The organism is Brachybacterium sp. FME24 (assembly GCF_014897705.1).
Taxonomy (GTDB): domain Bacteria; phylum Actinomycetota; class Actinomycetes; order Actinomycetales; family Dermabacteraceae; genus Brachybacterium.
This window is the reverse complement of sequence record NZ_JABUXV010000016.1, coordinates 55,915-100,679: the sequence shown is the minus strand read 5'-3', so window position 1 is coordinate 100,679 and position 44,765 is coordinate 55,915. Positions and strand designations below refer to the sequence as shown.

The 44,765-nt window shown below is 71.2% G+C and carries 40 protein-coding genes, 1 tRNA gene and 1 pseudogene (1 of these 42 running past the window's edge); 31 read left to right on the top strand and 11 right to left on the bottom strand.

The features are described from left to right. The 5 genes and pseudogenes from INT51_RS22400 to INT51_RS17100 form a co-directional block, all read left to right on the top strand. Positions 1 to 380 (top strand): annotated as a pseudogene (locus tag INT51_RS22400) (hypothetical protein); the annotation flags it as partial. Beyond that, positions 377 to 1,729 (top strand): FtsX-like permease family protein, encoded by a 1,353-nt coding sequence (locus INT51_RS17115; protein ID WP_193106543.1) that lies wholly within the window; start codon positions 377 to 379, stop codon positions 1,727 to 1,729. The pseudogene INT51_RS22400 and the gene INT51_RS17115, both read left to right, overlap by 4 nt. A 113-nt stretch (positions 1,730 to 1,842) precedes the next feature. Next, positions 1,843 to 2,745: an ABC transporter ATP-binding protein gene (locus INT51_RS17110; protein ID WP_193106542.1), complete on the top strand. Its 903-nt coding sequence runs from the start codon at positions 1,843 to 1,845 to the stop codon at positions 2,743 to 2,745. Further along, a complete protein-coding gene (locus tag INT51_RS17105; RefSeq protein WP_193106541.1) occupies positions 2,742 to 4,073 on the top strand; it encodes an FtsX-like permease family protein in 1,332 nt (443 codons plus the stop codon). Before INT51_RS17110 ends, INT51_RS17105 begins: the two co-directional genes overlap by 4 nt. A gap of 123 nt (positions 4,074 to 4,196) precedes the next feature. After that, on the top strand, positions 4,197 to 4,523 hold the full coding sequence (locus INT51_RS17100; protein WP_193106540.1) for a rhodanese-like domain-containing protein: 327 nt from the start codon (positions 4,197 to 4,199) through the stop codon (positions 4,521 to 4,523). Positions 4,524 to 4,637: 114 nt separating this feature from the next. Here INT51_RS17100 and INT51_RS17095 read toward each other — a convergent pair whose 3' ends face one another. After that, a complete protein-coding gene (locus INT51_RS17095; protein WP_193106539.1) occupies positions 4,638 to 5,408 on the bottom strand; it encodes a CPBP family intramembrane glutamic endopeptidase in 771 nt (256 codons plus the stop codon). A 161-nt stretch (positions 5,409 to 5,569) separates the two neighbouring features. Here INT51_RS17095 and INT51_RS17090 point away from each other — a divergent pair, with 161 nt between their 5' ends. Then, entirely contained in the window at positions 5,570 to 6,295 is a 726-nt protein-coding gene (locus INT51_RS17090) for an SDR family oxidoreductase (protein ID WP_193106538.1), read from the top strand. Positions 6,296 to 6,361: 66 nt separating this feature from the next. Here the strand turns inward: INT51_RS17090 and INT51_RS17085 are convergent, their stop codons facing one another. From INT51_RS17085 to INT51_RS17070, 4 genes are all read right to left on the bottom strand, one after another. Then, entirely contained in the window at positions 6,362 to 7,051 is a 690-nt protein-coding gene (locus tag INT51_RS17085) for a DNA-3-methyladenine glycosylase (protein WP_304502230.1), read from the bottom strand. Beyond that, entirely contained in the window at positions 7,048 to 7,416 is a 369-nt protein-coding gene (locus tag INT51_RS17080; protein WP_193106537.1) for a metal-sensitive transcriptional regulator, read from the bottom strand. The genes INT51_RS17085 and INT51_RS17080 overlap by 4 nt, the downstream gene beginning before the upstream one ends. Continuing rightward, on the bottom strand, positions 7,416 to 8,843 hold the full coding sequence (gene purB / locus INT51_RS17075; RefSeq protein ID WP_193106536.1) for an adenylosuccinate lyase: 1,428 nt from the start codon (positions 8,841 to 8,843) through the stop codon (positions 7,416 to 7,418). The genes INT51_RS17080 and purB overlap by 1 nt, the downstream gene beginning before the upstream one ends. A gap of 85 nt (positions 8,844 to 8,928) precedes the next feature. Further along, positions 8,929 to 9,342, bottom strand: coding sequence for a phage holin family protein (locus INT51_RS17070; protein WP_193106535.1), 414 nt, complete (start codon positions 9,340 to 9,342; stop codon positions 8,929 to 8,931). A gap of 64 nt (positions 9,343 to 9,406) precedes the next feature. On the opposite strand from INT51_RS17070, the gene INT51_RS17065 reads away from it, so the two are divergent. Together INT51_RS17065 and INT51_RS17060 are read left to right on the top strand one after the other, a co-directional pair. Next, on the top strand, positions 9,407 to 10,276 hold the full coding sequence (locus INT51_RS17065; RefSeq protein ID WP_193106534.1) for an alpha/beta fold hydrolase: 870 nt from the start codon (positions 9,407 to 9,409) through the stop codon (positions 10,274 to 10,276). Between the two features lie 37 nt (positions 10,277 to 10,313). Next, positions 10,314 to 11,432, top strand: coding sequence for a histidinol-phosphate transaminase (locus INT51_RS17060; protein WP_193106533.1), 1,119 nt, complete (start codon positions 10,314 to 10,316; stop codon positions 11,430 to 11,432). On the opposite strand, the gene INT51_RS17055 is transcribed toward INT51_RS17060, so the two are convergent. Beyond that, positions 11,395 to 11,943 (bottom strand): RDD family protein, encoded by a 549-nt coding sequence (locus INT51_RS17055; RefSeq protein WP_193106532.1) that lies wholly within the window; start codon positions 11,941 to 11,943, stop codon positions 11,395 to 11,397. The two genes, INT51_RS17060 and INT51_RS17055, sit on opposite strands and share 38 nt — an antisense overlap. A 175-nt stretch (positions 11,944 to 12,118) precedes the next feature. Here INT51_RS17055 and INT51_RS17050 point away from each other — a divergent pair, with 175 nt between their 5' ends. Together INT51_RS17050 and INT51_RS17045 are read left to right on the top strand one after the other, a co-directional pair. Then, positions 12,119 to 13,447: a nitrate/nitrite transporter gene (locus INT51_RS17050; RefSeq protein WP_193106531.1), complete on the top strand. Its 1,329-nt coding sequence runs from the start codon at positions 12,119 to 12,121 to the stop codon at positions 13,445 to 13,447. Positions 13,448 to 13,595: 148 nt separating this feature from the next. Beyond that, positions 13,596 to 14,885, top strand: coding sequence for a Gfo/Idh/MocA family protein (locus INT51_RS17045; protein ID WP_193106530.1), 1,290 nt, complete (start codon positions 13,596 to 13,598; stop codon positions 14,883 to 14,885). A 10-nt stretch (positions 14,886 to 14,895) separates the two neighbouring features. Here the strand turns inward: INT51_RS17045 and INT51_RS17040 are convergent, their stop codons facing one another. Then, positions 14,896 to 15,927, bottom strand: a complete 1,032-nt coding sequence (locus INT51_RS17040) for a CPBP family intramembrane glutamic endopeptidase (RefSeq protein ID WP_193106529.1) — start codon at positions 15,925 to 15,927, stop codon at positions 14,896 to 14,898. Between the two features lie 325 nt (positions 15,928 to 16,252). Here INT51_RS17040 and INT51_RS17035 point away from each other — a divergent pair, with 325 nt between their 5' ends. The 12 genes from INT51_RS17035 (at position 16,253) to INT51_RS16980 (ending at position 29,616) form a co-directional block, all read left to right on the top strand. Further along, positions 16,253 to 17,548, top strand: a complete 1,296-nt coding sequence (locus tag INT51_RS17035) for a sugar ABC transporter substrate-binding protein (protein WP_193106528.1) — start codon at positions 16,253 to 16,255, stop codon at positions 17,546 to 17,548. Continuing rightward, positions 17,545 to 18,519 carry a carbohydrate ABC transporter permease gene (locus INT51_RS17030; protein ID WP_193106527.1) on the top strand — a complete coding sequence of 325 codons (975 nt, stop codon included), beginning with the start codon at positions 17,545 to 17,547 and terminating at the stop codon, positions 18,517 to 18,519. Before INT51_RS17035 ends, INT51_RS17030 begins: the two co-directional genes overlap by 4 nt. Next, a complete protein-coding gene (locus INT51_RS17025) occupies positions 18,516 to 19,343 on the top strand; it encodes a carbohydrate ABC transporter permease (RefSeq protein ID WP_193106526.1) in 828 nt (275 codons plus the stop codon). Before INT51_RS17030 ends, INT51_RS17025 begins: the two co-directional genes overlap by 4 nt. 2 nt (positions 19,344 to 19,345) lie before the next feature. Further along, positions 19,346 to 20,839 (top strand): glycoside hydrolase family 3 N-terminal domain-containing protein, encoded by a 1,494-nt coding sequence (locus INT51_RS17020; RefSeq protein ID WP_226985848.1) that lies wholly within the window; start codon positions 19,346 to 19,348, stop codon positions 20,837 to 20,839. Continuing rightward, positions 20,839 to 22,056 carry an anhydro-N-acetylmuramic acid kinase gene (locus INT51_RS17015; protein WP_193106524.1) on the top strand — a complete coding sequence of 406 codons (1,218 nt, stop codon included), beginning with the start codon at positions 20,839 to 20,841 and terminating at the stop codon, positions 22,054 to 22,056. The genes INT51_RS17020 and INT51_RS17015 overlap by 1 nt, the downstream gene beginning before the upstream one ends. Next, a complete protein-coding gene (locus tag INT51_RS17010) occupies positions 22,053 to 22,913 on the top strand; it encodes a MurR/RpiR family transcriptional regulator (protein WP_193106523.1) in 861 nt (286 codons plus the stop codon). The genes INT51_RS17015 and INT51_RS17010 overlap by 4 nt, the downstream gene beginning before the upstream one ends. A 103-nt stretch (positions 22,914 to 23,016) precedes the next feature. Then, on the top strand, positions 23,017 to 24,219 hold the full coding sequence (locus tag INT51_RS17005) for a thiamine pyrophosphate-dependent dehydrogenase E1 component subunit alpha (RefSeq protein WP_193106522.1): 1,203 nt from the start codon (positions 23,017 to 23,019) through the stop codon (positions 24,217 to 24,219). Beyond that, on the top strand, positions 24,216 to 25,199 hold the full coding sequence (locus INT51_RS17000; RefSeq protein WP_193106521.1) for an alpha-ketoacid dehydrogenase subunit beta: 984 nt from the start codon (positions 24,216 to 24,218) through the stop codon (positions 25,197 to 25,199). Before INT51_RS17005 ends, INT51_RS17000 begins: the two co-directional genes overlap by 4 nt. 33 nt (positions 25,200 to 25,232) lie before the next feature. Continuing rightward, a complete protein-coding gene (locus INT51_RS16995; protein WP_193106520.1) occupies positions 25,233 to 26,684 on the top strand; it encodes a dihydrolipoamide acetyltransferase family protein in 1,452 nt (483 codons plus the stop codon). Positions 26,685 to 26,792: 108 nt separating this feature from the next. Continuing rightward, the gene (locus tag INT51_RS16990) at positions 26,793 to 27,404 is read left to right on the top strand and encodes a CrcB family protein (protein WP_304502229.1); all 612 of its coding nucleotides are present in this window, start codon (positions 26,793 to 26,795) and stop codon (positions 27,402 to 27,404) included. Beyond that, on the top strand, positions 27,401 to 27,814 hold the full coding sequence (locus INT51_RS16985; RefSeq protein WP_193106519.1) for a CrcB family protein: 414 nt from the start codon (positions 27,401 to 27,403) through the stop codon (positions 27,812 to 27,814). Before INT51_RS16990 ends, INT51_RS16985 begins: the two co-directional genes overlap by 4 nt. After that, a complete protein-coding gene (locus INT51_RS16980) occupies positions 27,811 to 29,616 on the top strand; it encodes a cytochrome c oxidase assembly protein (protein ID WP_193106518.1) in 1,806 nt (601 codons plus the stop codon). Before INT51_RS16985 ends, INT51_RS16980 begins: the two co-directional genes overlap by 4 nt. Before the next feature lie 63 nt (positions 29,617 to 29,679). On the opposite strand, the gene INT51_RS16975 is transcribed toward INT51_RS16980, so the two are convergent. Together INT51_RS16975 and INT51_RS16970 are read right to left on the bottom strand one after the other, a co-directional pair. Then, positions 29,680 to 31,107, bottom strand: coding sequence for an NAD(P)/FAD-dependent oxidoreductase (locus INT51_RS16975; protein ID WP_193106517.1), 1,428 nt, complete (start codon positions 31,105 to 31,107; stop codon positions 29,680 to 29,682). An 88-nt stretch (positions 31,108 to 31,195) separates the two neighbouring features. Beyond that, positions 31,196 to 32,200, bottom strand: coding sequence for an N-acetylglucosamine kinase (locus tag INT51_RS16970; protein WP_193106516.1), 1,005 nt, complete (start codon positions 32,198 to 32,200; stop codon positions 31,196 to 31,198). A 270-nt stretch (positions 32,201 to 32,470) separates the two neighbouring features. Here INT51_RS16970 and INT51_RS16965 point away from each other — a divergent pair, with 270 nt between their 5' ends. From INT51_RS16965 to INT51_RS16935, 7 genes are all read left to right on the top strand, one after another. Then, positions 32,471 to 33,436, top strand: a complete 966-nt coding sequence (locus tag INT51_RS16965; protein ID WP_193106515.1) for an N-acetylmuramic acid 6-phosphate etherase — start codon at positions 32,471 to 32,473, stop codon at positions 33,434 to 33,436. Positions 33,437 to 33,558: 122 nt separating this feature from the next. Next, entirely contained in the window at positions 33,559 to 35,280 is a 1,722-nt protein-coding gene (locus INT51_RS16960; RefSeq protein ID WP_193106514.1) for an ABC-F family ATP-binding cassette domain-containing protein, read from the top strand. Positions 35,281 to 35,413: 133 nt separating this feature from the next. Beyond that, on the top strand, positions 35,414 to 36,700 hold the full coding sequence (locus INT51_RS16955; RefSeq protein ID WP_193106513.1) for an O-acetylhomoserine aminocarboxypropyltransferase/cysteine synthase family protein: 1,287 nt from the start codon (positions 35,414 to 35,416) through the stop codon (positions 36,698 to 36,700). Between the two features lie 103 nt (positions 36,701 to 36,803). Beyond that, positions 36,804 to 37,508, top strand: a complete 705-nt coding sequence (locus INT51_RS16950) for an HAD family phosphatase (RefSeq protein ID WP_193106512.1) — start codon at positions 36,804 to 36,806, stop codon at positions 37,506 to 37,508. Then, the gene (locus INT51_RS16945) at positions 37,505 to 38,218 is read left to right on the top strand and encodes an HAD family phosphatase (RefSeq protein ID WP_226985847.1); all 714 of its coding nucleotides are present in this window, start codon (positions 37,505 to 37,507) and stop codon (positions 38,216 to 38,218) included. The genes INT51_RS16950 and INT51_RS16945 overlap by 4 nt, the downstream gene beginning before the upstream one ends. A gap of 115 nt (positions 38,219 to 38,333) precedes the next feature. Then, positions 38,334 to 40,322 carry a thioredoxin-like domain-containing protein gene (locus INT51_RS16940; RefSeq protein WP_193106511.1) on the top strand — a complete coding sequence of 663 codons (1,989 nt, stop codon included), beginning with the start codon at positions 38,334 to 38,336 and terminating at the stop codon, positions 40,320 to 40,322. Positions 40,323 to 40,367: 45 nt separating this feature from the next. Further along, positions 40,368 to 42,860, top strand: coding sequence for a pyrophosphatase (locus INT51_RS16935; protein ID WP_193106510.1), 2,493 nt, complete (start codon positions 40,368 to 40,370; stop codon positions 42,858 to 42,860). 151 nt (positions 42,861 to 43,011) lie between these two features. Here the strand turns inward: INT51_RS16935 and INT51_RS16930 are convergent, their stop codons facing one another. Both INT51_RS16930 and INT51_RS16925 read right to left on the bottom strand, forming a co-directional pair. Continuing rightward, positions 43,012 to 43,587 carry a TetR/AcrR family transcriptional regulator gene (locus tag INT51_RS16930; RefSeq protein WP_193106509.1) on the bottom strand — a complete coding sequence of 192 codons (576 nt, stop codon included), beginning with the start codon at positions 43,585 to 43,587 and terminating at the stop codon, positions 43,012 to 43,014. 122 nt (positions 43,588 to 43,709) lie between these two features. Beyond that, positions 43,710 to 43,780 (bottom strand) — tRNA-Gly (locus INT51_RS16925). Between the two features lie 155 nt (positions 43,781 to 43,935). Between INT51_RS16925 and dcd the strand changes: the two genes are divergently transcribed. Then, complete coding sequence (gene dcd / locus INT51_RS16920; RefSeq protein ID WP_193106508.1) at positions 43,936 to 44,529, top strand: dCTP deaminase; 594 nt, start codon at positions 43,936 to 43,938, stop codon at positions 44,527 to 44,529. After that, on the top strand, positions 44,526 to 44,765 hold the 5' end (the start) of the coding sequence (locus INT51_RS16915; protein ID WP_193106507.1) for a hypothetical protein. Its footprint extends 600 nt past the window's final position; 240 of the gene's 840 nt are visible here — the first part of the coding sequence; its start codon is at positions 44,526 to 44,528; its stop codon lies off the right edge, out of view. The genes dcd and INT51_RS16915 overlap by 4 nt, the downstream gene beginning before the upstream one ends.

The following is a 44,765-nucleotide window of genomic DNA, read 5'->3' as shown; positions in this document are numbered from 1 at the left end:
CTTCCCCAGCAGCAGATGCTGGATTCAGCGTGTCCAAGAACCGGGGTCAGGCCCCGCCCACCGGCGCCCTGGACCAGACCACCGGTCAGTCCGTGCTCGATATTCTCGTGGAGTCCTGCCGCGACTCCGGTGCCAGCCTGGTGATGGTCACCCACGACGCGAAGGTCGCCGCGGTCTGTCGCCGCACCGTCGCCATGAGTGATGGCCGTATCGCTCAGGAGTTCGTGCGCCCCGACGCGCAGACGACTCATTTCGCACAGCCCGCACAGGCCGCACAGGCCACTCAGTCTGCCCAGCCCGCTCAGCCCGCTCAGCCCGCTCATACCGCTCAGCCCGCTCATACCGCGCAGGTCGCGCAGGATCCGACGGTGACGCGATGAACGCGCTGCTGTCCACCGCCCCGCTTCTGCTGCGTCGACGCGGTGCGCTGGCGGACATCCTGCCGGTCATCGCCTTCGCCGCGGCGACCGCGATCACCGCGACCGTCGTCGGGGGAGCCGCCGCATTCGTCGGTCGCCTGCCCACGGAGAGCGCCGCGTCCACGACCGGCGAGGCATCGCTCATGCCGTTCCTCGTGATCTGCGCGCTCATCGCTTCGGTGCTGCTGGTGCCCAGCGCTGTCGGGCTCGGCGGGTCGGCAGCCCGGCTATCCCTGGCCCGCCGCGAGAAGGACCTGGCCACGATGCGTCTGGTCGGTGGCACCAGCGGCCAGGTCGGCTCGGTCGCCGTGCTCGACGTCACCGCGCAGGCGCTGCTCGGCGCGCTTCTGGGCCTCGGCGCCCATGTCGCCGTCACCCCGGCGCTGACCCAACTCGACTTCGGGATCACCCCGTTCACGCTGTCGGATCTGCTCATGCCGTGGTGGGCCTACCCGCTGCTGGTGATTGCTCTCGTGCTGATCGCCGCTGGCTCTGCCACCGTGTCCCTGGCAGGGGTGGTCCTGAGCCCCCTGGGGGTTGCCCGCGACTCCCGTGTGGTGCGCATGTCGGTGCTCCGGCTGATCGTCTGGGCCGCCATAATCGTCGGGTTCATCATCTTCATGCAGGTGGGCGGCATGGTTCTGGGGGACGCCGGCGGCGGAATGCTGGCGATCGCGATCATGGTGCTGTTCGTGGCCGCCATCGTCGCCGGGATCAACATCGTGGGCCCGTTCTTCGTCTGGATCACGGCGCGCGCTCTTGCCAAGATCGCCCCGACACCGTCGCTGATGGTGGGCGCACGCCGCCTCGCCGGAGACCCTCGCGCTGGCTGGCGGGCCGTCTCAGGTATCACCTTCGCGCTGGTCATCGCCGGTTTCCTGACCATGATGGCGACAATGGGTGAGGCCTCGAATCCGGAGGAGACGATGATGTTCACTGCCATGAACACCGGTGGCCTGCTCACCCTGGGGATCGCCGCGGTGCTCGCTGCGGTCAGCACGGGGGTCGTGCAGACAGCCCGGGTCATCGACCAGGCCCCCCGGCTGCGGGCTCAACACATCGCGGGCGCCGAGGTGGGCCAGCTGCACTGGGCCCGGCTCGCCGAGATCACGATCCCGGTGGGGCTGAGCTCGATCATCGCTACGGGCACCGCGCTGCTGGTGCTGACGACGGTCCTCGGCGGAGCCCCGAGCGATCCGATGATGGCCGTGCAGTTCCTGGCGTCCGTGCTCGGCGCGTACGCGCTCGTGATCCTCGCTGTGCTGGTGGGCTCGCCGCTGGTGAAGCGATACGCGATGCGCGCCGCCTGAGCGAACGTTCCCGGCCCACCCGGTGCCCGTCCGACCACGGTCTGACATCAACGGGGGGAAATCGATCCCGGGGCCGATGCGCGTCCGGGGGTATTCGGACGATTCTGGGACGTATGAACACCGCTCCGCTCGCGTCCTCCGCCCCGACGGGCCCGTCGGCCCCGACCACCTCTTCTGCGCCGTCGGCCCCGACGACCTACTCCGCAACTACCTCGGACGTCCCCGTCCAGCCGGCCGCCGCTCCTGCACCGGTCGGCGCTGCTCAGCCCTCCGCCCTGCATCCCGCCCCGGTGCTCTCGGGCCGGCGCCTGGTTATGACCTACGGCCCCCAAGGCACTGCGACCCATGCCCTGGACGGCGTGGACCTCGACATCGCCCGGGCTGATTCCCTGGCCGTGATGGGCCCGTCCGGTTGCGGCAAGACCACCCTGCTGCACGTCCTCGCGGGGATCCTGCGCCCCACCGCCGGCACCGTGCTGCATGACGGCACCGACCTCGCTGCCCTTCCGGACCGCACCCGCACCCGCCTGCGTCGCAGCGACTTCGGGTTCGTCTTCCAGGACGGTCAGCTGTTGCCCGAGCTCACTGCGGTCGAGAACGTGATCCTGCCGCGCATGCTCGGCGGCGTCTCCCGCCGCACCGCCACTGCTGAGGCCCGCTCCTGGCTGGACCGCCTCGGCCTGCAGGGGATGCATGAGCGTCGTCCCACCCAGCTCTCCGGCGGCCAGGCGCAGCGGGTGTCGATCGCCCGCGCCCTGGCTGGTCGCCCGTCGGTGGTCTTCGCCGACGAGCCCACCGGCGCTCTCGACCAGACCACCGGCCAGTCCGTTCTCGAGATCCTGGTGGAGTCCTGCCGCGACTCCGGCGCCAGCCTGGTGATGGTCACCCACGATACGAAGGTCGCCGCGATCTGCCGCCGCACGGTCGCCATGCGCGACGGCCGCATCGCCCAGGAGTTCGTGCGTCCCGACGCGCAGAACGCTCAGGCCACGCAGGATGCGGCGGTGACCCGATGAACGCGCTGCTGGCCACCGCGCCCCTGCTGCTGCGCCGCCGCGGCGCCCTGGCAGACATCCTCCCCGTCATCGCCTTCACCGCCGCCACCGCGATCACCGCGACCGTCGTCGGCGGGGCCGCCGCCTTCGCCGCTCGCACCCCGTCCGGAGGGACGCCCATGACGGGCGAGGCCTCGATCATGCGGTTCCTGCTGATCTTCGCAGTGTTCGCCTCGGCGCTGCTGGTCCCCAGCGCCGTGGGGCTGGGCGGATCGGCGGCCCGCCTGTCCCTCGCCCGCCGCGAGCAGGACCTCGCCACGATGCGCCTGGTGGGTGGCACCGGCGGCCAGGTCGGCTCGGTGGCCGTGCTCGACGTCGCCGCGCAGTCGCTGCTCGGGGCGGTCCTCGGCCTGGGGGCGCACCTGGCGGTGACCCCTGCGCTGGCCCGGCTCGACTTCGGCATCACCCCCTTCACCGTCGCGGAGCTGCTGCTGCCGTGGTGGGTGTACCCGCTGCTGGTGGTCGCCCTGGTGCTGATCGCTGCGGGGTCTGCCGCGGTATCGCTGGCCGGAGTGGTCCTCAGCCCGCTGGGAGTCGCCCGTGGCTCCCGGGTGGTGCGCCTGTCCGTCGTCCGCCTGGTGATCTGGGCAGTCCTGATCGTGGGCTTCATGATCTTCATGAACATGGGCGGTGTGCTGCTGGGCTCGGTCGGGGTCGCGATCATGATCCTGTTCATCGGGGCGATCGTTGCCGGGATCAACGTGGTGGGACCCTTCATCGTCTGGGTCACCGCACTCGTCCTCGCCAAGATCGCCCCGACGCCCTCGCTGCTGGTGGGCGCACGCCGCCTCGCCGGAGACCCCCGGGCCGGGTGGCGAGCCGTCGCAGGTATCACCTTCGCGCTGGTCATCGCCGGTTTCCTGACCATAATCGCGACCCTGGGGGAGGCCTCCAGCCCCGAGGACGCGATGATGTTCACCGCCATGACCACCGGCGGCCTGCTCACCCTGGGGATCGCCGCGGTGCTCGCCGCGGTCAGCACCGGCGTCGTCCAGACCGCCCGGGTCATCGACCAGGCCCCGCGGCTGCGCGCCCAGCACATCGCCGGCGCCGAGGTGGGCCAGCTGCATCGTGCCCGCCTCGCCGAGATCGCCGTCCCCGTCGGTCTCAGCTCGATCATCGCCACGGGCACCGCACTCCTGGTGCTGACGACGGTCTTCGGCGCCCCGAGCGATCCGATGGCGGCCGTGCAGTACCTCGCGTCCGTGCTCGGCGCGTACGCGCTCGTGATCCTTGCCGTGCTGGTGGGCTCGCCGCTGGTGAAGCGATACGCGATGCGCGCCGCCTGAGCAATGCACGCTGCTGAGCAGCGCAGGCCGGACAGACCGGCTCCGAGAACGCGAGCGGCCGACCCCTTCCCGGGCCGGCCGCTCGTCCTCGCACCAGGCCCGCGCGGCAACTAGGCTGGAGCCATGAATCTCGAGTCTGTCGCCCCGAACGCCGTCCCCGAGGGTGCGCATCTGATCGATGTGCGCGAGCAGTCCGAATGGGACGCGGGCCATGCGCCCACCGCCCAGCACCTGCCGGCGAGCATCTTGCTGGAGAGCCTCGACAAGCTCCCCGAGGACGATGCCGACCTCTACATCGTCTGCCGCACTGGTGGTCGCAGCTTCCAGGTTTCACAGTGGCTGAATGCGAACGGCTTCGATGCGATCAACGTCGCCGGTGGGATGGACATGTGGTTCGAGTCCGGCCTGCCGCTCGAATCTGAGGGCGAGGGCGAGGCCTTCATTCTCTGATCGGCTCTGACCGACGTCTCTTCACCGCAGGCCGACGACTTCTGATAGCAGTCGGCGGTCCGCTGTCCTCGAGCCGCAGTCCTCTGACCACTCGGCGCGTGAGCACCTCACCGCTCAGGTGGCGATGAAGTCCTTCAGCAGGGCGTAGCCCACGAAGGCGAACACGTCGATCAGGGTGTGCGCGACCACCAGCGGCATCGTGCGTCGCGTGCGGCGGTAGAGCTCGCCGAACACCAGGCCCATCGCGAGATTCGCGAGGCCCGGGCCCACCCCCTGGTACGTGTGATAGGCGCCGCGCAGCACCGCGGAAACGACGATGATCTTCCGGCCCGACCAGCCCAGCCGCTCCAGCCGCTGGTAGAGGTAACCGACGACGATGACCTCTTCGAGCACCGCGTTCTTCAGCGCGTGCAGCACGAGCACGGGCACCGTCCACCAGTGGGTGTCCAACGCCGCAGGGATCACCTCGACGGTCGCCCCGATCGCGCGGCCGACGTAGTACACCGCCAGCCCGGGCAGCCCGATCCCGGCCGTGATCGCCACCCCCCAGGCCAGGTCCTTTCCGAGCCGGCCGACGTCCAGTCCCAGGTCCTTCAAGGCCTGCGCGAGTGAACCGGCGGTGAGCGCGAGCAACAGCACCACGAGCACGACGGGGACCAGCGCGAACGCGATCGAGAGCAGCTGGTAGAAGAGATCCAGCCACGGGTTCTCGCGGATCGATTCGTTCAGCGACGTCGACTGGGTGGACAGCGGCCCCGCGGCGAGGGCCTGCACCAGCGCGATCAGCGAATACACGGCGCTGCGCCCCAGGGAGAGGGCGAGGACGACGATCACCTCGACCCGCACCCAGGTCCTGCTCGGAGTCACGGTCTGCACGTCGTCCATGATCGCACCGCCGAGGCGGCCTGCGACGGCCCGAAGCGGTCCGAGCCCCGCCCAGAAACGGTCATAGCGCTGTCCAGGGTCCTTCGTGGCAGTCCCCCCGATGCACTCGTCAGCACACTCTTCAGCACACTGCGCAACCCACTCCGTGACAGACTCAGAGCATGACTGATCCTTCGCAGAACCAGGCCGCCACCAGCGGATCCCGTCCCGCCGTGCTGATCACCGGGGCCAATCGGGGGATCGGCCGCGCCGTCGCCGACGAGCTCGCCACGGACCACCACCTCATCCTGGGCGGTCGCGACGAGCAGGCGCTCGCCGAGCTCGCCGCGCAGTTCCCCTCGGCCGAGACCTTCGTCGCCGAGCTCACTGACTACGAGAACGTCGCCCACGCCGTGAACGGCCTCGACCTCTCAGGCGGCCTCGCCGGCGTCGTCCATTCCGCGGGGATCCTCGCCAACGGCACCGTCGAGGAGTCCGCACCGCAGCAGTGGTCACAGTCCTTCGAGATCAATGTGGTGGCCGTCGCCGAGCTGACCCGACTGCTGCTGCCTGCTCTGCGCGCCGCGGGCGGCACCGTGGTGATGATCAATTCCGGCTCCGGAATCAATGCCGTGCGCACCCGCGGGGCGTACAGCGCCTCGAAGTTCGCGATGCGCGGCCTCGCCGATTCGCTGCGGGCCGAGGAACGGGACCACGGCGTGCGGGTCACCTCGATCCATCCGGGCCGTGTGGCCACGGACATGCAGCGTGAGCTGCGCTCCTATGAGGGCGGCGAGTACGAGGAGGAGAACTATCTGCAGCCCACGTCGGTCGCCGCCACCGTGGGGCTCGCGCTGCGCCTCCCGGCGGACGCATCCCTCGACTCGGTCTCGATCCGACCCCGCTGAGGTGCTGAGTCGCTGGCCGCTGACTGCTGAGCCGCTGACCACTGACGGATCAGCCGCTGACCGTGCTCAGCGGTTCAGCGCACCGGGTCCGGAGACGGTCAGGTCCCCGGCGATCCGGTACCGCCACGGGTAGAGCTCGGGATGCGAGGCCTCCTCGCGCAGGCCGATGCGCGGCCCCACCGCCAGGTGCGGATGCGGCATGAAGGGCTCCTCGCCCGGCCGCTCGCCGTCGGCCCGGTCGACGGGATCCAGGCGTCCCCGCAGGTGCATGCCGCTGTTCTGTTCGCACAGGTCCAGCCCGTCGTCCTCGAAGGTGATCCCGCAGGCCACGGTGGCCCGCCCCGGGCCCCGCGCCAGATCCCGCTCGGTGCGGCACACCCCGCCCGCGCGGCGGCGGGAAAAGGCCAGGTCGGTCCCGTCGATGATCTCGCCGGCCCGGATCAGGCACCCGGTGCCCGTGCCCTCCGTGTCGGCGACGATGTTCATGCACGAATGCAGCCCCATGTGCCGGTACACGTACAGATGCCCCGGCTCGCCGAACATGGTGGCATTGCGAGCGGTGGGCCCCCGGTAGGCGTGCGAACCGGGATCCTCCGCGCCGACGTACGCCTCGACCTCGGTGATCCGCAGCGCGACGCCGCGGCCGACGAGCACGCAGCCCAGCAGCAGCGGGCCCAGCTCGAGCACGGGCCGGTCGAAGAACGTCCGGGGCAGCGGCAGCGACTCCGGCGGCGAGGCGCCCAGGTCCGAACTCACTTCATGAGCCGCTTGACGGCGCCCATGATCTCGTCCATCTTGCGGTCCAGCTCCTCACGGTCGCCCGAGGTCGCGGCGTCGTGCACGCAGTGATGGATGTGGTCGTCGACCAGGCCGAGGGCCACCGATTCGAGGGCCTTGGTGACCGCGGAGATCTGGGTCAGCACGTCGATGCAGTAGGTGTCGTCCTCCACCATGCGATGGACTCCGCGCACCTGACCCTCGATGAGCTTCAGGCGGCGCAAGTACGGCGACTTCTTCCCCTGGTATCCGGGATCGCCGTGCGTGCCGTGGTCACCGGGCTGCGCGGGTGGCACCGGGGGTGCGCTGTCCGCGGCGCCGAGGTCGCCGTCGTCGGTGCTCATCACGCCTGAGCCCCGTGGTCGGCATCGTCCAGGTGAGTCACCAGGCCGGCGGCATAGCCGGTGTAGCTGTGCGGGCTCAGCGCCAACAGGCGCTCACGCTCGGCGTCCGGCAGGCCGAGGCCCCCGATGAACTCGCGCATCCCGTCACCGGTCACGCGGTGGCCACGGGTGAGATCCTTCAGCCGTTCGTAGGGGTTGTCCATACCGGTCGCACCCTGCACGCCGAGGGTGCGCATCACGGATTGCACGGCCTCGCCGAGCACCTCCCAGTTGCCCTCGAGGTCCGCGGCCATCGCGTCGGCATCGACATCCAGGCCCGCCAGGCCGCGTCGCAGGTTCGAGATCGCCAGCAGCGAGTGGCCCAGCGCCGGCCCCACGTTGCGCTGGGTGGTGGAGTCGGTGAGGTCGCGCTGCAGGCGCGAGGTGACCAGCGTCTGGCCGAGCGAATCCAGCAGCGCTCCGGAGATCTCGAGGTTCGCCTCGGCGTTCTCGAAGCGGATGGGGTTGACCTTGTGGGGCATCGTCGAGGAGCCGGTGCCGCCCTGGGCCGAGAGCCGCTGACGGAAGTAGCCCATCGAGATGTAGGTCCAGATGTCGGTGGCCAGGTTGTGCAGGATGCGGCCGGCGCGGGCGATGTCCGCATACACCTCGGCCTGCCAGTCGTGGGACTCGATCTGGGTGGTCAGCGGATTCCAGGTGAGACCGAGGTGCTCGACGAAGGTGCGCGAGACCTGCTCCCAATCGGCCGAGGGCACGGCGACGGCGTGGGCGGCGTAGGTGCCGGTGGCGCCGTTGATCTTGCCGAGGATCTCGTCGGCCGCGATCCGACGGGCCTGGCGGCGCAGCCGGTGCGCGAAGACTGCCATCTCCTTGCCGAGCGTGGTCGGGGTGGCGGGCTGGCCGTGGGTGCGCGAGAGCATCGGCACCTCTGCGGTGGTGCGCGCGAGGGAGGTGAGGTCGTCGATCACCTCGCCGAGAGCGGGCAGCCACACCTGCTTCACGGCGCCCTGGATCATCAGCGCGTAGGAGAGGTTGTTGACGTCCTCGCTGGTGCAGTAGATGTGCACCACCTCGGCCAGCGGCTCGAGGCTGGTGCCGGCCAGGCGACGCTTGATGTAGTACTCGATCGCCTTGACGTCGTGGACGGTCTCACGCTCGATCTCGGCGTGCTCGGCGATCCCCTCGGCGCCGAAGTCCTCGGGGATGGCACGCAGCAGGGCCCGCTCACCCTCGGTGAGGGTGCGCAGCTCCGGGATGACCTCGGTATCGAGCAGATGGATCATCCACTCGGTCTCCACCACCAGGCGGGCGCGATTCAGGGCGGCCTCCGAGAGGTGGTCGACCAGGGGAGCGGCCTGCGCGCGATAGCGGCCGTCGAGGGGGGTCAGGGCGATCGGCGGCGTGATGTCCGCGAAGGAATGAGCCATGGTCCCATTCTCCCAGAATCTTCAGGCGGCGCGGGGAGGGCGTCTCAGCGCCGCCGCGCGCGGACCGGACCGGTGACCGCCGGGCTCAGTCGCGGACCTCGTAGCGGCGGTCCCCGCGGTTCTCGCCGAGACCCGTGATCGCTTCGACGATCGCCGAGAGGATGCCGATGATCACGCCGGCCAGCAGCGCCCACCAGAAGGTGTCGAACTCCAGGGTCAGTCCGAGCATTCCGGAGATCCAGCTGGTCAGCAGCAGCATCAGCGTGTTGATGACGAGCTGGAACAGCCCGAGGGTCACGCAGGTGATGGGGAAGGTGAGGAACGACAGGATCGGTCGGACGATCGTGTTGATCAGTGCCAGGATCACCGCGATCGCGGCGATGGTGAGGACCTGGGTGAGCAGGGCGGAGCTGTCGTCGCCCAGATGCATTCCGGGCAGGATCAGGGCAGTGACCCACAGCGCGAGGCCGGTGACGATGACGTGTCCGAGAAGTCGCATGCCCCCATCATTCCAGCCGGTCGTCGCCGGCGCACGGGGGAAAACCTCATGGCAGGATCGGTGCATGTCGCCGTCGCAGCCCCGCTCCTCCACGTCCCGGACTGCTGACACCCTCCGCACGGCCGACGGGCGCTGCCTGCGCACGATCGTCCGCGGTGACGGTCCTGATCTGGTGGTGCTCGAGGCCGGCCTCGGGGCCACCGCCGCCGGCTGGGGAGGCGTGCTGGACCACCTGCCGCCGGGCGTGCGCACGGTGGCCTATGACCGGGCGGGCTACGGGACGAGCGATCCGGCGCCCGGCCCGCGGGATCTCGCCCGCCTGGTCCAGGACCTGATGGCTGTGGTCGCCGCGCACCGGCATGAGCGCCTCGTCCTGGTGGGCCACAGCTGGGGCGGTCCGATCGTGCGGCTCGCCGCCGCGATGCTCCGGGACCGCGGCGCGACGTCGATCGGGATGGTGCTGGTGGACCCCACCGATGAGCTGGCCGACCTGTACTTCACCCGTACGGTGCACGTCACGACCCGTGCCCAGGGCGTGATCCTGCCTGCGCTCGCTCGGCTGGGACTGCTCGGTCCGCTGCAGCGCGCCGCGGCGCCTGACCTGCCCGAGCCCTTCCGGACCGAGTTCATCGCCGCCGTCTCGACGCCGGAGTACGCGAAGGTGGTGCGCGCAGAATCCGCCCACCTCATCCAGGGTCTGAGGGGGCTGCGCCTCGACCCGCCCGAGAGCGCGGACGTCCCGACGACGGTCCTGTCCGGTCGACTTCCCGAGGGACTCGGACGTCGACGGCGCGAGGAGCTCACCGCCGCGCACCGCGGCCGGGCCACGAGTCAGGAGAGGGGCCGGTTCGTCGCCGCGGAACGCTCGGGGCACCTGATTCCCGTGTCCGAGCCGGAGCTCGTGGTGCAGGAGATCGTCCGGCTGCTGTCCTGAGGGAGGGGCCTGACGGGGATCGGCCTACCCTGAGGGCATGTCCTCCCCGTCCGACTCAGACCGGTATCCCGAACCCACCGAGTCCATTCGACTGCGCCCCACTCTCGATGACCTGCCCGCGTACGTCGCCGGCAGGCCGGCCGTCGACGACGGGCAGCGCCGCTTCAAGGCGTCGTCGAACGAGTCCCCGTTCCCTCCGGTGGCAGCGGTGCGCGAGGCCGTCGTCGCCACGCTCGAAGGGTCCCACCGGTATCCCGACGCCGCCGCCCTGGAGCTGCGTGCCGAACTCGGCGCCCGCCACGGCGTGGACCCGTCGCAGATCGCGCTGTCGACCGGGTCGGTCGCCGTCACCGGTGACCTCGTGCGAGCCGTCGTCGGCGAAGGGGATGAGGTCATCTACCCCTGGCGCTCCTTCGAGGCCTATCCGATCCTTGTCGGGTCCCATGGCGGCGTCAGCGTGCAGGTGCCGCTGACCGATGAGCTCGAGTACGACCTCGAGGCGATGGCCGCCGCGATCACCGAGCGCACGCGTCTGATCATCCTGTGCACTCCGAACAATCCCACCGGTGCCTCGCTGTCCACGACTCAGATCGAGGAGTTCCTCGGCCGCGTCCCGGCGGAGGTGGTGGTCGCGATCGATGAGGCCTACCGAGAGTTCCACGACCCGGCCACGGTCGCCGGCACCGCCGGGATCTTCCGGCGTCATGGCAACGTGGTGCTGCTGCGCACCTTCTCCAAGCTGCAGGGCCTGGCCGGCCTGCGCATCGGCTACGCCGTCGCGCATCCTCGGCTCGCTCGCGCCCTCAGCCAGGTCACCGTGCCCTTCGGGGCCAGCATGCCCGCCCAGGCCGCGGCGCTCGCGAGCCTGGGGGTCGACGTGCGCGAGGAGCTCGCCCGGCGCGCCGAATGGATCCGCACCGAGCGCTCCCGGGTGCTGGCCGCGCTCGCCGCTCAGGGCTGGACGATGCCCTCCGCCCACGGCAACTTCGTGTACTTCCCGGTGCGGGAGCGCAGCTCGGAGTTCGTGGCCTTCGCCGATGAGCGTGGTCTGGTGCTGCGCGGCTACGGCACCGACGGGGTGCGCGCCACCATCGCCGAGCAGGAGGCCAACGACCTTCTCATCGAGATCGCGGGGCAGTGGCGGGAACGGGGATGACGACGCTGCCGGCGGCGAGGTCGTGCGGACCGCGTCCGCTGCCGCGCAGGCACATCACGGCGAAGACCGCGATCGTGGCGTAGGTGAGGACCGCGGCCGAGCAGGTCACCGGCTCACGCTTCTCGAAGCCGCCCCAGGCCGCTCCGACCCCGGTCACGTGCGCGAGCTGCCAGGGCACGAAGATCTTCACCGTGTTCCGCAGCAGGGCGCGCGACGCCGAGAGCGGAGTGCCGCTCGCGTCCGAATCCTCGCGGCGGTCCTCGACGACCTGCAGGCCACGACGGTGCTTGCCCCAGGTCGCCCGCCTGTCGCCGGATTCGGCCCGCGTGGCGATCACCGTGGCGATCGCGGGCGGCACCGCACTGATGGCGTACGCGTAGCCCCGGTGCGAGGCGAGGTCGGTCAGCAGATTCACGCTCGCTCCCAGCGGCAGCATCGCCGCCGCGATCCCCAGGTACCCGGAGCTGTCCAGGAGGTACCCGGCGAGACGACCTCTCGCGAGGGGGTGCATGAACCCATCGAAGCACCGCGGCGCAGTCCTGGCAACCGTCTTCGGTCGCGGGACCGCCGTCCCCTGAGCGGCGGCGACGGTGACAAGCGACGGACATCATGGCGGCCGCGGCGTTCCGCGCGGGTAGCCTCGTGCAGGCGGAAGAACACGGCTCGAGCTGGGAAGCAGGATGATCATGGGCGCCCGCGCCGTCGACACCAGGGGTCTCGGGGGAGCGCCCGCCCACATCGTCTGGATCGCCGCAGTGCTGGCGTACTCCGTCGCCGTCATGCAGCGCACCACGATGGGCGTCGCCGGCCTCGAGGCTGCCGATCGCTTCGGCGCGTCGGCCACCATCGTCTCCACCTTCGTGGTGCTCCAACTGCTCGTCTACGCCCTCGCCCAGGTGCCCGCCGGCCTGCTCCTGGACCGCTACGGATCCCGCGTGACGCTGACGATCGGCGCGATCCTCATGGCCCTGGGCCAATTGCTGCTCGCCCAGACGGACACCATCGCGGTCGCGATGCTCGCCCGCATCATCGTCGGCGCGGGCGACGCACTCACCTTCTCCAGCGCCATCCGCCTGGTCCCGGCGTGGTTCCCGAGCAAGCGGGTCCCGGTGCTCACCCAGCTCACCGGCATCCTCGGCCAGGTCGGCCAGATCGCCTCGGCCGTTCCCTTCGTGGCCATCCTGTCCACCGCCGGCTGGGGCACCGCCTTCTCGGCGGCCGCGAGCCTCAGCGCCTGCGCGGCTCTGCTCGTGGTGCTCCTCGTGCGGGCGACGCCGCCCGGGGTCGCCCGGCCCCGCACCACGCAGAATCTCGCGAAGATCCCGCTGGTGCTCGGTCGGATCGTGAAGCACCCCGCCACGCAGCTGGGCTTCTTCACGCACTACACGGCCGGGTTCACCGGTATCGCCTTCTCGATGATGTGGGGCTACCCGTATCTCACCGCCGGGGAGGGGCTCAGCCGCCCGGCAGCCTCGGCGATCATGACAGTGCTGGTGGTGGTCTCCATCGTCGGCGGTCCGGTGATCGGCGCCCTGACCCAGCGGCACCCGCTGCGCCGCTCGACCCTCGTGCTGCTGATCCTGGCCACGATCGTGGTGCCGCTGGTGGCCCTGGTGCTGTGGCCCGGGCCCGCTCCGATATGGCTGCTCATCGTGCTGGTCTCCGGCTTCTCCATCGGGGGTCCCGCGAGCACCATCGGCTTCGATTTCCCCCGCACGAATCTCGCGCGGCACCGGCTGGGCACCGCGACCGGCGTGGTCCTCATGGGCGGTTTCCTCGGCGGCCTGATCTCGATCCTGCTGATCGGCATGGTGCTGGACCTGATGCGGCCCGACGGGAACTACGATCTCGCTTCCTTCCGCCTCGCGTTCGCCGTGCAGATCCCCATGCTGGCGATCGGCGTGGTCGGCATGCTCGTCACCCGGCGCAGGCTGCGACGCCGGATGGCCACGGTCGGACAGGTCGTGCCTCCGTGGCGCGATGTCTGGCGCAACGGTCGCTGGCGCCGCCTGTGATCGGCCGGGCGTCCGCAGATTCCGGGGCACCTGCACCGGGCTCCTGACGCGGCCGCGGCGCGGCGTCCCAGAAGTCCCTGAGACGGGTTGCCGCCGTCGTTCACCGTGACGTAGCGTTCCCCCCGATACTTTATTTCAAGGAGGAACTATGTCGTTCACGCTGGGCATCGTCGGGATCGGGCAGTTCGGATCGCACTTCGCGGAGCTGTTCGCCGCTCACCCCGAGATCGACGCGCTCTACGCCGTCGACTCCGTCCCCGAACGGATCGACGCGGTGGAGGCCCGCGGCGTGCGCTTCGCCGGTCGCTTCGACACCTTCGAGGAACTGCTCGCCTCCGACGTCGACGCCGTCGCGATCTTCACCCAGCGCTGGACCCACGGCGAGCACGCCCTGGCCGCCCTGCGCGCCGGCAAGCACGTCTACTCCGCGGTGCCGATGGCGATCCACGAAGAGGAGATCCGCCAGATCACCGAAGAGGTGCAGCGCACGGGCCTGGTCTACATGATGGGCGAGACCAGCCAGTACAACGCTGCTGTGGTGCTGGCCCGCCGCATCCACCGCTCCGGCGCCTTCGGCGAGGTGTTCTATGCCGAGGGCGACTACGTCCACGACATGGACCTGGGCTTCTACGACGCCTACAAGTACTCCGGCGGCGACGCCTGGAAGTCCACCGCCTCCTACCCGCCGCTGCTGTACCCCACGCACTCCATCGGCGGCATCCTCGGCGTGCTGGACAACCACGCGGTCTCGGTCTCGGCGCTGGGCCGGCCGGACACCCGTGGGGACGGCGTCTTCGACAAGGACGTCTCGATGTTCGGCAACGACGTCTCCAATGCCTTCGCCCTGTTCGGCATGGACAACGGCGGCGCCTTCCGCACCAACGAGCTGCGCCGCGTCGGCTACCCCAGCCACAAGCGCGAGTCCCGCTTCCGCTTCTTCGGGGAGGAGTCCTCCTTCGAGGAGACCATCGACGTCACCTACTGGCACGACAAGAAGCGCGTGCTCGAGGTGACCGACCTGATCGCCACCGATCGGACCATGGGCCTGGACGACCCGCGGCTCGCGGACGTCTCGCCGACGCTGCGCGAGGCCTTCGTCGCCGGCGCCGCCCGCTCCCATCACCAGGCGCGCCTGCCCAAGGAGTTCCAGGGCATGCCCAACGGTCACGAGGGCGCTCACCACTTCCTGGTCGACGACTTCGCGCGCGCCGTCGCGGACGGTCTCCAGCCCGCGGTCAACGCCTGGCAGGCCGCCCGCTACACCCTCCCCGGCGTCATCGCCCATCAGTCGATGAACCAGGCGGGTGAGCGCCTGGCCATCAATGACCTGGGCGATTGCCCGCTGCCGGTGCAGGATCTCGACGCGGACCAGGAGCCGCTGGACCTCGAGGAGCTCTACGCCGAGCAGGAGGCCCGCAAGGAGACCGCTGCCGAGTGAGGCGAGCGGGTCAGCTCGCGTCCTGCGGGCGCTTGCGCGGCATGACCAGGAACGCCACGGCGGCGGTGAGGACGATTCCGATGAGGCCCAGCGGGGTGTCGAGGAACCAGTTCAGCTCCGCCGCCGTGTCGCTCGTGGCGACCACGCTGATCGCGAGGCCCATGGTCGAGTTGAGTGCCGAGTGGGCGAAAGCGGCGGGGATCGGGTTGCCGCCGGCTCGCTCGGTGATCGCGCTGAAGAGATAGTTCAGGGCGATGCAGGCGGGGATGAACATGGCCACGGCCGCCCAGCGGGGCTGCCCGGTGTAGTTGTGACCGATGAGGGTGACCGGCAGGTGCCACAGCGACCAGATCGCACCGCCCAGCACGATCGCGGGCCAGGGTCCGAGCGGTGCCAGCTCCCGCCGCAGCCAGCCGCGCCATCCGATCTCCTCGCCGAGGGCGGGCACGACGGACAGCAGCAGTCCGATCGCGGTGACGGCCAGGACGAGGACGACCGCCGCGGCGACGGGGAGCTCGGCTCCCGACTCGGTCATGGTGCGGGAGATCTCGGTGGCCCAGGCGCTTCCGGTGAGGTCGCCGGGCACCCCGCGCAGCACCATGATCAGGGCAGTGGCGAGATTGATCGCGAGCATGAGGATCGTCGCCAGCGGCGCCCACAGCAGGATCCGCCTCCACCTCCCGCGGAACCGCAGGCCCACCGCGTCCCGCCAGGAGGTGCGATCCACGAGCTTGGCGACCACGACGGAGGCGATCGTCGGCGCGAACATGCCGGCGCCGATCACGAGCGCGTACAGCGGATGGGTGATGCCTCCCTCGAGCATCCAGAAGGGGGCCGCGCAGAGCGCGAACAGGCCGTAGGCCACGGCGCAGAAGATGATCACACTGCGCCAGGAGACGCCGCGGCCTCCGGCAGGAGCGGCGGCCGATGCGGCCGGTGCGGAGGCCGACTGCTGTGAGGTCGACGGGGACGCTCCGGGCGCGGCCCCTGCGTGCGAGGGGGGTGCAGGAACGGGGGCGGGGCGAGGGGGCTGGGTGGTCATGTCTCCACGGTCGGCCCATCGGCGCTGCTGGTCAACGCAGGGGGAAGAGGTCTAGACCTTGGTCCGCCGGATGTCGGCGTGGGTGGGGGTGAGGCATCGACTCCGGTCGAGGGCGCCGCCGCCATGCATCCGGGGCCGAGCTCGACCGGCCGGGTCCGCCGAGTTCGACAAGGGGGTTCTGCAACGGTTCGGGCGCCGCGCGGACCACGGGGTGGCAAGCTGCCGCAGAAGTGGTAACTTCACTCATGTTGTGCACCGGAATGAAGTTTTCTCACACGCGGTGCGCAGGATCGGGCCGGGCCCACGAATCGACGAAGGAGTCACCATGATCGCTCGACGCAAGGTCCTCGCCGCAGGTGCGGCTGGATCGGCCGCACTCGCCCTCGCTGCGTGCAGCGGGGACTCCGGAGGCGGGGACGGCGGGGTGGTCGACGGCAGCGGCAAGACCATCACCATGTGGCTGATGGAGGGCACCAACGCCAGCGCCGATACGTACATCGAGGAGCTCAAGGCGGCCTTCACCGAGGCGACCGGCGCCACTCTCGACGTCCAGGTGCAGCCCTGGGACGGCGCTCACGACAAATTCGTGACCGCGATGGCCGGGGGCACCGGCCCCGACGTGGCCGAGGTCGGCACCACCTGGGTCCCGGAGTTCGCCGATGCCGGCGGCCTGGACGACCTCACCGAAGACATCGACGCGGCGGGCCTGGCCGAGGGCATGGTCGAAGGCCTCGTCGAGGCGGGCACCCTGGACGGGGTCATGTACGGCATGCCCTGGTACGCCGGCGTGCGCTCGATCCTGGGCAACAAGGACCTGCTCGACGAGGCCGGCGTCACCACGCAGCCAGAGAGCTGGGACGACCTGTTGACCATGATCACCACGCTGAAGGAGCACAACCCCGACTGGATCCCCTTCCCGATCCCCGGTGCGAGCATCTTCGCCGCAACCCCCTTCATCTGGGGGGCCGGCGGCGAGATCGCCTCCGACGATGGTGGAAGCTGGTCGGCCGCGATCAACGCCCCCGAGGCCGTCGAGGGCCTGTCCTGGTACACCGACCTCGCCCTGAAGCACGGCTCCTCGACAGCCGCCGCCAACACCTGGGTGGAGACCGACGTCCTGGCGGAGTTCCTGCAGGAGAAGGTGCCGATGTTCATCACCGGCTCCTGGGTCCCTGCCACCATCGCCCAGGACAACCCGGAGCTGGCCGAGAAGCTCGTCGCCTTCACGATTCCGGCGAAGGACAGCGCGGTCGCGCCGTCCTTCCTCGGCGGATCCCTCATGTGCCGCTTCCTGGAGACGGAGGAGCCCGAACTCTCCTTCGAGCTCATCAAGCTGGTCACCACCGGCGACTTCGCCACCCGCTGGGCCGAGGAGACCAACTACTTCCCCGGCACGACAGAAGCCATGGAAGAGATCGTCGAGGCCGGTGACGAGCTCACCAAGGTCTTCGCCACCCAGATGCTCGAGGGCGGCAAGTCCGTGCCGGTCACCCCTGCCTGGGGCAAGATCGAGGGTGCGAAGACCATGAACACCCTGGTCTCCTCCGTCCTCGGCGGTGCCGACGTCCAGGAGGCGGCCGATACAGCCGCTGCGGAGATGGACGAGATCTTCGGCGGATGACACAGCTCGACTCCCCGCCCCGGTCCCCGACGGGCGGTGCCGCGCCCCTGGAGCGCCGCACCGTCCCGCTCGGGCGGCGCCTGCGTCGCGCCTCCATGCCCTGGCTGCTGCTCGCCCCGGCCCTGCTCGTCCTGGCGGTGCTGCTGCTGTGGCCGATGCTGCGCGTGCTGAACCTGTCGCTGCAGGATTTCGAACTGCGCAACCTGCTCCGGGGCGAGAGCAACTACATCGGCCTGGACAACTACGTCCAGGTCCTCACCGATCCGTTCCTCTGGAAGACCGTGCTGCCCAACACGGTCGGCTTCGCCCTCGTCTGCGTCGTGCTGACGATGATCGTCGGCACCGTCGTCGCGGTGTTCCTGAACTCCCTGGGTACTGCATGGCGCAGCATCTCCACCACCGCGATCATGGTCGCCTGGGCGGTCCCGGCCCTGACCGGCACCTATATCTTCGTGTGGCTGTTCGACCCGCAGTCCGGCCTGGTGATCTCGACGCTCGACGGGCTCGGGGTGATGGAGCCGGGCAGCTTCAACTGGTTCACCAACCGGTGGACCTTCTACGCGATCGCCACGATCAACGTCGTCTACCACGGCTTCCCCTTCATCGCCGTGACGATGCTGGCCGGGTTGATGACCGTGCCCAAGGAGCTGTACGAAGCGGCCGCGATGGACGGCGCCACCGCCTGGAGCCGGTTCTGGAACGTCACCGTGCCCGCCCTGCGGCCGATCATCGCGGTATGCGTCATCCTCTCGACCATCTGGGACTTCAAGGTGTTCGTGCAGATCTACCTGATGCCCGGCGGGGACGGCTCGACCCGTGAGGTGATGAACCTCGGCGTGTGGTCGTACACCCAGTCCTTCGCCCAGGGGGAGTACGGGATGGGCTCGACCATCGCCGTGCTGCTGACCGCTCTGCTGCTGGTGATCTCCGTGATCTACCTTCGCGTGCTCATGAAGGAGGACGAGCTGTGAACCCTCGAACCCGCGCCGGCACGGCCGGCAGGGCGATCGGCGTCGTCGTCCTGATCTCCCTGAGCCTGTTCCCCTGCTACTGGATGATCTCCACCGCGGTGGACCCGAGCCCGCTCTCGCGCGGTGCGAGCCTGCTGCCCTCGGGCTTCACGCTCGACCACTTCCGCCACGTCCTGGTCGACGCGGGCTTCCTGCGGTACGTGCGGATCTCCGTGATCGTCTCGGTCGGCACCGTGGTGCTCTCCGCGATCGTGGCGCTGCTGGCCGCCGTCGCGGTGGCACGGTTCCGCTTCCGGCTGCGCACCCAGGTGCTGGTGATGGTGCTGATGGTGCAGATGGTCCCGTTGGAGGCCCTGGTGATCCCGCTCTTCCTGCAGGCGCGGAATCTGAGTATGTTGAACTCACTGCTGGGTCTGGTGATCGTGTACCTGAGCTTCTCGCTCCCGTTCGCGATCTGGAACCTGCGGGGATTCGTCGCCGCCGTACCCAAGGAGCTCGAGGAGGCCGCATACATGGACGGTGCCACCTGGCTGCGCATGTTCCGCTCCGTCCTGTTGCCACTGGTCGCCCCGGGTCTGGTCGCCACCAGCGTGTTCTCCTTCATCACCGCCTGGAACGAGTTCATCTTCGCGCTGACGTTCATGCAGGACAGCTCGAAGTACACCGTCGGCGTCGGGCTGCGAACCTTCTTCACCCAGAACTCAGCGGACTGGGGCTCAGTGATGGCGGCCTCGACGGTGATCACCCTTCCCGTGGTGATCTTCTTCGTGCTCGTCCAGCGCAACCTCGCCTCCGGCCTCACGGCCGGGGCGGTGAAGGGCTGATGATGACCACGCCGACGGATGCGCGCCCCACCGGCTGGGACGCCGACGCCCTCGGGGTGCTGATGGCGCCGTTCACCGGCACCGAGCTGCCCGCCTGGACCGGCGAGGCGCTCGACGCCGGCCTGGCCTCGGTGATCCTCTTCGGCCACAACACCCCGGACCCGGAGACCACGGCGCGACTGGCACGCGCCGTGCACGCCCGCGCCGAGGGCTGCGTCGTCGCGATCGACGAGGAGGGCGGGGACGTGACCCGCATCGAGGCGGCGACCGGCTCGCCCCTGCCCACCGCCTGGGCGCTGGGGGAGGTCGACGACATCGAGCTGACCCGCCACGCGGGCCACGCCCTGGGCGACATCCTCGCCGCCTGCGACGTGGACCTCGATCTGGCCCCGGTGGTGGACGTCTCCACCGACCCCGCCAATCCCGTCATCGGCACCCGCGCCTACAGCGACGACCCCGATCGCGTGGCCGCCCACGCCCGGGCCTTCGCCACCGGTCTCATCGAGGCCGGTCTGGGCACCTGCGCGAAGCACTTCCCGGGCCACGGCGCCACCTCCACCGACTCGCACACGGCCCTCCCGCTGATCGACCTGGATCGGGCGGAGTTCGAGCGCGACCACCTCGCTCCCTGGCGGATCGTGCCCTGGCTGGACGCGGTCATGACCGCCCATGTCCTGGTCCCGGTCTTCGGGGAGGGACCGGCCTCGATCTCCCCGTGGGCACGCCCCCTGCTGGACCAGGCCGTCGGCGGCACCTTCCGCGGTCTGCTCATCACCGACGCGCTGGACATGGCGGCCGTGGCCGCCGATCCCGGTTACGGAGAGGCCGTGGTGCGGGCCGTCGAATCCGGCGCGGATCTGCTGTGCCTGGGCACGTCGATCCGCCGTGACGACGAGCAGATGCTGCGCGAGGCCCATGACGCCCTGGTGAGCGCTGTCGACTCCGGCCGACTGCGCCGCGAGGACCTGCGCGCACGGGCAGCGCGCACCCGAGAGAATTGCCGCGCCCTGCGCACCCGACGACGCTTCGTCCCCGCTCCCGAGCTGCAGCAGGTGCTGCGCCGCGCCGAACAGCTCGGTGCCGATGCCGCCGCCCGCGCCGTGCGAGGTACCCACGCCCAGCTCGACCTGCGTCCCGTCACGGTCCTCGATCTGCGGGCCAGCGCCCACCACGCCTCCGGGGCACGCTCCCAGCAGCTCGTCCAGGCCCTGCGTGATCGCGGAGTGCAGGCGGACGTGCCCAGCTACCCGCAGGAGCCCGGCGCGGGAGAGGACACCGGCGCCCCGCAGCTGCTGGCGATCACCCGCCTGCCCCGCAGCGACCGCGAGGAGGGGCAGCGGCTGGCCGACCTGCTGACCCGTCGGCCCGACGTGATCGTGGTCCACGTCGGTGTGCCCGACGCCGCTCCTGACCACCGCCGACTGGTCCTCGCCCACGGGGCCGGGCGCACGATGATGCGCGCGGCCGTGGACCTGATGCTGCAGGGGGACCGCTGATGCGCGTGCTGGGCATGATGTCCGGGACCAGCCTGGACGCGATCGACGTGACCCTGGTGGACATCACCCGTGACCCGGAGGATCCGGGCATCGTCCGCGCGCAGCTCCTCCACGTCGGGGAGGAGCCCTGGCCCGCCAGAACCCGGGAGGCGCTGGTCGCCGCCCTGCCCCCGGCCCCCGCCGACGTCGCGACCTGGAGTCGCCTTCACGCCGCGGCCGGGGATGCCTTCGCCGGCGCCGCCGCCCGCGTGCTCGATCGGCATGGCGGCGCCGACCTGGTGGCGACCCACGGGCAGACCGTGTATCACGACGTCCAGGACGGGCGGGTGCTGAGCACCCTGCAGATCGGCGACGCCGCCCGGATCGTGGAGGCCACCGGGACTCCCGTGATCCACGACCTGCGCAGCGCTGATGTCGCCGCCGGCGGACAGGGAGCTCCCTTGGTGCCGATCCTGGACCAGCTGCTGCTGGGGGCGGACCCGCACCAGCGCACCGCGGTGCTGAACATCGGCGGGATCTCCAACGTCAGCCTGGTCGGCGGGGGGAGCGGCGAGGTGATCGCCGGGGATCTGGGCCCCGGCAACGCTCTGCTCGATGCGGCCGTCCACGCCGCGACCGGCCAGAGCGCCGACCTCGATGGCGCCCGCGCCCGCACCGGCACCGTTGATGTTGGGGCCCTGACGACGCTGCTGGAGGATCCGTTCTACGCTCTCCCGCTGCCGCGCTCCACCGGCCGCGAGCACTTCGACGGCCAGTACGTGCGCCGACTGCTCGGCGCGGAGGCGCACGCCGCCCTCGCCCTGCCCGACCTGCTGGCCACCCTGACCGAACTCACCGCTGTGACCATCTCCCGCGCGATCGCCGCGGTCGAGGCCACCCGGGTGGTCGCCTCCGGCGGCGGCATCCGCAATCCCCTGCTGCGCGAGCGGCTGGCCGCACACCTGGCGCCCGTCCCGCTGCTCGATGCCGACGAGCTCGGCATCCCGGCCGACGGCAAGGAGGCTCTGCTGATCGCCCTGATCGGCTACCTCGGCGCGCACGGCCTGCCCGGCACCCTGACCCGGGCCGACGGCAGCTCCCACACCGGGGCGCGCGCCCCGGTGGTGCTCGGCTCCCTCACGCCGCCCCATGGGGCGCGGCACCTGTCCTCGGCCCCGGCGGATGGGATGCCCGTCGGCCGCCTCGAGATCATGGTGGACCCGGCGGGACAGCGATGACGTCAGCCATCCTGCAGGGGATCCGAGGCCGGCGCGATGACCTCCAGCCCGTGCTGCGACGCATCGCCGACGTGATCCTCGCCGATCCCGTCGCCGCCGGCCGGCTCACCATCGATCAGCTCGCCGACGCCGCCGACTGCGCGCAGTCCTCGGTGGTGAACTTCTCCCGCGAGCTCGACTTCTCCGGGTATCGGGACTTCCGCTCCGCCCTGGTCGAGGAGACGGTGCGGGCCGCCGCCCATGAGGGTGAGCAGGCGATCCCCGGTGACATCGACCCCACGGATCCGCTGGAGACCAATGTCGCCCGGATCGCGGCGGCCGACGCCCGTGCCGTGCGCGACACCGTACGACTGCTGGACCTGGAGGGCCTCGAAGCGGCGGCCGCAGCGCTGAGCTCCTCGCGCCGCATCATCCTCACCGGGATGGGAGCCTCGGGGCTCGCCGCGACCGATCTGCAGTACAAGCTCACGCGGCTGGGCTTCTCCGCTCAGGCGCTGACCAGTGCTCATGACGCGCTGCCCGCAGTGACCGCACTGGGTGAGCAGGATTGCCTGGTGGCGATCTCGGACTCCGGCCGCACCACCGATGTGCTGGACGCCCTCGAGATCGCCGTGCGCAGCGGGGCCCGCACCCTCGCGATCACGGGGGCCCCGGCGAGCCCGCTCGCCCGACGCAGCCACCACGTACTGCTCACCGCCTCCCGGGAACCCTCGTTCCGGGCCGGGGCGACGTCCTCCCGCATCGCGCAGCTGACCATCGCGGACTGCCTGCTCATCGCGATCTCCACCGCGATGCCCGATGCCGGGTCCGAGGCCCTGCAGCGCACCCGCGCCGTGATGGAGAGCCGCCGTCCCTGAGCGGGCCCGCCCGCCCGCGGCGCCGAGGCGACCAAGGCCGCCGACATCCGTGATGACCAGGGAGTCTTTCCACCTTACGGCACCGTAGGTTACGCTCGCCGACGTGAGTGTCTTCGCAACGACGATTCCGTCCGTCGCCGAGCAGGAGCCGTTGATCCAGCTCCTCGCCCCCGACGGCACCAGGACCCCGCACCCCGAGCTGGACGCGGTGATCTCCGCCGCCGCCCCCGGGAGCGACGGGGACGATCTGGCGACCCCCGAGCGCCTGCGCGGCTACTACCGGGACATGGTGATGATCCGCGCCGCGGATCTCGAGGCCACCAGCCTGCAGCGTCAGGGGCAGTTGGGCCTGTGGGCCAGTGCGCTGGGGCAGGAGGCCGCCCAGATCGGTGCCGGCCATGCGTCCCGCGAGCAGGACTATCTCGTGCCCACGTACCGCGAGCACGGGATCGCCTGGGCCCGCGGCATCGAGCCGTGGCGTCTGCTGGAGTCCTTCCGGGGGGTCAGCCATGGGGGCTGGGACCCCAATGAGCTGCGCACCCACCCCTACATGATCGTGCTCGGCTCCCAGGCGCCGCACGCCGTCGGCTACGCGATGGGCCTGCAGCGAGACGGAGTCGTCGGCACCGGGGAGACCGCCACCGACACCGCAGTGCTCGCCCTGTTCGGCGACGGCGCCTCGAGCGAGGGCGAGGTCTCGGAATCCTTCACCTTCGCCGCCTCCTTCCAGGCCCCGGTCGTCTTCTTCACCCAGAACAACCAGTGGGCGATCTCGGTGCCCGCCTCGGTGCAGTCCCGAGTGCCGCTCGCGCAGCGTTCCCGCGGCTGGGGGATCCCCTCGGTGCGGGTGGACGGCAATGACGTGCTCGCCGTGCTCGGCGCGGTGCGCGCAGCCCTCGATGCCGCCCGTGCGGGGGAGGGCCCGCAGTTCATCGAGGCCGTCACCTACCGCATGGCCGCGCACACCACCAGCGATGACGCCTCCCGCTACCGTCCCGCCGTCGAGGAGCAGGAGTGGGGCGAGAAGGATCCGATCCTGCGCCTGCGCCGCCACCTCGAGCAGCTCGGGGAGATCGACGAGGCGTTCATCGTCCGCTGCGACGAGGAGGCCCACGAGCTCGCGATGGAGCTGCACCACCACATCCACGGCATGGAGGACCCGGACCCCGTGGGCATGTTCACCCACGCCTACGCCGAGCCCCATCCGATCGTCGAGGCCGAGCGCGAGCAGTATCTGGAGTACATCGCCCAGTTCGAGGACGAGAACGAGAACGACAAGGCCGAGCAGAGGGGGGAGCAGGCATGAGCAGCACCAATCTCCCGATCGCGAAGGCGATCACCGCCGGACTGCGCGACGCGCTGCGTGCGGACGACAAGGTCCTGCTGATGGGCGAGGACATCGGGGTGCTCGGCGGCGTCTTCCGCGTCACCGACGGCCTGCACTCCGAGTTCGGCTCCCAGCGCGTGGTGGATACCCCGCTCGCGGAGGCCGGCATCGTGGGCACCTCCGTGGGCCTCGCCGTGCGCGGTTACCGACCCGTGGTCGAGATCCAGTTCGACGGGTTCGTGTTCCCGGCGTTCAACCAGATCACCACCCAGGTCGCGAAGATGCACAACCGTACGGCCGGTGCCGTGCACATGCCGATCGTGATCCGCATTCCCCACGGCGGCGGCATCGGGGCGATCGAGCACCACTCCGAGAGCCCGGAGGCGCTGTTCGCCCACACCGCGGGCCTGCGGATCCTGGCCCCCTCGAACGCGCAGGACGCCTACTGGATGACCCGCCAGGCCATCGAGTGCGAGGACCCGGTCATCCTGTTCGAGCCCAAGAAGCGGTACTGGGTCAAGGGCGATGTGGACCCCGATCACCGCCCGGAGCTCTCCCCGTGGCAGGCGGAGGTCGTGCGGTCCGGGACCGACGCGACGCTGCTTGCCTGGGGACCGAGCATGCCGCTGGCGCTCGAGAGCGCGCAGGCCGCTGCCGCGGACGGGATCGACCTCGAGGTCATCGACGCCCGCTCGCTGTCCCCGATCGACTTTCCGACCATCGCCGCCTCGGTCCAGCGCACCGGGCGTCTGCTGATCATGCATGAGGCACCGGTGCTCGGAGGGCTCGGAGGCGAGATCGCGGCCCGCATCTCCGAGCAGTGCTTCTATCACCTGGAGGCGCCCGTGATGCGGGTGGGCGGGTACCACCTCCCGTACCCGCCGGCGCGCATGGAGCACGCCTACCTCCCCGACCTCGACCGGGTGCTGGACGGCGTGGACCGCCTGCTCGCACACTGACCGCCACGCCCTCTGCGTGAAAGGATCCCTCCCATGCCTGGAACATCATCCTCCTCGTCGGTCGTGACGATCGCCCTCACCGACCCCGGTGAAGGACTGACCGAGGCCGAGATCATCGACATCAAGGTCGCCGTGGGCGACACCATCGCGATCAACGACGCCGTGATCGAGGTGGAGACCGCCAAGAGCGCCGTCGAGCTGCCCAGCCATGTCGCCGGCACCGTCACCGCGATCCTCGTCGCCGTCGGTGACGAAGTGCCCGTCGGCTCCGCGCTGCTCCAGGTCGACACGGCGGGGGGCCCGGCCCCGACCGAGGGCCAGGGTGCGTCCCCGGTCGACGCCACGGCAGCGGCCGGCGACGCCGCCCCGGAGCCCGAGGCCACTCCGACGGAGGACGCTGCCGCATCGGCAGAGCCCGCCGAGGACGAGCCCAAGAACCTCGTCGGCTACGGCGCGAAGGCGGCCCCGCAGCGTCGGCGTCGGCGCCGCGGTGCTCAGGACGACGGCCCGCAGGTGCCGATCGACCGCATCCTCGCCAAGCCGCCGGTGCGCAAGCTCGCGCGGGATCTCGGCGTCGCCCTGGCGGACGTCTTCGCCACCGGTCCCGACGGCACCGTCACGCGGGCCGACGTGCTCGCCGCGCAGCAGCGCGCCATGTCGGGGGACACCCCGTCCGCCCAGGACGGGGACTACTTCCCCGAGGAGTCGCCTCAGGCTCCGGAAGGGCTCGGTGTCGCCATGAAATCCACCCGTGATCAGCCCTTCGCCGGGGTCACCAGCGACGAGCGCACCACCCGGGTGCCGATCCGCTCGGTCCGCAAGCGCACCGCCGAGGCGATGGTGGCCTCGGCGTTCACTGCTCCGCATGTGACGGTCTTCAACGAGATCGACATGACGCGGACGGTGCAGATCATCTCGGATCTGAAGGCGTCACGCGAGTGGGCCGACGTCAAGGTCAGCCCCCTGGTGGTGATCGCCAAGGCGCTGCTGGTCGCGATCCGGCGCAATCCCGAGATCAATGCCTCCTGGGACGAGCAGAACCAGGAGATCGTCTACAAGCATTTCGTGAACCTGGGGATCGCGGCGGCCACTCCGCGCGGGCTGATCGTCCCGAACCTCAAGGACGCGCACCTGATGACGCTGCGCGAGCTCGCCGAGGGCATCGACGATCTCGCCAAGACCGCCCGCGCCGGCCGCACCTCGCTGTCCGATACTCGCGAGGGCACCATCACCATCACGAACTTCGGGGTGTTCGGGATCGACTCCGGCACCCCGATCCTGAATCCGGGCGAATCCGTGATCGTCGGCGTCGGCGCCATCAAGGACAAGCCCTGGGTGGTCGACGGGCAGATCGTGACCCGCAAGATCGCCCAGCTCGCACTGAGCTTCGACCACCGCCTGATCGACGGTGCCCTGGGCTCCGTCCTGCTGCGCGACCTCTCCGCGGTGCTGGAGGACCCCGCGCTGGGTCTTGTATGGGGCTGATCGGCGATGCAGGCGGAGCGCGTGGGGATCGGCCGGGACAGTGTGGGGTTGATGGCTCGGCGCGGCACTCTGTGACCGGCCCGCTGCGGTCGTCGGTACCCTGATCCGGTGACCTCGAGCCCTACCTCGCCATCGCCGACCCCGCGCCGCGACGACCCGCGGATGCAGACGGTCGAGATGGCCGCGCTGCGGTTCGAGGACGTCACCGCCGCGGACACCTTCGGATCGGGGCCCGTGCAGGTCCCGCTCGCCCCGTGGAGGGTCGCCCTGCTGGTCGCCGCCGGCGGCGCGGTCGGCGCGATGCTGCGCTTCGCGCTCACGGTGATCGCCCCGACGGTGACCACGCCCACGCTCGTCGAACTGCCCTGGGCCACCTTCTGGGTCAACGCGATCGGGTGCTTGGGCCTGGGCGCTCTGTCGGGTGTGCTCGACGTGCGGCCCGGCAGGCCCTGGATGCCGCCGCTGCTCGGCACCGGCCTGTGCGGCGGCTTCACCACCATGTCCACCGTGGTGCTCGAGGGCTCCGCGATGATCGGTGCGGATTTCCCCTTGGAGGCCTTCGGATACGCCCTGCTCACTGTGATCGTGTGCCTCGGTGCCGTCGTGGTCGGCATGCTGGGCGGGAGTCGGATCGCCACCCGGGTCGCACAGCAGCGTGCTGATCGTGAGCCGGAGGTCGCGCCCGGCCAGGCCGACCAGGATGAGGAGACCATCTCATGAGCGCGGGGACCTTCCTGCTCGGCATGCTGCTGGTCGGAATCGGAGGCGCAGCCGGTTCGGTGCTGCGCTGGGGACTGCGCGAGCTCGGAATGCGCCAGGCCGCTCAGCGCAGCAGTGACGGGGATGTGCGGGCGAAGCCCTGGCTCACGTTCCTCGCCAACGCGATCGCCTGCTTCGTGCTCGGCCTCGTGGTGGCGCGACTCGGTGCAGCGGTCTCCGGTGCCGGGGAGCTCGGCTTCCTGCTGCTCGCGGTCGGCTTCTGCGGGGGGCTCTCCACTCTCTCCACCGCCGCGCTCGATGTCGTCGAACTGATCCGCCGCGGCAGCGTCGCCATCTCCGTGGCCTATTTCCTGCTCTCGATCGGCACCGGGATGGCCATGCTGTGGGTGGGCCTGGTGATCGCCTCGTGACCGCCCCCGCTCTGCGACGGCCCTCCGCCCCGGTCGTCGCCGGTCTTCTCGGCGCGCTCCTCGTGCTCTGCCTGATCGCCGCCGTGGCGGCCGACGCGGCCGGCGGCGACAACCTCGTGCTGCGTGATGCGGGGCCCTTGGCCCGCGTCGGTGCCCCGATCGCCGCGATGATCGCGGACTTCGCGGCAGCGCTCACCCTGGGAGGCGCCGTCGTCGCCGGGTGGCTGCTGCGCCGGGAGCAGGACCGCAGCCGGGCGTTGACCCTGGTCGCCGTCGCGGCCGCGACCACCACCCTCGCCCGGGGAGCGTCGCTCGCCTTCTCGTACGCCGTCGCCACCGGTCAGCCGGTCGGGTCCCCCCGCTTCGGCTCCGACCTCAGCGTGTACCTGGCGACCGAACTGGGCGTCTGGCTCCTGATCGCGCTGGTCATCGCTGCGGCGGCCACCACGCTCGCCGTCACCGGCACCTCCCGCGGGGTCGCTCGGGCAGTCGCGGCCGCCGCTTCCCTGGTGGCCTTCGCCAGCGCGATGACCGGTCATGCGGCCGGTGATTCGAGCCATGAGGTCGCCACGTCCACGATGCTCGTGCACCTGTTGGCGGTGGGGATCTGGTTGGGCGGGCTGGCGGTCCTGCAACTGCTCCCGCGCACCTCCCGTGACGACGTGGCGGTGGTGCGCGGCTACTCCCACCTGGCATTGATCTGCTGGACCGCCCTGTTGCTGAGCGGGGTGTGGGCGCTCGCGGTGCGCATGAACTCGCCAGCGGACGTCCTCACCAGCGCGTACGTCCAGCTCGGCATCGCCAAGGCCGTGCTGCTGCTCGCGCTCGGCGCGCTCGGGGTTCTCCAGCGCCGCCAGCTCGCCACCGGGTTCTCGGCGGACGGCACCGGCCGCCAGGCGGCCGCCACCTACCGGCGACTGGCGGTCCTCGAACTCGCGCTGATGGGACTTGCGGTGGCGATCGCTGCGGCGATGAGCTCCTCCCCGCCACCGGCCGACGCCGGCACTCCGCCCGCCGGCCCGGCAGGCGTCCTGACCGGGTATCCGTTGCCGCCTGCTCCGGATCCGGGATCGGTGCTGACCGCCTGGCGCCCCGACCCCTTCGGCATGATGCTTCTGTGCATCGTGCTGCTGGTGTGGTGGAGGCCGCGGGGGCCCGAACGCCACCGCGGGGCAAGCCTGCGATTGCTGCTCGGGGGGCTCGTGCTGGTGCTGCTGACCAGCGGACCTCTGAACGTGTACGGCAAGGTGCTGGTCTCCGCGCATCTGCTGCAGCACGCGGCGCTGCTGGCAGGCGCCGGCGTTCTGATCGGCAGCGCGGTCACGCTCCCGCCACTCCTGACGCGCATGCTGGGGGCCCGATGGTGGCTCGCGCCGCCGGTGGCCGCGCTCCCGGTGGCGCTGCTGGCGGCCGCGTATGCGGGGCCGTTCCTGCGGCTGGCCCTGGACGGTCACGCGGCGCATCTGGCCCTGCAGATGCTGGCGCTGGCCGGCGGGGTGCTGACGACCCTGGTCGTGCGCAGCATCGAGGGCACCGCTCGGCGCCTGGTGGTGCTCGCAGCGCCGCTGCTGCTGGGGTTGGCAGCGGGGATCGTCCTGGTCAGCACCGATCTTCTGATGGCTGCGAGCTGGTTCGGTGCGACCGGCCGGGAATGGATGCCCGACGCGTTGGCAGATCAGCAGCGCGGCGGCCTGGCCCTGCTCGCGGTGACTGTGCTCGTAGCGATCGCGGCGATCACAGCGATCACCGTCGGGATCAAGCCTCGTCGGGGTGCCGAGAAGGGTGCCGCGCGACGTCCGTGACGACGTGGGCGCTGACGCAGCTGCCGGTCCGGCCGACGCAGCTGTCGACCGGGCCGCGCAGGATCAGTCGAACAGGTCGCGGACGGAGCGCAGCCGTGCCAGCAGGGTGTCGCGGTCTGCGGTGGGAACCAGACTCTCTCCGGACCCGCCGGCGCTGGGAGCCGCGCTGCGGGCGGTGACCCTGTGCGCTCCGAACGCCCCGCCGAGACGTCCCAGCAGACCGTCCCCGCGGGAGGAGGCCGCAGCGGGCACGGCGGTCTCGGAGCCAGCGCGCAGGCGCTGGAACCGCTGAAGCGCGGGGGAGGCGCCGTCGCGGTCCGCGGCCAGCACGTAGGCGGCGATGTCGGCCTGCTCGACGAGCACCGGCAGCGCACCGCCGGCCACCCGCTGCTGCCCCAGGACCACGAGGTCGTCCCGGCCGCGGGGGAAGGCCCCGAGGAACAGGTCGAGGTCGCCGCTCGCGGTGCGCGGCACGACGTCCTCGGGCAGGTGGCCCGCACCGGATTCGTAGCCGGTCGCGAGGATGATCAGGTCGGGCGCAAAGCTGAGGTGACCGGCATGCTGGGCAGGTCCGTCGTGCGTGATGGTGCCGTCCGCATCGACCCCGGTGACCTCACCGGCGGGAGTGATGCGACCTTCGCGGACGCGGTCCAGGACGTCATCGGAGATGATCACGGAATCCTCGAGCAGCGACGCCGCCGGGCGGGGCAGTCCGGCATCGACGGGGTTGCCCACGCTGCGGGAGACGACCGCCTCGGCGATCTTCTCGTTCAGGCCCCCCAGCACGGCGGGCTCGCGGGAGGCGGCGACGTCCCCGGGGACCCCGCCGATGCGGCGCGGTACGACCCAGTGGCCGCTGCGCATCGACCAGCGCACCTCGAGCGCACGTCGGGCGGCGTCGACCGAGATGTCCGCGGCGGATTGTCCCGACCCGACGACGAGGACCCGCTTGCCCTCGAGGCCGTCTGGGCCGGTCCACTCCGAGGAATGGATGACCTGCACGGATGTCGGGACGTCGGCGGCCCAGTCGGGGCGGTGCGGGCGCCCGGAGATGCCGTGCGCGGAGACCACGGCGCGGTAGATCGCCACCTCGCCGGTGGACAGCTCGACCTGCCAGACGTTGTCCTCGAAGGGGCGCGCGTAGCGGACCTCGACGCCGGGACGGAAATGCTCGGTCAGCTCGTGCCGCGCCGCGTACGCACGCAGGTACTTCGCCATGTGGCCCGGGGTCAGGAACTCCGGGAAGGACACCGGCTGCACCATGTCCTCGAACTGCGTGAACTCGCGGGAGGAGATCATCTCCATCGCGGGCCAGATCGGCGTGTCCGATCGCTCCTGGTTCCAGATACCACCGACGTGCTTGGCGCGGTCGACCAGGTCGAAGGGGACCTCCAGCGCCTGGAGGGCCGCAGCGGCCGCGAGGCCGGCGGGACCGGCGCCGATGATCAGCACCTTCTCGCGCGTGGGGATCTGGTCGTGGAGGTCAGGCATCGAATAGAGCCTTCCGAGTCGGGCGGCGCGCGGTGCCCGGGATCAACCCCCGGACACCCGGCTCAGCGGCGGGCAGACGCTGGCCATCCTAGTCTTCCACCGGTCGGGCCAGGACGGTTCCCGCCTTCTCCCGCGCGAGGAGCAGCGCTCCCGGCAGGCCGGTGGCGGCAGTGCAGAAGGTGCGCCCCTCGGCGCGCAGCCCGACGACCACCTCGTCATGGATCGGTCCTGCGGTGGCGAGCACGGATCCGGCCAGGACCACCGGCAGCCCGGCCTCCGGGTCCAGGGCGTGCACCGTGTCCCGCACATGGCGCACGGCGGTGTCGAGGATCTCCCGGGCTGCGGGGTCCTCGGGGACGGTTCCCGGCAACCGGGCGAAGCGTCCCAGCGCGGCCGGGGACCCGGCCGGCAGGCACTCGTCCACGGCGCGGATCAGGTCCTGGCGGGGATCGCCGGTGGGGGAGGGAGGCAGCAGCCCGTCGCGCAGATCGAGATCGAGCATGTCGCCGACCTGATCGGTCAGCGCAGTGCGACGGCCGCGGCCGTCGAGATCGGCCGCCACCACCTCCAGGGTGCGCCGTCCCAGCCAGACGGCGGAGCCGATGTCGCCGAGGAGCCAGCCCATCCCGTCCCGGCGGGCGATCGCCTCTCGGTCACGGAAGCGGACCGCGACCGCGCCGGTCCCGGCCAGCACGAGCAGCCCGTCGTCCCCGACGCCGCCGGCGAGGAAGGCAGTGTGCAGATCGTCGGTGACGAGGATCCGCTCCGGGGCGATGCCCAGGCCCGCGAGGCGTTCGCCGACAGCGCGCCCCACCTCGGCGGCCCGCGCCGGCCCGGCGCCCGAGATGCCCAGCGCGATCGCGGCGACCTCGAGACCGTCACCCACCTCGCGACGACCGCGTGCGAGGACCTCGCGCACGGTCTCGGCCAGGTTGTCGAGGGCCGCGGCGCCCGAGGAGCGCAGGTTCGCGCCGGGACCCTCGGCCTCGGCGAGGACGGAGCCGCCGACGGAGGCGAGGGCGAGCCTCGAGCTGGTGCCGCCGATATCGCCGGCGATCACGACGTACGACGGCGCGGTGGCGTCGGCGTCCATGACAGATCTCCCTCGTTCGATTCCCCCTGGAGCGGGTCCCCATCGTAGGGCGAGGGGAGATGACGGTGATCCCTCGGGCCATCGGACGATCGCGGTGACCACGATCGGACCGCGACAGGGGCCACGATCCGGGCCTGCTCGCGGCGCGGGAGGGCGGTTCCCTCGCGCCGACCTCGTTACCCTGGTCGGGGTGGATGTGGCTCGAAGTCGGTGATCACCGGTGATTCCGACGGCCGTTCCCGCCCCTAGGCACCGACCCCAGGAGATACCGTGACCGATCCCCACCGCGACGAGGCGACCACGCTCGTGACACTGGCCTCGCCCACCGAGGAACGCAATCCCGCCAGCGCCGAGCTCGATGCTCTCGATGCCAGAGGCATGGTCGACGTGATCCTGTCCGAGGATGCGAAGGTCGCCGCTGCGGTGCAGGAGCAGGCAGGCCCGATCGCCGAGCTGGTCGAGGTCTGCGTGAGCGCGATCGCCGGGGGGAACACGGTGCACTACGTCGGCGCCGGGACCTCGGGGCGACTCGCCGTGCTGGACGCCGTCGAGCTGGCCCCCACCTTCAATGCCGACGAGTCCATGGTCTCTGCGCACCTCGCCGGAGGGCCAGGAGCCTTCCTCACCGCGGTCGAAGGGGCGGAGGATGATGCCGCCGCCGGCGGCGCGCTGGTCCAGGACGTCTGCGTCGCCGGCGACGTGGTGATCGGGCTGGCCGCGAGCGGCCGTACGCCCTTCGTGCGCGGCGCCCTGCAGGTGGCTCGTGCAGCGGGCCTGCCCACTGCACTGATCTCGGCGAACCCCCTGGCGGAGCTCGCGGGAGATGCGGACATCCCGATCCTGCTGGACGTGGGCCCCGAGGTGGTCACCGGCTCGACCCGGATGAAGGCCGGCACCGCCCAGAAGCTGACCCTGAATGCACTGTCCACGGCCACGATGGTGCGCCTGGGGACCACGTTCGGGAACCTCATGATCGATGTGCGGCCCACCAATGCGAAGCTCGTCGGCCGCACCGTCCGGATACTCGTGCAGGCCAGCGGCGCGAGCGCGGAGCACGCCGCCGAGGTGCTCGACGCCGCCGGCGGCAGCATGCGAGTCGCCCTGGTCGCCCTGCTGGCCGGTGCCGATGTCGAGGCGGCCGTTGCGACGCTCGCCGAGTTCCCCCGCGATCCGCAGCGCGTCGGCGATCCGGCCGGAATCCGCTCCGCCGTCGCGGCGCTGACCGCGCAGGCCTGACGCCCCGGGGCGCCGCCCCGAAAAATCCCTCGACGAACCCGCGCTGTGACTCCTACAGTCGCCGCATGCGCCTTTGATCAGCCCCCGTCCCTCGCCGCTTCTTCGCGATCTGGAGCTGATCCATGTCTGTACGTCCTCCCACCCCGGCCTCACCGGCCCCCGCCCCGGCTCTCCCGACCGGGTCCGGTGATTCCGCCCTGCACCTGCGGGCCGACGGGATCTCCTTCTCCTTCCCTGACCGCAGGGTCCTGACGGACGTGAGCCTGGTGGTGCCCGCCGGCCGCCCCACCGGCCTGCTCGGGGAGAACGGCAGCGGCAAATCCACCTTGCTGCGCCTTCTCGCGGGCGATCTCTCGCCCGACGGCGGCACGAGCTCGGCCCCCGGCCCGGTGGGAATCCTCCATCAGGAGCTGCCCTTCGGGGCCGGAGCGACCTTGGCCGACGTGATCGGCGATGCCCTCGCCCGCTCGCGACACCTCGAGACCGAGCTCGTCGAGGCAGGGGAGGCGCTCGCCGCCGGAGACGGGGAACCTGCCCCGCACGCGATGCGCCGCTACGACGAGGTGCTCGCCGAGGCGACCCTCGCCGACGTCTGGAACGCCGATCAGCGTGCCGAGAGCGTGGTGGCGGGGCTGAGCCTTGCGGGCGTGGACCAGGGCACGCCCCTGGGGGAGATCAGCGGCGGCCAGCGGGAGCGGCTCGCTCTCGCCCACCTGCTGATCGCCCGCCCCACCACCTGGCTGCTCGATGAGCCGACCAATCATCTCGACGACGCCGGGGCGGCGTTCCTCGCCGCGGCGATCGCCGCCCATCCGGGCCCGGTCCTCCTGGCCAGCCACGACCGCGCCTTCCTCGACGATGCGACCACTGGTCAGCTTGATCTCGATCCGGTCGAGTCCCCGGTCCGCACCGATCCCGGTGGGCTCACCGTGTACACCGGAGGATTCAGCGATTACCTGCTGGCCCGCTTCGAGACCCGGGACCGGTGGGAGCACCGCTTCCGCACCGAGCAGGAGGAGCTGAAGGCGCTGCGACGGGCGGTGAAGGACTCCGAGGTGGTCGGGCATCCCGGCGCGGCGCCGCGCACCGAAGGCGGGATGGCCAAGAAGTTCTACGCGGACCGCAATGCGGCAGTCGTCTCCCGGCGGCTGCGAGAGGCACGGGCCCGTCTCGCCCAGCTCGAGGACGACCAGGTGCGCAAACCGCCTGCGGAGCTGCACTTCACCCACCTCCCGTCGGCCCCGCGGCGCGGCAGCGCCGGGGGAGGGGGCGCGGTGCTGCTCACGGCGAGCAGGGTCGAGGTCGCCGGGCGCCTGGCCCCCACCTCGTTCAGTCTCTCGGTCGGGCAGCGACTCCTGGTCACCGGGCCCAACGGCTGCGGGAAGTCGACCCTGCTGGAGACCGTGACCGGGCAGCTCGAAGCCACCGACGGCAGCGTCGATCGTCCCCGTGGGCTGCGTATCGGACACCTCGGCCAGGATGACGTCGCGATCCAGGGCCGCACCGTCGGTGAGCATCTGCGGGCAGCAGCCGCGGGGACCGACGACCCTCCACCCGAGGACGGCACCGTCCCGGAGCTGTTCGGTCTCGTCCATCCTCGGGACCTCTCCCGCCCCCTCGAGCTGCTCTCCCGTGGTCAGCTGCGCCGCGTCATGCTCGCCGCCGTACTGCTGGACCCGCCGGAGCTGCTGGTGCTCGATGAGCCCACCAACCATCTGGCGCTGGTGACCGCGACCCGGTTCGAGAAGGCGCTGGAGGACTGGAACGGCTCGGTGCTGATCGCCTCGCACGACCGCTGGCTGCGGGACCGCTGGCAGGGCGAGGTGCTCGATCTGGCGGGATGAACGGGCCGACACCGATGACCGCATCGCCACCGGCCGGGCGGACGCCACGAGGCGTCATACGAGTTCATGATCCTCGCCGACCCGGGACCGGTGGGCGAAGCTGGAGGCAACACCGTCCTCGTAAGGAGCACCCATGACCGAGCAGCCCCAGAAGTTCGAGACCCTCGCGATCCACGCCGGCCAGGAGCCCGATCCCGGTTCCGGCGCCCGCGCCCTGTCGATCCAGCAGACCACCAGCTTCGTCTTCCCCTCGGCCCAGTCCGCGGCCGATCGCTTCGCGCTCGCCGAGGCCGGGCCGATCTACACCCGCATCACCAACCCCACCCAGAGCGCGGTCGAGGACCGGGTGGCCGCCCTCGAAGGCGGCGCGGCGGGCCTGCTGCTCGCCTCCGGGCAGAGCGCCATCACCCTGTCGATCCTGAACCTCGCCGGAGCGGGGGACTCGATCGCTGTCTCGCCCAGCCTCTACGGCGGTTCCTTCAACCTGTTCAAGTACACCCTGAGCCGCCTGGGCATCACGCCGCAGTGGGTCGCCGACCCCACCGACCCGGAGTCCTGGCGCGCCGCGGCCGACGAGACCACCCGGGCGTTCTTCGTCGAGTCGATCCCGAACCCGAAGCAGGACATCCCGGATCTGCGGGCGATCGCCGACGTCGCCCACGAGGTCGGCGCCCCGCTGATCGTGGACAACACCGTCGCCACCCCGTTCCTGCTGCGTCCCCTCGAGCACGGCGCCGACGTCGTCGTCCACTCCGCGACCAAATTCCTCGGTGGCCACGGCACGTCGATCGCCGGGGTCATCGTCGACGGCGACAGCTTCGACTTCACCGCCCACGCCGAGAAGTACCCGCAGTTCACCCAGCCCGACGAGTCCTACAACGGCCTGGTGTTCGCCACCGTGCCGGCCGCCTTCGCCACCCGCGCCCGCACCAACCTGCTGCGCGACCTCGGCCCGGCCGTCTCCCCGTTCAACGCCTTCCTCATCGGGCAGGGCCTGGAGACGCTCCCGCTGCGCATGGAGCGCCACCTCGAGAACACCCGCAAGGTCGCCGAAGTCCTCGAGGCCGACGAGAGGATCTCGTCGGTGACCTGGGCGTCCCTGGCCTCCTCCCCGTACAAGGAGACGGCTGACAAGTACCTGCCCGGAGGCGCCGGCAGCGTGCTCGGTTTCGTCCTGCCCGGCGGGCTCGAGGCCGGCCGACGCTTCGTCGACGCCCTCACCCTGCACTCCCATGTCGCCAACATCGGCGACGTGCGCAGCCTGGTCATCCACCCGGCCTCGACCACGCACTCCCAGCTCAGCGAGGACGAGCAGCGCGCCGCCGGGATCGAGCCCGGTTTCGTGCGCCTGAGCGTCGGCATCGAGCACATCGAGGACATCCTCGCCGACATCGAGCGGGGCCTGGTCGCCGTCGGCTGATCCGTGCTGCAGGGCACGGCGCCGCCGTCCCGGCGGCGGGGAGCAGGACGGCAGCGCCGGGCCTCGGAGAGGACGTGCAGTCATCGTCGATACCCTGGGCACCATGACTTCCGACCTCGCGACCCTGCCGCCGTCCCCGCTCGATGCGTGGCCCCCGGTCTGGGCCCCGGCCGCCGTGATCTTCGACTGCGACGGACTCCTGGTGGACACCGAAGGCCATTGGGTCTCCCTGCAGGACCAGTACCTCGCCCGGCACGGTGCGTCGCTGGATGCCGTGACCCGTCGTGCGATCACCGGTCGCGCCGCCGAGGTGGTGGTCGTCACCATCGCGGAGGCCGTCGGCAAGGACCCGATGCAGGTGGGCACCGAGCTGATGGAGGAGCACCGCCGCACCATCGGGGACACCATGGCACCCCTCCCCGGCGCCGTGGAGACCCTGCGTGCGATCGCTGCGGTCAGGCCCGTCGCCGTCGCGTCGAACTCTCCCCGGGACATGCTGGAGACCAAGCTCGTCGACCTCGGCATCGCCGACATCGTCGACGCCGCGATCTCCCTCGACGACGTCGAGGCGCCCAAGCCCGCCCCGGACATGTACGTCGCCGCGGCCCGTGAGCTCGGCGCCGAGCCCGCCGACTGCCTGGGCTTCGAGGACTCCGAGACCGGGGCGGACGCCGCGCTCGCCGCGGGGCTGCAGCTGATCGTGGTGCCCTCGATCCCGGGGCAGGACCCGCGTGGCCCACGCCGCCTCCACTCCCTCGCGGACCCGGTGCTGAGCGCCTGGATCGCCGGATGGGAGAGCCCCCGATGAGCACTGTGTCCCCGTCCTCCTCGATGTCCCCCTCGTCCCCTCCCTCCTCGCGCTTCACGGACGCCTTCGGCGACTGGACGCCCCAGGCGGTCGTCTTCGACTGCGACGGGCTGCTGCTGGATACCGAGACGGTCTGGCAGCGCGCCCAGGACACGGTCGTCGCCGCCCGGCGCGTCCCGCTGCGAGAGAGCGACGAGGTCGAGCTGCACGGCTCGACCCTCGAGGACGCGGCGCAGATCATCGCGAGGCGCGCGGGTCATGACGAGCAGGAGGTGCTGGCCGATCTCCTGCGCGAATTCGATCGGGAGTTCGCCCCCGGGATCGAGCTCATGCCCGGAGCCGAGGAGATCGTGCGCCTGGCCGGAGCCAAGGTCCCGCTGGGCTGCGCCTCGAACTCGTGGCTCGAAGCGCTCGAGCACAAGCTGACCCTCGGCGGGCTGCGGGAGCATTTCACCGTGCTCGAGGCCTCCGACACCGTCGAGCACCCCAAGCCGGCCCCGGACATGTACGCAGCGGCCGCCCGTGCTCTCGGCGCCGACCCGGCCGCTGTGCTCGCGCTGGAGGATTCCGGGACCGGGGCGCGCGCCGCCCGCGATGCCGGCCTGCGCCTCCTCGCGGTGCCGACTCCCGGCCACCCCGTGCCCCCCGCGGATCTCGCCCTGACCTCCTTGGCGGATCCGGATCTGGCCGCCTGGATCGCCACCTGGTGAGGGCCGCCGTGCCCGGACACGTACACGGGCGCGCCCACCGGCGCCCCGGGTGCGAATGTCCACGCATGTCACCTGAGTTGGCCACTGCCCGCCGAACCAGTGTTCACTGGACCCCATGACCACACCTCCCGACCCCGCTGCGCCCCTGACCGCTCGAGCCCATGGGTCCGCTCTGCGCGGGCGGGGCTGGCTGAACACCGGTGGCGCCGACCTCGACCTGGAGGCGCTGCGCGGCAAGATCGTGCTGCTGGACTTCTGGACGTTCTGCTGTGTGAACTGCCTGCACGTCCTCGAGGAGCTGCGCCCGCTCGAGGCGAAGTGGGCGGATGAACTGGTCGTCATCGGAGTCCACTCCCCGAAGTTCGAGTTCGAGAAGGATCCCGAGGCGCTGGCCGCGAACATCGAGCGCTACGAGGTCACCCACCCGGTCATCGACGACCCGGAGCTGGAGACCTGGACCGCGTACGGCGCTCGCGCCTGGCCGACCCTCATGGTGCTGGACACCCACGGTCGGATCGCCGGGAACCTGTCCGGTGAGGGCCACGCCGCGAACCTCGACGCGCTGATCACCCGGCTCGTCGCCGAGGGCGAGGCCGATGCCACGCTGCGCCGGGGGCCGGCGCCCACCGTGCTCACCGAACGGCATCCGCAGACCCTCCGCTTCCCCTCGAAGCTGGCCACCCTGCCCGATGGCCGCCTGGTGGTCTCCGACGCCGGCCAGCACCGCCTGGTGGTCTTCCAGAGCGATGGCCAGACCGTCGACGAGGTCATCGGTGTCGGCACCCGCGGCCACCTGGACGGTGACAGCGAGACCGCGCAGTTCACGGAGCCCAACGGCGTCCTGGCCCTGCCTCACGAGGTCGCCCTCGAGGTCGGCTACGACCTGCTCGTGACCGACACCGCCAACCATCTGCTGCGCGGGGTGAAGGTCGGCCAGGATCGCCTGCTGCGCTCGCGCACCGCGACCGAGGTGATCACCGTCGCCGGCTCGGGTGCACAGTGGATGCAGGGCGAGCCTCTTCCCCGCGGTGAGGGCGACGCGCGCACGTACGCGCTGTCGACGCCCTGGGACGTCACCTGGTCTCATGTGCTGAACCGGGCCGTGATCGCGATGGCCGGAATCCACCAGCTGTGGACCTTCGACCCGACCACCGGGGCACTGATGGTGCTCGCCGGCACCACCCAGGAGGGTCTGGTCGACGGCCCCGCCGTCACCTCCTGGTGGGCGCAGCCCTCCGGGCTCGACGAACTGCCCGATGGCCGTATCGTCGTCGCCGACTCCGAGACCTCCGCCGTGCGTGTCCTGGACCCCCAGACCATGCGGGTGAGCACCCTGGTGGGCCAGGGTCTGTTCGACTTCGGTCATGTCGACGGTCCCGCGGGACCGGACGGCGTGGCGCGCCTGCAGCACCCGCTCGCGGTGACCGCCCTGCCCGACGGCCGCATCGCCGTCGCCGACACGTACAACAGCGCGATCCGGATCATCGAGGAGCACACCGGCGACGAGTCCGCAGAGGTTGGGACCGACGATCCCGGGTCCGACGGTGCTGGCGAGCCCGGCTCGAGAGCGCAGGTCACCGTGGTCACCGTCGCGACGGACCTCAAGGAGCCGTCCGCGGCGATCGTCGGCCCTCCGGTCGACGGCATCGGCCAGCTGATCGTCGTCGAATCCGGGGCGCACCGCGTCACCTGGGTCCCGGTCGCCAAAGCCGCCGAGCGCATCATCGACCACGGAGCCCAGCGCTCCGAGCGCCCCGTCACCGAGGTCGGCCCCGGCCCTCTCACGGTCCGGGTGCTGTTCACCCCTCCTGAGGGACACAAGCTCGACAACTCCCTGGGCCCCTCGACCCAGATGACCGTCTCCACCACTCCGTCGGCCATGCTCACTGCGGGCGGCGGCGTCGACACCGAGCTCGAGCGCACGCTGGAGTTCGACCCGGCATACGGCGAAGGCGTCCTGCACGTCAGCGCCCGCGCCGCGTCCTGCGACGCCGATCCCGCGGTCGAGTTCCCGGCCTGCCACATGCACCAGCAGGACTGGGGGGTGCCGATCCGTCTCGTCGACGGCGCCCCGACCCACCTTGATCTGTCCCTGCTCGCCTGAGTAGATCCGCCCACCTCACCGAGCCCCGACGTCGGAAGCTGTCTCTTGGACTTCATCACGCAATTCCCCCTCGGCGATGACATCGCCGTCACCCTGCTGGTGCTCGGCGTGCTCGCCATCGCCGCTCTGGTCGCCGGCGCCATCGTCCCCAGCCGCCTGCGCCGCGACGAGGACAGCCCCGAGGTGGACGACGACCTCGGCCGCCGCCTCGGGAAGCACCTGACCTCGGCCGGATCGATCATCCTGTGGGTCGGCGTTCCCGCGCTGGTGCTGCTGTACCTGGTGCCCGGATCCACCGACGACCGCATCCTGCGCTCGGGAATGCTGCTGGTCGGCCTGCTGCTGGGCCCGTTCGCCGCCTGGCGGGGCCTGGCCGTGCAGCTGGCCGCCCTCGGTGTCGATGCCGAGCGCCGCCCTGCCCTGATCTCGCGCCTGGGGGCACTGACCGTCACCGGCACGCTCGCCGCCGCGATCCTCCCGATCGTCATCGTGGTGTGGTTCCTGCACGCCTCGGGCTCCTCCGCGCTGATGGCGCTCGCCGCCGGCGCCGCGATCTCGGCGCTGGCGATCCGTGTGACGGCAGCTCCGATCGACACCGCCGCGACCGCCTCCGCGCTCCTGGTGGGAACCGACGAGCACGAGACCGCGGCGGACGACGCCGGCAACCTCGGCGCGCCCCACCTGCGCACCACGCGGATGTTCCGCCGCGGCGCCGCCTTCAGCGCCGACCTGGTGGCGCTGACCACCGCAGCCGCCGCTGTCGGCGTCCTGCTGGGCGTGCCCGTGCTGGCCGCCGAAGGGATCCTCGTGGTCCTCCTGGCCCTGGGCGTCGCGATGCTCGCCGCGGGTGTGGTCGCCGTGATCCCGCACCTGGGCCGGCCCGGCCACGAGCGCGGAGCCCTCCGCCTGGGCGGGGTCCTTCCTGCTGTCCTCGGCGGCGCCGGAATGGTCGCGGCCGCTGCACTATGGCTGCCCTCGGCGTACAAGGACCTGCGCTTCGCGCACGTCGGCCTCGAGAACTTCACCGACCAGGCCGTGGCCGGCCCCGAGCCGCTCCCGCGTGAGCAGCTCGAACCGCAGATCGAGGAGGCCGTGACCGATATGGGTCAGTGGGTCTCCGCGACCGACGACTCCCGCGACGCGGGTGCCTTCCTGGATGTGCTGACCCTGTACACGGTCTCTCCGAGCGCGGTCGTCGCCGCTGCGCTGGGCCTGGGTGTCGTCGCGGCTCTGGCCGCGATCCTGCTGCTGGACACCACGGGCCACCGCTTCGGGGGGTCTGTGCTGCGGGCAGCCCGCACCAGCCGCACCGGCGGCGCCCTGGGCACCACGGCCGGTCTCGGGTCCACGGCGCTGGTCGCGGCCGGGGCCCTCTCCCTGCTGCTGATCATCGCCGGGGTGCTCAGCGTGCTCAGCGCCGGGGTGCCGGCCCTCGCCCTCGCCCTGCTGGCTCACGCGGGTCTCGGCGCCCTGGTGGTGGCCGCGGCCTTCGCCGGGTCGCTGCTGGCCCCGACCCTCGCCGACCGTCCGGACTCCGAGCGCGGGCTGCGCGACGCCGCCGCCGGCGCCGCGACCGGCCCGCGAGCCGTCCTGCTCCTGGCCGGAGCACTCACCGCGCTCGCCGCTCTGAGCCCGGTCGTGACCGCCCTGCAGCTCGCCCCGCGAGCGGCGACCGTCTGGGAGGACCGCCTGCTGCACGGACTGTCGCCCACGTCCCTGCCGCTGCTGGCCGGGATCGGCCTGGGCGTGGTCACGGTGCTGCTGGTGACCTCGTCCCTGCTGGACGGCGCTCGTCGCCTCGGTGCGCACGCCGTGGTCGAGACCCGCGCGGCGCTCCTGGAGAAGCGCAGCGGCGTGAACCTGGAGGACATGCCCGAGATGGTCCGTCGCGCCGTGCTGCCGGCCGTGGTGCTGGTGATCCTGATGCCGATCGTCGCCGGCTTCGGCCTGGGCCCGGCGGCCCTGCCCGGCCTCGTCATCGGCGTGGTCCTGGCCGCCACCGCCCTCGGCCTGTGGTCGCTCGGTGCGGGGTCCACCTTGGAGAACGCCGCCGCGGTCATCAGCCACGGGCGCTACGGCGGCCCCGGCTCCTGGGGGCACTCCGGCGCCCTCGGCGGCGCGGTGCTGACCGGGACCCTGCGGGCCACGATCGGTTCGGTCGCTCTGCCGCTGCTGCTGGTGACGTCGCTGATCTCCGCCCTCGGCATCAGCGCGATGGTCACGATGAGCACCGACGGCACCAGCGCGTACCTGCGCTGGGGGATCGCCGTGATCGCGCTGGTCATCGCCCTGACCTGCTGGGTGATCTCCGCGACCGCCTTCGAGGTCGACCTCGAGGACGGCGAGGGGGAGATCTCCAAGCCGCTCTTCGCCCGGGCCGAGGAGGACTCCACCGACAGCCTGGATGCGATGGACTGGGAGGTCGACGACGAGCACGTCGAGCAGGTCCCGGTGACCACCGGGCGCCCGCGGCGTTCCGCGCGGAAGAAGCGCGGCAGTGCCGGGTCGCCGGGCACCGGCAAGGGCTCCGACTCCTAGGAGTGATGCATCCGGAAGGGCCGGCCCTGACGACGAGCAGGTCGTCAGGGCCGGCCCTTCTCCGGTGCTTCCGACGAGGCAGGTCGACTCCATGGAATCGGACCGTCACACCTCACACCGTCGCGGCGGGCAGTCGGGCAGCCGGCTGGGGTCAGAGACGGGCGCCGAGGCCCCGCAGGACGAACACCTCGAGCGCCGGCCGCGAGAACCGTCGCGCGGAGGAGCCGACCAGCAGCGAATTGATGACCCGCACCGTCGCATCGACGTCGAGATCGGCCGCGAAGTCACCGCTGTCGACGCCCTCGTGCACGATCCGTCGCAGCACGTCCTCGATCATCAGGACGTGCTCGCGCATCCGCGAGGCCGCACCCTCGGTCAGGGACGCCTTGCCCATCGATTGCGGCATGTGGAAGGACACCGTCAGCTCGAGCTGCGTGCGCACGTAGGCGAGCGCGGCGTCGCGCGGCGAGGCGGAGTCGCTCACTCCCGCCTTCAGCTGGGTGATGTAGTCGGAGGTCTCATGGAGCGCGTACTCGACCAGCAGGGTCTCGCGGTCCGGGAAGTGGTTGTACATCGCGGTGCGGCCGACGCCGGCGGCCGTGGCGATCTTCGAGAACGTGATCGTCTCGAACTCCTGGGTCTCCAGCAGCTCGGCGAGCGCGGTGAACACCTTCTCGCGCGTGCGTTCGCGATGCTCCTCGAGGGAGCCTCCGATGATCTTGGGCATGACGCATTCTTGCACCTCGACAGGAGGGAGATGACACAGGCCTCGGGGCGGCCGGGCGGCGGCGCCGCCGCTGCGGACCGGGAACGCAAGAACCGCCGGCCGATGGCCGACGGTTCCAGAAGAGCGGGTGACGGGAATCGAACCCGCGCTATCAGCTTGGGAAGCTGAAGTTCTACCATTGAACTACACCCGCGTGGTGCCGCTGCTGGCGACGTGCGACCCCGGACGGGCCACCATCGCTCACGCGAACGCTGGTCAGCCTACCTGAGGTGGCCGAGCTTCGCGAACCGGGCCCGACGACGTGGGATGCGCCGCCGCCGCGGGGCCGGGCCGGATAGGGTTAGCGCCGTGCTGCTGAGCGATCATGACATCCGAGGCCAGATCGAGGCCGGGCGAGTGCGCCTCGAACCCTTCGACGACGAGATGATCCAACCTGCGTCCGTGGACGTGCGGATCGATCGCTACTTCCGGCTGTTCGACAACCACAAGTACGCGATGATCGATCCTGCGACGGAGCAGTCGGATCTCACCCGTGAGGTCGTCGTCTCCCCGCAGGAGCCGTACATGCTGCATCCGGGCGAGTTCGTGCTCGCCTCGACCTACGAGCAGATCACCCTCCCGGACGACGTCGCCGCGCGGCTGGAGGGCAAGAGCTCGCTGGGACGGCTGGGCCTGCTCACCCACTCCACCGCCGGGTTCATCGACCCCGGTTTCCAGGGGCACATCACGCTCGAGCTGTCGAACATGGCGACTCTGCCGGTGGCGCTCTGGCCCGGCATGAAGATCGGGCAGCTGTGCTTCTTCCGCCTCTCGAGCGCCTCGGACCGTCCTTACGGCAGTGCGGGCAATCTCAACCGGTACTTCGGGCAGCGGGGCCCGACGCCGTCGCGCTCGGCCCAGAACTTCCATCGCACCGAGATCCCCGTGGAGGAGGGTCGATGAGCGACGTCGGCAGCCGGAATGACGCCCGCCGCGAGGGCGGGGCCCGCACCGGTCACCGCCTCCAGCTGCCCCGGGACACCGCCGCGCAGGACGTGCTGGCGATGGTGCGCAACGTGCGACCGCTGGCAGTGCTCGGCGAGGACGGCGCGATCGGGACCGGTGAGGACACCCGACTACTGCCGGATCATTCGCCGCGCGGCGCGGGCCGCTGGACCATGGACACCCCGCGGGTGCGG

Coding starts and splice junctions, on each gene's coding strand:
- INT51_RS17110 (WP_193106542.1), top strand. CDS start 1,843: ATGAACACCGCTCCGCTCGCGTCCTCCGCCCCGACGGGCCCGTCGGCC.
- INT51_RS16985 (WP_193106519.1), top strand. CDS start 27,401: ATGAGCGCGGGGACCTTCCTGCTCGGCATGCTGCTGGTCGGAATCGGA.
- INT51_RS16975 (WP_193106517.1), bottom strand. CDS start 31,107: ATGCCTGACCTCCACGACCAGATCCCCACGCGCGAGAAGGTGCTGATC.
- INT51_RS17040 (WP_193106529.1), bottom strand. CDS start 15,927: ATGACCACCCAGCCCCCTCGCCCCGCCCCCGTTCCTGCACCCCCCTCG.
- INT51_RS17090 (WP_193106538.1), top strand. CDS start 5,570: ATGACTGATCCTTCGCAGAACCAGGCCGCCACCAGCGGATCCCGTCCC.
- INT51_RS17100 (WP_193106540.1), top strand. CDS start 4,197: ATGAATCTCGAGTCTGTCGCCCCGAACGCCGTCCCCGAGGGTGCGCAT.
- INT51_RS17020 (WP_226985848.1), top strand. CDS start 19,346: ATGACCACGCCGACGGATGCGCGCCCCACCGGCTGGGACGCCGACGCC.
- INT51_RS17115 (WP_193106543.1), top strand. CDS start 377: ATGAACGCGCTGCTGTCCACCGCCCCGCTTCTGCTGCGTCGACGCGGT.
- INT51_RS17000 (WP_193106521.1), top strand. CDS start 24,216: ATGAGCAGCACCAATCTCCCGATCGCGAAGGCGATCACCGCCGGACTG.
- INT51_RS16970 (WP_193106516.1), bottom strand. CDS start 32,200: ATGGACGCCGACGCCACCGCGCCGTCGTACGTCGTGATCGCCGGCGAT.
- INT51_RS17065 (WP_193106534.1), top strand. CDS start 9,407: ATGTCGCCGTCGCAGCCCCGCTCCTCCACGTCCCGGACTGCTGACACC.
- INT51_RS17095 (WP_193106539.1), bottom strand. CDS start 5,408: ATGGACGACGTGCAGACCGTGACTCCGAGCAGGACCTGGGTGCGGGTC.
- INT51_RS16950 (WP_193106512.1), top strand. CDS start 36,804: ATGACTTCCGACCTCGCGACCCTGCCGCCGTCCCCGCTCGATGCGTGG.
- INT51_RS16995 (WP_193106520.1), top strand. CDS start 25,233: ATGCCTGGAACATCATCCTCCTCGTCGGTCGTGACGATCGCCCTCACC.
- INT51_RS17015 (WP_193106524.1), top strand. CDS start 20,839: ATGCGCGTGCTGGGCATGATGTCCGGGACCAGCCTGGACGCGATCGAC.
- INT51_RS16940 (WP_193106511.1), top strand. CDS start 38,334: ATGACCACACCTCCCGACCCCGCTGCGCCCCTGACCGCTCGAGCCCAT.
- INT51_RS17050 (WP_193106531.1), top strand. CDS start 12,119: ATGGGCGCCCGCGCCGTCGACACCAGGGGTCTCGGGGGAGCGCCCGCC.
- INT51_RS16945 (WP_226985847.1), top strand. CDS start 37,505: ATGAGCACTGTGTCCCCGTCCTCCTCGATGTCCCCCTCGTCCCCTCCC.
- INT51_RS17080 (WP_193106537.1), bottom strand. CDS start 7,416: ATGAGCACCGACGACGGCGACCTCGGCGCCGCGGACAGCGCACCCCCG.
- INT51_RS16955 (WP_193106513.1), top strand. CDS start 35,414: ATGACCGAGCAGCCCCAGAAGTTCGAGACCCTCGCGATCCACGCCGGC.
- INT51_RS17060 (WP_193106533.1), top strand. CDS start 10,314: ATGTCCTCCCCGTCCGACTCAGACCGGTATCCCGAACCCACCGAGTCC.
- INT51_RS16960 (WP_193106514.1), top strand. CDS start 33,559: ATGTCTGTACGTCCTCCCACCCCGGCCTCACCGGCCCCCGCCCCGGCT.
- INT51_RS16930 (WP_193106509.1), bottom strand. CDS start 43,587: ATGCCCAAGATCATCGGAGGCTCCCTCGAGGAGCATCGCGAACGCACG.
- INT51_RS17055 (WP_193106532.1), bottom strand. CDS start 11,943: ATGCACCCCCTCGCGAGAGGTCGTCTCGCCGGGTACCTCCTGGACAGC.
- INT51_RS17030 (WP_193106527.1), top strand. CDS start 17,545: ATGACACAGCTCGACTCCCCGCCCCGGTCCCCGACGGGCGGTGCCGCG.
- INT51_RS17045 (WP_193106530.1), top strand. CDS start 13,596: ATGTCGTTCACGCTGGGCATCGTCGGGATCGGGCAGTTCGGATCGCAC.
- INT51_RS17070 (WP_193106535.1), bottom strand. CDS start 9,342: ATGCGACTTCTCGGACACGTCATCGTCACCGGCCTCGCGCTGTGGGTC.
- INT51_RS17105 (WP_193106541.1), top strand. CDS start 2,742: ATGAACGCGCTGCTGGCCACCGCGCCCCTGCTGCTGCGCCGCCGCGGC.
- INT51_RS17010 (WP_193106523.1), top strand. CDS start 22,053: ATGACGTCAGCCATCCTGCAGGGGATCCGAGGCCGGCGCGATGACCTC.
- purB (WP_193106536.1), bottom strand. CDS start 8,843: ATGGCTCATTCCTTCGCGGACATCACGCCGCCGATCGCCCTGACCCCC.
- INT51_RS17035 (WP_193106528.1), top strand. CDS start 16,253: ATGATCGCTCGACGCAAGGTCCTCGCCGCAGGTGCGGCTGGATCGGCC.